The sequence below is a fragment of the Colwellia sp. BRX8-5 genome, from assembly GCF_014077325.1.
Classification (GTDB): domain Bacteria; phylum Pseudomonadota; class Gammaproteobacteria; order Enterobacterales; family Alteromonadaceae; genus Colwellia_A.
In genome coordinates, this window is the sequence record NZ_JACGVR010000028.1 from 1 (window position 1) to 51,417 (window position 51,417).

The window sequence follows — 51,417 nt, forward strand, 5'->3', positions numbered from 1 at the left end:
CTTTTTCACTATCAACATGAAGGACTAAATGTAAGTGATTATTCATGACAGCGTGAGCACAAATATCAATAGCAAACACCTGAGATAATGTAAAAATGCGTTGTTCAATCCAATGACGCCTGTGCTCATAACTGATACCGGTTTCTTTATCAATACCACATAAAAAGGCTTTGCGAACGGTTTGACTGCAAATATGATAATACGGCGTATCAGATAAACTGATTTGTTGTGAACGAGGCTTGGGCATAACAATCACCACACTTAATAGGGGGGAAATTAAGTGTAGTTTATTGTTGAAAAAACAAACAAGTTATTATGGGTGGCTTAATTAGCGGCATTATGAATAATGGAGATGGTTTTCAATTGCCAAAGCTTAGCTCCAGTGTGTTAGAGGCTTACTTTAAGTTAACTGCACTAATGAATAAAAATGAACCATACACCAATACAGGAGAAAATGACTGACCGCAGTTGGTACTGATTTGACGTTAATGCACTGAAAAGGTTAATGTCTATCTAGAGCGAATAGCGGAAGTAGAATAAAGTACCCATAAATGAAGCATATAAACCTTATTGAAGAATTAGATATTGAAAACTATGAAATTGTTGAAGGTGAAAAAGCCTTGAGAATAGCTCATGAGTGGCTTTCTATTTTTCATTCTGAGAAGACATCTTTTAAAGGTATTTTACGCGGTAAAACTTATATGTGGGATTTGCTAAAGTGTGAACATGACAGAGAAGAAGCTTTAGATCTTTATAACACTCATAATTCACCTAAATATGTTGTGATGGAAGATTGTTTCGGTCATGACGATCAAGTGGTTTACATTACTAGAAACAAGCCCGAAAATAACAGTAAGCTCTTAGATTTCCATATTTACCCAACAAATCTGGCGTGGAGCATGGCTTTTACGCATGAGGATGGTTGGATTGGTCCAAAGTTTATTAAGCACTCTCAATATGAAAAACTAAATCATAAAAACATAAAGGCTTTGAGGACTATTAGCCAATATAGTTAACTTCTGAATATGAGAGGTATCGTTTCTTATTTCAGATAACTAACTGTCTCTCTATGTCACTCTTGAGTAAATCAGTAATATATCGCAATGTAATCAAGGGCTCACCAACAGGTTAGAGCGATTAGCGGACTGTCGTACTCCATAATTATCATCATATATTTTCAGAGAATCAATAGAGTATAAAATGAAAAACATTTCACCAAAGCATGTTGGTATCTTATTAGGTGTTGCCTATGGAGTTATCATTAGAGTTATTTGGGAATTAGACCAGCTTAATGGTTTTGGCGGATTAGTTACCATTTCATTTATGTTTATAGTGCCATTTGTCATTGGCTTTATACGTATCTATTTCGAATATAAAGTTAAAGATGAACTAACAGCAGGAGAGATGGCTGTAATAGCTTGGCAGCCTATATTTGTTTTCTTATTAGCAAGTATAGTAACTTTATTAGAAGGTAGTATTTGTGTATTAATTGCATTACCTGCATTTATGTTCTTTTCCAGTCTAGGAGGCTTAACAGCAGGTTACGGATTAAAACACTTCAAGAATAAGTCGGGTACTTTATCTTGTGTCGCATTAATTCCGCTTATAATTGCTCCTGTTGAAATAAATTACCTTCAACTATCAAATGTTTATACTATTGAAAATACAATTATAATTGATGCATCACCTTCACATGTTTGGGGTGAACTTGGCAATGTTAACCATATAGATAAAGATGAATTACCATTTTCATTTACACAGTTAATGAGAGTCCCAGCCCCTGTTTCCGCAAAAATGTCAGGAGCTAATGTGGGTAGTGTTAGAACTAGTATTTGGGAGAAAAATGTGAAATTTAATAAAGTTATTACAGAATGGAGCATTAACGAGAAAATGTCATACCGTTTTGAAATAGACCCCGACACTATTCCTGATACTTCTTTAGATAAGCACGTCAAATTGGGTGGTGATTACTTCTCTCCTTTAACTGGGTTTTATAAAATAAACCATCTAGAAAATGGGAAGAGTGAATTAATTCTCTCTACAACCGTTCAGGATAATACTAACTTTGGTGTGTATTCTAGAATTTGGGGGGAATTTATTTTTAGGGATTTTCATACATCCTTATTAAAACTTATGAAAGCTAGAGCTGAAGTTTAATGTTTTTTACTTCCACTTCTTGCACTATTTTGACGTAAAAAACTGATATTGTTATGGTCTGTAAAGAATGAACAGCGGAAGTTAGGATATAAGGGAATTATGAAAGCTATATTATACGTCGCCATTTTATTATTAAGCATGGGTGCAGTATCAAAAGAAATAAAAGACCCAAGTCACTCTGATTTACTCATTACATATCAAAAATTAAAAGCTAAAGCTGTTGATGGTGATGTAGACAGCCAATATGAAATTTGGCATTTTGCCAAGAACAATCGGCCTAAATTAGATAATAGCCTTCGTGAAGCGTTTAGTTTTATAACTAAAGCAGGACAAGCAGGACATGCTGGAGCACGATTTACTATTGGTTCCATGTATCAAACAGGAACAATGCGGGAAAAGAATAGTGATGTTGCTCTTACTTGGCTTCTTGGAGCGGCTAATAGTGGTCATATAAAAGCGCAACTCCTTACGGCCAATAATTATGCAAATAGAGCTGTAGACGCGGATGATGATGCAGAAAAAAGTAAAAATGAAAAACTAGCTGTATATTGGTATGAACAATCAATTAAAGAGAATGATGTACTAGCTATTAGAGTTTATGGAATATTTCTCTTTGTGCTTGATACATTTTCAGAAAAATCAAAAAATCTTCTAGAACGAGCAGCTAAAGAGAATGATTCTTCTGCGATGTACTGGCTAGGTAAAATGTATGCTCATCGGTGGAGTGACAAAAGAGGGGATATTGAGTTTAATCTTGCTCATTCATGGCTTGAAAAAGCTAAAAAAAATGGGTATAAATCTCAAGAATTTATCGATGGATTGAATGAAATGAAAAAGAACTACCTAGAAAGAATAGCAAAAGAAAATAGCAAATAGCTCAGACATCCTACAGTCCCCTAATGGCTGCTTTTTTATTTCTGCATTAGGTCATGTTTGTGGCAAGAATGTCCATTAAGACTCAATCATCATTTAACGAGTGATAGTTTCGAACATTATCCGGATTTACGATTTTCCTCGAAAAAAAACCACTCAATGAGTGGTTTTTTTATGCGTTGAATTTATGGTGAAAAGTCAGACTTATTCAACAATTATACTAAGCTTGTGAGATTAAATGAACATCGCGTTGTGGGAACGGGATCTCGATATTGTTTTCTTTCAGGGCTAAGTAAATTGCTTTGTAGGCTTTAAATTTAGCATCATAATAATTAGCCGTAGGTGTCCATAAGCGTATCGAAATATTGATAGAGCTGTCAGCAAACTCGCTAATACCAATTTGTGGTTCGCGTGATTCTCCAACGATATTGAGTTCATCTATCGTTTTTTCTAAAATAGTAACCACTTGTAATGGGTCTTCTTTATAGGCGATACCCACCGTTAACTCTAATAATGAGTCATGTTTAGAATTGTGTAATATCTCGCCAACAATATGTTTGTTCGGTATGGTGATCGCAACACTGTCTTGGTCATGAATTATGGTATAAGCCAGAAGAACTTCTTTGACTATGCCGGTAACACCGCGCACCGTTATGGTATCACCAACCACGAAGGGGCGAATAATAATAATATTAAAACCAGCGGCATAGTTAGCTAATAAACCTTGTAAGGCTAAACCTGCGCCAAGAGAAATAGCACCAATGGCAGCTATAAATGGCGTAACACTAATGCCTAATTTACTTAGCGAGATAACGGTTATCATAATGACGATAAGCATTTTGGTGGTACTGGCCAAAAACTGACTTAAGGTGATATCAAGTTTATGTTTTGTACATAGTCTCAATACAACATTGGATATTTTGCCTGCGACGATATAACCGAGCGCGAAAATGATGAAGGCGCCAATTAATTGGAAGGTATAATTAGCAAAAAAATCAACAATGATATTATAAATATAACTGACCTGATCTATTTCTTGTCGTAATAAATCGGTTGGTGCTAGAGAGAGTGTTTTTTCTGCTACGGGGCTTTCACTTGCTACTTTTTCAAACATATATTTTCCATGAGTTTTCGGTGTTAGGTTATGTGGAGTTCAATTAACAGCATAGCGCTATTGGTTAATGTTAAGGGCGATAAAGCTAATAATATGCATGGTAATAGCCATAAATAAAGACTATCGCTTTATTTTATCTTTTTCACCCAATAGGTTATGCTTAAACTTCAGGTTGAATTCTACCCAGTAACGTATTAAAAAGCACTCAATTATTCATGAATGAACAAACCTCAATATGGCAAAGAGACTATCAATCAGCTGATTTTGCTGAGCTTTGTAATGCGCTATATGAAAGAGAGTTGGGGCAGTTGAGTATAGATCCTCTTTTATCAGCCTCATTGATGCAAGGGCGATTAAAAAGTTTACCTCATTATATCAAGCGTACGGCAAATTCCATGTTACAGGTGCAAACACCCCTAAAGCTTGATGTGCAAAATGCAACTTGGTCAGCTAAACAAGGTGTACAGATGCCATTAAATGGTCAAGACAGCGAGTCAGTAAAACAGTGGTATTTATCGGCAACGTTGCATCATGGCCTAGTGGTGCCTATTGCCAAAGATTCCACGATATTATTAGACTCTATTGACAGAATTGATCTTGAGCAACAGCGTTTTCGAACCAATCTTCATGGTTGGTTCTCTTTAACCGAGCTTGAACAAAACCAGGCAATAGGGCAGTTACTCAAACCGAATAAGAAAGTGATGACGGCAGCTTGTAGTGGCCATTGTTGGTTAAATGCCCATCGAGCAAACCCTTTAACACCGAGTTTGCGTGAGTTGTTATTATCTTGTGCCATTAACTGGCGTAACTTTAAGCAATCGTTAGCAATTTAATTTTTAAAAATTATAAATGCGTTAATAATGTTTACACCAGCAAACACCCATTTATAATGGCAACCGTACTGGTACTTCTCTGACTAAATTTTAGGCTTTACATTAGGTTTTTATGCGCGCTATAACCGTACTATTACTGGTTTTTTTGATGTTATTACAATACCGATTATGGTTCGGGAAAAATAGTGTGCCTGACTATCTAGCTTTGGAACAAGAAGTTCAACGTCAAGTAGCAGACAATGACAAGCTCAAACAACGTAATAAATTATTATATGCTGATACCGACGATTTGAAATCAGGCGTCGAAGCTATTGAAGAGCGCGCTCGAAATGAGTTAGGGATGATAAAAGAAAACGAAACATTCTTTCGTTTAATACCCTCTGAAAAAAACACCATGCAAATAGACCCGGAATAATAACGTTATGCTAATTAATCCAACAGAGCTCACTCAACAATTTATTGCTGTTGTCCCTGCCGCTGGTGCAGGTAAACGTATGCAAGCAAATTGCCCTAAGCAATATTTAACTATTGATAATAAAACGATTTTAGAACACACCATTGAACGCCTGTTAAGTCATCCGTCGATAAATAAAGTCATTATCGCGCTTAGTGCAAATGATGAATATTACCCACAAACTTCATTGATCAATAATGCTCAGGTTGAAACGGTTATTGGTGGCAAAGAACGAGTTGACTCAGTTCTGGCTGGATTAACAGCGATTGACCCTGAGCACCATTCTTGGGTCTTAGTGCATGATGCCGCGAGACCTTGTGTTACTCATGATGATATTTCAACGTTAATTGCTCGTTGCCTAGCAAAAGAAGTGGGCGGATTATTAGCTGCACCGGTGCGAGACACCATGAAACGATCGGTTTTGAGTACGTTAAATGGTCAGCAAGTTTTATCAACGGTAGCGCGAGAGCATTTATGGCACGCGCTAACACCACAAATGTTTCCCGTGCGAGAATTAAAAGCAGCGATTATTAATGGCCTTAATCAGGGAGCTGAACTCACTGATGAATCATCAGCAATTGAACGGGCTAATTTACCTAGTCTGTTAGTTTCGGCAAGCAGTGAAAATATAAAAATTACTCATCCAGATGATCTCGCTTTAGCCGCTTTTTTCTTAGCTAAGCAAAAACAACAGCAACAAAAACCAACATTACAGGAAACACCATGAGAATAGGTCACGGCTTTGATGTACACAAATTTGGTGGCAAAGGCCCTATTGTTTTAGCCGGTGTAGAAATAGATTATCCGCAAGGCTTTATTGCTCACTCGGATGGTGATGTTGCTATTCACGCTTTGTGTGACGCAATATTGGGTGCGCTTTGCTTAGCCGATATTGGTAATCACTTTCCCGATACAGATGGTCAGTATGAAAATATCGATAGTCGAATTTTATTAAAGCATGTGGTCGGTTTAATGATTGAAAAAGGCTATCAACTCGGTAATGCCGATATTACTATCGTTGCACAAGCCCCTAAAATAGCACCACATTTATTGGCGATGCGTACTTGCTTAAGTAAAGACTTACAAGCAGAGCTAGATCAAGTTAATGTAAAAGCAACCACGACTGAAAAGTTAGGTTATGCAGGTCGTAAAGAAGGTGTGGCTGTTCACGCTGTGGTTTTACTAACAAAATCTTCTGCAGCCGTTATAGAGAATAATCAATAAAATGAGCAAGTCATTACAATATTTATATACCCAACCTAATGCAACTGGCCAACTTCGTAGTGAAATGTCTGATTTTAAGGTCTTTGAAAAATTACCTTTTGAACCTTGCGGCGAAGGCGAACATTTATTTATTCACCTGAGAAAAACTGGCGCCAATACGCTGGTTGTTGCCCGAGAGTTGGCTAAATACTTTAAGGTAAAAGAAGGCTTAGTATCTTATGCCGGCTTAAAAGACAGATTTGCTGTTACCGAGCAGTGGTTCGGTATTCACCTACCAGGCAAAGCGATTTATGATTTAAGTGACTTGGCCATTGAAGGTGTTGAAGTTCTTTCCCAACAACGTCATAACAAAAAATTACGCATCGGTGCGTTGTCAGGTAATCGCTTCGAATTAGTGTTACGTAATGTCAGTAATACCGATGATGTCTTACGCCGCTGGGCTGCGGTTAGCCAATTTGGTGTGCCTAACTACTTTGGTGAACAACGCTTTGGTATTAATGGCGGCAACCTTGAAAGAGCGTTGGAGTTATTTCAAGGTAAGAAAGTAAAAGATAAAAAGAAACGAGGCCTGTATTTATCGGCGGCTCGCTCAGAAATATTTAATCAAATAATCAGTACTCGTATTGAAAAAAATCTGTTTGAATCTTTACAAACGGGTGATGTTTTTATGTTAAGCGGTACACAGTCGGTATTTTTGGCTGATGAAATTGACGCAACCATTCGTCAACGCTTTCAAGAAAAAGATATCGACCTAACGGCTGCGCTGTGGGGCGCTGGCGAATTAATGTCGCAAGGTGAATCTCAACAGCTAGAGCAGCAGGTTGCCGATGGTTACGCTGACTTTTGCCAAGGTTTAGCTAAGTTTGGTTTAAAGCAAGAACGACGTAGAATTAGGTTGTCGTTAACTGAAGGCAGTATAAAGTCGGTTGATGACACCATAACATTGAGCTTCTTTTTGCCTTCTGGTTGTTATGCAACCACCATTTTGCGTGAATTAATCAGTTATCAAGATATGACAGAGCGAGCGGTAAACTAATGAAAATATTACTCAGTAACGATGACGGTGTTCATGCTTTAGGCATTAAAATTTTATACGACGAATTAGTAAAAATGGCTGAGGTAACGGTAGTCGCACCCGATAGAAACTGTAGTGGTGCCAGTAACTCTTTAACGCTAATGAACCCGCTACGCATTCAAACGTTAGACAACGGTTTCATTTCAGTGAACGGCACGCCAACCGATTCAGTTCATCTTGGTATCAGTCAGCTGGTTACACCTGATTTGGTTGTTGCCGGTATTAACTGTGGCGCAAACCTAGGCGATGATACCTTATATTCAGGTACGGTAGCGGCGGCAACAGAAGGGCGCCATATGGGAATGCCAGCAATCGCTGTTTCCTTAGTGGGTCAAAGTGAACAAAATTACCAAACAGCTGCCGTGGTTACGGCAAAATTTATTCAACGTTTACAATCTCACCCATTAGCTGTCGATCAAATTATCAATATTAATGTCCCTGATATTCCGCTTAGTGAATTAAAAGGTGTCAAGGTGACACGCTTGGGTAATCGTCATAAAGCAGAAATGATGGAAAAAACGCAAGACCCATGGCAACGTGATATATATTGGTACGGTCGATTAGGCCAAGAGCAAGACTGTGGCGAAGGTACAGACTTTCATGCTATTGCCAATGGTTATGCATCGATAACCCCGTTAACTGTTGATATGACCGCCCATGATAGTTTGGCATCGATCACTCGTTGGGTCGGCGACTTAATCATTTAAGTTACCGTTGAGTTATTGCTAAATTTTAGATAAATCACATGTTAATTTTAAAATAAAAAAAATAAAAAGAGCAGGTTATGAATGTAAGGGTAGGGAGCAATGTGAGCGGTAAATCACGTCGTAGCGGCGAGCTATTAGCGCAAAAATTATACGCAGAAGGGATACGTGATCAGCGGGTGTTGCAAGCGATTGCTCAATCACCTCGTCATATTTTTGTTCCTGAAATCTTAGCGCATAAAGCATACGACAATACGGCTTTGCCTATTGGGCAGGGACAAACTATTTCTCAACCTTATATAGTGGCAAAAATGTCAGAATTATTATTAGCGGACGGTGTCCCTGACAGCATTCTAGAAATAGGGACAGGGTCTGGTTATCAAACATCCATCCTTACACAATTGGTCGCTAAAGTTTTTTCGGTCGAGCGTATTAAGGCATTACAATGGCAGGCGAAACGTCGCTTGCAATCAATAGATTTAAATAACGTCTCAATGAAGCACGGTGATGGCTGGCAAGGATGGAGTAGTAAGTCTCCCTTTCAAGCGATTATTGTTACTGCAGCGCCAACCGAAGTGCCTAAGGCATTACTGGAACAGTTAGCTGATGGTGGGCGCTTAGTGATACCTGTTGGCACAGATACGCAAATACTGAAAGTTATTACTCGTCATGGCGATGAGTACAAAGAACAACAAGTTGAAATGGTTAAATTTGTACCGCTTGTGCCCGGGGCGTTAATTTAATTTTTCATCGCTTAATATAAAAAATTGTGCCGGTACGTTAATGCCATAGCCCTAAATTAGCTGCAGAGTATTGCAGTCTTTGCATAAATAAACTAAACAATATTACTCACTCTTTATTATCTGAAAAAAAGGTATGATTTAATTGAAAATTTTTTCAAAAATGTATGAATGGACACTTCGTTTTGCTGAACATAAATTTGCGCCAAGAATGTTGGCACTATTAACTTTTGCTGAATCTATATTTTTCCCTATTCCCCCTGATGTGCTTCTAGCACCCATGGTGCTGGCTAAACCACACAAAGCATGGTCTTACGCCACATTAACAACGATAGCTTCAATTTTGGGAGGCTCTGTTGGTTATTTACTCGGTTATTATATGTTTGAACCTTGGATACAACCGGCAATTACCGCTATGGGTAAGCAAGACGCTTTTGACGCCGTTGTGCTGTGGTTTCAGCAGTGGGGTGTTTGGGTCGTCTTTATTGCTGGATTTTCACCGATCCCTTATAAATTATTCACAGTCAGTGCTGGCTTCTTACATATGGCTTTTCTGCCGTTTTTAATTGCTTCAGCAATTGGTCGTGGAATGCGATTTTTCTTGGTTGCCGGTATTATTCGCTGGGGAGGGGCCGCCATGGAACAAAAGATAAGACAATGGGTAGATATACTGGGTTGGCTAATTGTTGCGCTTATTATTGTGGCCTATTTTGTTTTTCGTTAAATCAATACAGACGACACTAGGATGGTTTTTTGATTTTAAATCGTGAAAATTATGCTCTATTAAGCACTAAAAAAATCACTTATGTGGTTTTTTTAGTGCTTAGTTTGTCTGTGGTAAGTTGTTCTTCTAACCATAAACCGGCCCCCGTTGTTGATGTTCAAGGCTCAGTTCCATTAAGTAAGCGTGTTAAAAATAGCTTAAAAGGTCGCGAGTACATCGTTAAAAAAGGTGAAACCTTATATTCTATTGCTTGGCGAGCTAATGTTGATATTAGTAGCTTAGCCACTTTTAATAATCTGGTATCTCCTTACAAAATATTCCCTGGACAAAAATTATTTTTAGTTAAAAATTCGAGCCAAGCCACTAGTAATATAGCGCGCAATGAAAAGCCGAAAAGTAACATACCAACAAGGGTAAAAAAACCTGTTGCATCAAATAAAAAGCAGGCGTATGGTAAAAATGTAAGAGGGCAAAAAGTAAACAATAAAACCTCTGCAAATGGCACAAGTTTTTCTCAAAAAATAAGAAATTGGTTGTGGCCTGCTCAAGGAAAAGTTATTGAAGGTTTTTCTACAGCAAAACAAGGTAACAAAGGAATAAACATCGCAGGTATACGTGGTGACTCGATTAAATCGACAGCTGATGGCGTGGTGGTTTATGCCGGAGATGCTTTACGAGGATACGGTCAGCTAATTATTGTTAAACATAATGATGATTACCTTAGTGCTTATGCTCATAACGATAGTATCTTAGTGAAAGAACAACAGTCGGTAAAAGCGGGTCAGGTTATAGCGAAAATGGGTGATACAGACGCTGAAAGAGTCATGCTTCATTTTGAAGTTCGCTTTCGTGGTAAATCAGTAAACCCTATGAAGTACCTGTCTAAATAACAACAAATAATAATAATAATAAATTGGAGTTAGTGTGCATATTTAATCATTGATAGTTGGCTTTGCTAAATCTTGGGAGATACAGCATGAGTATAGAAAAAGAATTGGTAAGTACTAGTGTAGATAAAAAAGAATCAACTAGATCATCATCTAAAGATAGAGAAGATGTACCATCGAATTTAGACGCCACTCAATTATATTTAAGCGAAATTGGATTTTCTCCATTACTTAGCGCTGAAGAAGAAGTGTACTTTTCTCGCCTTGCCCTTAAAGGTGATGAACCCTCAAGAAAACGGATGATCGAAAGTAATCTGCGTTTAGTTGTTAAAATTTCCCGTCGTTATAATAATCGTGGTTTACCCTTACTTGACCTTATTGAAGAAGGTAATTTAGGCTTGATCCGCGCAGTAGAAAAATTTGATCCCGAACGAGGATTTCGTTTTTCAACTTATGCAACATGGTGGATACGTCAAACGATCGAACGTGCCATTATGAATCAAACACGCACTATTCGTCTCCCTATCCATGTCGTTAAAGAACTCAATATTTATTTACGCACTTCGCGTGAATTAGTACAAAAGCTTGATCACGAACCTACCGCTGAAGATATTGCTGAAGCGCTTGATGTGCCAGTCGCTAATGTCACTAAAATGCTGCGTCTAAATGAACGTATGACCTCAGTCGATTCACCCTTCGGTGGTGAAAACGATAAAGTATTACTTGATGTTATCCCGGATGATAAAAGTGGTGGTCCAGAAGGTAGCTTGCAAACATCTGACATTAAAAATAATATTATTCACTGGTTAAACGAACTTAACTCTAAGCAACGTGAAGTACTTGCCCGTCGTTTTGGCTTATTAGGATATGAAGCGGCAACATTAGAAGATGTTGGCGTAGAAATTGGTTTAACACGTGAACGTGTTCGTCAAATTCAAGTTGAAGCGCTTAAGCGTTTACGTGATATTTTAAGTCAACAAGACTTATCGATTGAAGCCTTGTTTCAAGCGTAGATATTTTAGCTTCGATAAAACAAAAAACCAGCAATTGCTGGTTTTTTTTACTTATTATTAAGGGCTACATTTTACTTTTAAACTCAAATAATAAATCTAATGCTTGTTTGGGGGTTAAATCGTTTACATCAATTGATGACAATGACTCGAGTACGGGGTGAGTGTTATCAATAAATGAAAGTTGCTCAAAGGGTTGTTGTTCGACATTGATAACAGAAGGAGCTTGTTGTCTTTCCAGTTCAGCCAAGCGTTGTTTAGCCCGTTGAATAACGGTCTTAGGCACACCGGCAAGTTGTGCAACCTGTAAGCCAAAGCTCTTACTTGCAGCGCCTTCTTGAACGGTATGCATAAAGACGATGGTATCACCATGCTCAACCGCATCTAAATGAACATTAACCAAGCTTGGTATCTGATCGGCTAACAGGGTTAGCTCAAAATAATGACTAGCGAATAAAGTAAAGGCTTTAGTTTTAATCGCCAGCATTTCAGCGCAAGCCCAAGCAAGAGATAAACCGTCATAAGTACTGGTTCCTCTGCCTATTTCATCAAGTAACACTAAACTTTTTTCTGTTGCATTATGGAGAATGTTTGCGGTTTCTGTCATTTCAACCATAAAGGTTGAACGACCACTCGCTAGGTCGTCAGAAGCGCCAATACGGGTAAATATTCGATCAACCATACTAATGTTTGCCGCATCAGCAGGGACATAGCAACCAATATGAGCCAATAAAACAATGAGCGCTGTTTGACGCATATAGGTTGATTTACCGCCCATATTAGGACCCGTAATGATCAACATCTTACGTTCATTATTTAAGGTAACAGGATTAGCAATAAAGGGCTCACTAGTCATTAACTCAACGACAGGATGACGACCGGCTTTAATCTCAATACCGTCATTTTGGCTTAGACTTGGTTTAACATAATTTAGGCTTTCTGCGCGTTCTGCAAAGGTATTTAAAACGTCTAGTTCTGCGACAGCTTGAGCAAGTAATTGCAGTTTTTCTAAATCAGGTAACACTAAATCGAACAATTCATCATATAAACGTTTTTCTAAGGCGAGAAACTTACTCTGTGCGCTAAGCACTTTTTCTTCGTGTTGCTTTAGTTCATTGGTAATAAAACGTTCGTTATTTTTTAAGGTTTGTCGGCGAATATAATCATCAGGTACATCGTTCGCGGCAGTACGACTCATTTCAATAAAGAAGCCATGAACCCTGTTATAGCCTACTTTTAAGGAACTAATACCGGTACGTTCTTTTTCACGCGCTTCGAGTTGGGCAAGAAATTCAGTTGCTCCATCACTTAAGTCACGTAAGACATCAAGTTCTTCATGATAGCCTTTGGCAATAACGCCACCATCACGGATAAGAACGGGTGGGTTTTCAACTAAAGCATGCTGTAATAAGTCGTGTAAGTCGGGTATTGGAAAGCTTTTTGACGCTAATTCAGTGATATGTGCTTGCTGACAAGTTTGTAAATGTTGCTGAAGTTCAGGCAATTGATTTAAAGCATTACGTAAACGAGCAAAATCTCTTGGACGCGCAGAGCGTAAGGCAATGCGAGAAACAATACGCTCAATATCACCAAAAGATTTAAGTTGGCTAAATAATTCAGTCGTTAAATCTTGTGACAATAGTTCACTAATTGCATTTTGACGTGCAGTTAATATGTTTAAATCACGTAAAGGAAAATGTAACCAACGTTTTAGTAATCTAGAACCCATTGGTGTCGCTGACTTATCTAATACCGATGCTAGGGTATTTTCAAAGCCACCTTGTAAGTTTTGCGTGAGTTCTAAATTACGACGAGTTGCCGCATCTAAAATGACACCAGAAGCAGAAGACTCACAAATAATGGCTCGAATGTGAGGAAGCGCACTGCGTTGACATTCTTTTACATATTGAAATAAACAACCAGCGGCCATTAAGCCTAATGATTTATCACCAACACCAAAGCCAGAAAGTTCTTTAGTGCCAAATTGTGTATTTAGTAAATTAGTAGCTGTGTCTAAATCAAACTCCCATTCAGGTCTTCTTCTTAATCCTTGATAGCCTTTTAGTAACCCTGGCACTGAGAACGATTCACTGTAGAGTAATTCAGCAGGAGATAAACGCTGTAGTTCAGCTTGTAACTGTTCAATGGTATTTGGCTCAGTCAGTACAAAGCGACCACTGGTCATATCAAGATAAGACAGCCCAAAGCGTTGCGATGACTTATTATTACCTTCACTTACCGCAACAATTAGATTGTCATGCTTATCAAGTAATAATGCTTCATCACTCACCGTACCTGGGGTAATAACTCTAACAACTTTACGTTCAACAGGGCCTTTACTGGTTGCTGGGTCACCAATTTGTTCACAAATAGCAACAGATTCACCCAGTTGTACTAATTTTGCTAGATAATTTTCCACCGCATGATAGGGAACGCCTGCCATAGGTATTGCATTGCCACCTGTCTTGCCGCGAGCGGTTAATGAAATATCGAGCAAATCAGATGCTTTTTTCGCATCATCAAAAAATAACTCGTAAAAGTCACCCATGCGATAAAAAATTAAAATATGAGGGAACTCAGCTTTAATGGTTAAGTACTGGCGCATCATAGGGGTGTGTGAGGATAAGTCTAAGTTTGCTGTGGTCATTTCTATGCGGTAACTCATAAGTTCAATGAAAGAGTAAGGTGGCAATTATGTCATAACTGGCAAATTTAGACTCTATTTATTTAACTAAAATTTTTACTGAATACGATAAAGTTTAGGCAAGGATTTTACCGTGATAATATAAATAGTAACTTTTTGATGAGTAATAGTTAAAAGTTATCGGTGCTTGTTATTCTTTTTTTTATCAATAACTTATAAGTCACCTTGTTTTGTTTTTGATAATATAATTAAAATAGTTGTAAAAAAGCTTGATACTGTACGGTCATACAGTATACTTGCTTCATCAAAACGAAATCTTAGCAACATCGGCGGAACAAACATGAAAGACGATAAAGAAAAAGCATTAGCAGCAGCATTAAGTCAAATTGAAAGACAATTTGGTAAAGGCTCAATTATGAAGCTTGGTGATAATAACACCATGGATGTTGAAACCATTTCTACAGGTTCATTGGCGCTTGATGTTGCACTCGGTGCGGGTGGTTTGCCACTTGGGCGTGTTGTTGAAATTTATGGTCCTGAATCAAGTGGTAAAACAACGTTAACGCTTGAAGTTATTGCTGAAGCTCAGCGTAACGGTAAAGTTTGTGCCTTTGTTGATGCTGAGCATGCACTTGACCCTATTTATGCTGAAAAGTTAGGTGTTAACATTAACGAATTACTTGTTTCTCAGCCTGATACCGGTGAGCAAGCATTGGAAATTTGTGACATGCTAACGCGTTCAGGTGCTATAGACGTTATTGTTGTCGATTCTGTTGCTGCACTTACACCAAAAGCAGAAATTGAAGGCGATATGGGTGACTCTCATATGGGATTACAAGCCCGTATGCTTTCACAAGCAATGCGTAAGTTGACAGGTAACTTGAAAAAATCTAATACCATGATTATTTTCATTAACCAAATTCGTATGAAAATTGGTGTAATGTTTGGTTCTCCTGAAACCACAACGGGTGGTAATGCACTTAAGTTTTATGCTTCTGTTCGTTTAGATATTCGACGTATCGGTGCTGTAAAAGCAGGCGACGAAATTATTGGTAACGAAACCCGCGTAAAAGTGGTTAAAAACAAAATAGCGCCTCCTTTTAAACAAGCAGAATTTCAGATTTTATATGGCGAAGGTATTAACAGCTTAGGTGAATTAATTGATTTAGGCGTTTTGCATAACATGGTTGAAAAAGCCGGTTCTTGGTATAGCTACAATGGCGATCGTATTGGCCAAGGTAAAGCAAATGCGGCTAAATCTTTAGCAGAAAAACCTGAAATGGCAAAAGAACTTGATAAGCGTTTACGCGACTTACTGTTAATTAAAAGTGTAAGAGCAAGTGAAAAACCAGCTAAAGAAGAAGAAGCTGTAGAATAAACATTACACATTACACATTAAACATAAAAGTTTAAACAATTATTAAGCCACTGTATTTACAGTGGCTTTTTTATATCTAATTAGTGACTTTGCTCTCTTATGCTATCGTTATTTAATGTGCTATATAGTATTTTACCTAAGCATCTTTACTGCCCAATACCCCCCGTTTATCTACGTAGCACTCTATTAGGCTAGTTCCACCAATATTTACTCGCTAGGGTTATAGATGACAAATAATATTAACGTAAAAAACATTATAGACGTCTATACGTTTAGATGTTGACATAGCTAAAAATCCACGTACCATAAAATGATAATATTTATATATCCGTTATCATTCGTAGTGCTTGAGTTAGTCGAAACCTGTATGTTGATTGGTAGCCAGAATATAAGTTAATAAATGAAAGTAGAGAACGAAGTGTTCATGCTTGTTTGACATTATTTGATTAGGTAAACGCTATGCCCATTAAAATTCCAGATTTATTACCTGCTTTGTCTATTTTAGGTGAAGAAAATATTTTTGTAATGTCTGAGCGTAGAGCGGCAAGTCAAGAAATTCGCCCAATGAAAGTCGCTATTCTCAATCTAATGCCTAATAAAATTGAAACAGAAGTTCAAATATTACGGGTATTGTCTAATACACCTTTACAAATAAATGTCGATTTTGTGCGTATTCACGCCAATGAATCGAAACATACGCCGAAAGAGCACTTAGATAATTTTTACCGCCTCTTTGATGACATTAAAAATACTCAATACGATGGCTTAATTATAACCGGTGCACCATTGGCGTTAATGGAATACGAGAAAGTAACTTTTTGGGATAAAATTTGTGAAATATTTGATTGGGCTGAAGAAAATGTCACCTCAACAATGTTTTCTTGTTGGGCTGCTCATGCCGCTCTATATCATCACTATGGATTGCGACGACATTTAAGAAAAGAAAAATTATCTGGTGTTTTTCAGCATAGCCCCATCGACCAAAAAGAACAGCTTACCCGCGGCTTTGAAGAATTTTTTAATGTCCCACACTCACGATTTGGATATATTGATAAGTCTGATTACCTATCAATTCCTGAATTAAAAATTATAGCTGAATCTCCACAAGCAGGCGTTTATGTGGTCGCGAGCAAAAATAAACAACAAGTCTATTTAACCGGACATCCAGAATATGACTCAACCACGCTAGATGAAGAGTTTCAACGTGATCTTAAGGCTGATGTTAATGCAGTTATGCCCAATAATTATTATATTGATGATGACATAACAAAAGTGCCACACAGTTCATGGCGTAGTCATGCCAGTTTATTATTTACTAATTGGTTAAACTATTATGTTTATCAGATCACACCGTACAAGCTAGATGCAACAAATATTAAAGCAATACACCCAGACGCAGAAATATAAACAGTGTCGGATATATCTAGTCATTAAATTAAGTTTGAAAGTAAAAGTAGAGAAATCGTATGAAAAAATCAGCATCATTTAGTCGTCTTGAGCAACAAATACAAAAAAGAATTCTTATTTTAGATGGTGCTATGGGGACGATGATCCAAGCCTATAAATTTGAAGAACAAGATTACCGAGGTGAACAGTTTGCTGATTGGCATCTTGATGTCAAAGGCAATAATGATATGTTAGTGCTTACACAACCCGAGGTAATTAAAGCTATTCACTATGAATACCTTGAAGCGGGTGCTGATATTATTGAAACGAATACTTTTAATGCCACCACGATTGCGATGGCAGATTACGATATGCAGTCGTACAGTGCGGCAATCAATTTAGCGGCGGCACAAATAGCCCGTGCAGCAGCGGATGAATTCACCGCTAAAAACCCTGATAAACCAAGGTTTGTTGCCGGCGTTTTAGGGCCAACGAACAGAACATGTTCTATTTCACCCGATGTTAACGATCCTGCTTATCGAAATGTGACTTTTGATCAATTAAAAGATGCCTACATAGAATCAACGAAAGCACTGATTGAAGGTGGCTCAGATATTATTCTTATTGAGACTATCTTTGATACCTTAAATGCTAAAGCGGCTATTTTTGCGGTTGAAACTGTTTTTGATGAATTACAGTTACGTTTACCTGTAATGGTCTCGGGTACCATTACTGATGCATCAGGCAGAACATTGTCAGGACAAACCACCGAAGCTTTTTATAATTCATTGCGCCACGCAAAACCTATTTCATTTGGTTTGAACTGTGCATTAGGTCCGGTTGAACTAAGACAATATGTGGCAGAATTGAGTCGAATATCAGACTTTGCTGTTTCAGCTCATCCTAATGCAGGTTTGCCTAATGCCTTTGGTGAATACGATTTCAGCGTCGAAGATATGAATGTTCATGTCAATGAGTGGGCTGAATCGGGATTCCTTAACATTATTGGTGGCTGTTGTGGTACAACGCCAGCGCATATAAAAGGTATGGCGGATGCGGTTGCCAATGTAAAACCTAGGGAAATTAGCGCCAGGAAAATTGCTTGTCGTTTGTCCGGGCTTGAAGCGTTAACCATAGAGGAAAGTTCATTATTTGTTAACGTTGGCGAACGAACTAATGTTACTGGCTCTGCTGTATTTAAGCGCTTAATTACCGAAGAAAATTACGAACAAGCCGTCGCTGTTGCCCTGCAACAAGTTGCCAATGGCGCGCAAATTATAGATATAAATATGGATGAAGGCATGCTTGATTCAAAAGCGGCGATGATCCGTTATTTGAATTTAATTGCTGGTGAGCCAGATATCGCGAAAGTGCCTATTATGCTTGATTCTTCTAAATGGGATATTTTAGAAGAAGGCTTGAAATGTATTCAGGGCAAGGGGGTTGTTAACTCAATCAGCTTGAAAGAGGGCGAGGAAAACTTCCGTAAACAAGCTGAACTTCTACGCCGTTATGGTGCGGCTGTTATTGTTATGGCCTTCGACGAACAAGGTCAAGCAGACACACGGGTACGTAAGTATGAAATATGTAAACGTGCTTATGAAATTTTAGTCAATGAAATAGGCTTTCCTGCAGAAGACATTATCTTTGATCCCAATATTTTTGCGGTCGCAACCGGTATCGAAGAGCATAATAACTATGCGGTAGATTTTATTGAAGCGGTTGCCGATATAAAAGAAAACCTACCTCATGCGATGATTTCGGGCGGTGTTTCTAACGTGTCATTTTCATTTCGTGGTAATAACCCAGTACGTGAAGCGATTCATGCGGTGTTTTTATATCACGCAATAAAAAATGGTATGGACATGGGCATTGTAAATGCAGGTCAGTTAGCTATTTATTCAGATATTCCTGACGATCTCCGTCTTGCTGTTGAAGATGTCATACAAAATAGCGATGACGACGCAACAGAACGCTTACTTGATGTGGCTGAGTCTTATCGCGGGCAAGCGGGGAGCAAAAATAATAAGGCTGATTTAACCTGGCGTGAGCTACCGATTAAAGAGCGTTTAGAATACTCTTTGGTTAAAGGCATTAATGAATTTATTGTCGAAGATACTGAAGCAGCAAGGCTAGTGGCTGAACGACCTCTTGATGTTATTGAAGGACCATTAATGGATGGTATGAATACCGTTGGCGATTTATTTGGTGCTGGCGAAATGTTTCTGCCACAAGTGGTAAAATCAGCCCGAGTGATGAAACAAGCTGTTGCTCATTTAAATCCATTTATTGAAGCTGAAAAAACTGAAATAAAATCAAACGGTAAAATATTACTGGCAACGGTAAAAGGTGATGTCCACGATATTGGTAAAAATATAGTCGGTGTTGTTTTACAATGTAACAACTACGAAATTATTGATTTAGGTGTCATGGTTTCTTGTGATGATATCTTGCGTGTGGCGAAAGCCGAAAAGGTCGATGTGATTGGATTGTCAGGTTTGATAACACCGTCACTTGATGAAATGGTGCATGTTGCTAAAGAAATGAAACGTCTTAATTTTGACTTGCCGTTACTTATTGGTGGCGCGACAACATCAAAAGCTCATACCGCCGTTAAAATAGAACAACAATATCAACATCCGGTGATATACGTGCCAAATGCGTCGCGTTCAGTTTCAGTCGTTAGTACCTTACTTTCAGATGATAGTGAGAAACGTGCGGCATTTTTAGCGCGTCAAGATGATGAATATGTGCGGGTACGTGAGCGTCATTATAAAAAAGGACCACGTTCAAGCTTAATATCATTAGAAGATGCACGCGCCAATGCTGCGCCGATAAGTTTTGAAAACTATACCCCTAAAATACCCAATAAACTTGGTATTACGGTACTTGATAATCTTGATTTAAATGTCATTCGAAACTACATCGATTGGACGCCATTTTTCATGACTTGGCAATTATCAGGCAAATATCCGCTTATTTTACGACACGAAGTGGTCGGCGAAGAGGCAACTAATCTATTTAATGATGCTAATGCTTTATTAGACGATATTATTAACAGTAAAAAGTTAACGGCAAAAGCGGTTTTTGGTCTGTTTCCAGCTCATCGTCAACAAGATGATTTAATATTGTTTGCAGATGAAAACCGAGATAAGCAATTGATGAAATTGCATCAATTACGTCAACAAAGTAAAAAACCAGCAGGGCAGTTTAACCGTTGTTTGGCTGATTATATCGCGGATAAAACCTCAGGTATTAAAGATTATGTTGGTGCTTTCGCGGTATCTGCAGGTTATGGTTGTGATGACCTAGTGAAGGAGTTCACCGCTCAACATGATGACTACAATAGTATTTTAGTTAAAGCTGTTGCCGACCGATTAGCAGAAGCGAGTGCTGAATATCTCCATGAAAAAATTCGCAAAGAATACTGGGGGTATGCTCCTGAAGAGTCGCTTGCTAATGACGATTTAATTCGTGAAAAATATCAAGGTATCAGACCTGCGCCGGGTTATCCTGCCTGTCCAGAGCATACCGAAAAAGGTTTGTTGTGGGAACTACTCAATGTTGAAGAAAATATCGGCATGGAACTAACCTCAAGTTTTGCCATGTGGCCTGGAGCCGCGGTTAGTGGTTGGTACTTTGCTCACCCAGAATCAAAATACTTTGCGGTCGCTAAAGTCGCTAAAGACCAAGTGATTAATTATGCGACTCGAAAAGGGATGACATTGCCACAAGCAGAGCGTTGGCTGTCAGCTAACTTGGATTATGAACCTGAGTAATTAATAGAGTCATTATCATTTAGTTTATACGGCAACGGCCTTAAATCTCGGTAAAGTAGGTTTAAGGCCGTTGTTCATTTGACTACTCGATGTTAAACGACGAGATGACCTGTGTTGTGTATTAAAAGGTTCTTTCGATAAACCAATAAATAGCGATAACGGCGATAAGCGCACTTAACGGTATCACCACGTATTGTCTATATTGAGGTTTTTTAGCAAACCAGCGCGTCGCTAATAAAGCTAAGGCAACGACCGTTATTTGACCCAACTCAACGCCAATATTAAATGAAATTAAGCTACTGACATACTCACTCTTGGGTAAGCCCAGTTCAACAAGTACTGCTGCAAACCCTAAACCGTGCAGTAAACCAAAAGCAAAGATAATGGGTAAGCGCCACTTTGTTAGTTTGTGATAAAAAATATTCTCAATAGCCACGTAAGCAATTGATAAGGCAATAAGCGGCTCTACAATGCTGCTGGGTAGGTTGATAATACCAAATATACCCAAAGCTAGCGTAATGGTATGGGCAAGAGTAAAGGCACTTACCTGCCAGAGCAGTGTTGATGTCTTAGTGGCTAATAAAAATAGCGCGAGCACAAAGAGAATATGATCAAGCCCTTGCGGCAGAATATGTACAAAGCCCTGATAGATATACTCAACAATATTAAGCAGCTTAATTTCGGTTGTTGAAAGTTTACGTACACCACCCTTGATATCATCAATAGAAAAGTGATGGCTGTTCTGGCCGGATAGCACTAAAGATTTCTCTGAACGGCTGACTGTTAATAAGACATCCCCTAAGATGGGCGAAAATATCAAGGCTGCGTTGTTACTTTTTTGTGGCAATTGACCCTGCGACAATAGCTTAATGGTTTTAGTCGGTGAGTCAGCGCGAAGTCTTGCTTTTAATTCAAATACCGTTAGCCCTGAAAAAGGGGTAACAAGCACACTTTCTTTATCAATAATAAAAGCGCTTTGTTGATTTATTATTTGCAATATTTTTGAGAGTAATTGCTTTATTTCAATTAAAGAGAGGTTTTTTAGATGATTAATTAAATCTGCCTCATCTACTGATGATTTTTGATGACTTTTAATGACATGCAAAACATCAATATCGATACTAAGTTGGTAGTTATTATCTACAAGTAATTTTAGCTCTGCTTGATTAGCTTCATTGGTGTGAGCATTCACTAGTGCAGGTGATAAAAGTAGTAATAGGGCAAAAGTTGTTTGTAAAAGGCGCGTAATCATAAAAGTAATATCAGCTAGTCATTGATAAAAAATAAAGCGACAAATTAACGTATTTAGCATGAAATTAACAGTGGCCAAATTATTATTTCAGTATTGAACTATTAACTTAAAAGTTTATACTGTGTTTGTATACAGTTTAGGTTGAGTTGCCCATAGCGAAAATATGCTTTATTTTTTCACAACGAAATAAGGGACTTTTGATAAACATGATTACTATAATTAAGACATGACTAAAACATGACTCAAAGCCGAAAAATAATACATATAGATATGGACTGTTTCTATGCAGCTGTTGAAATGCGTGACAATGAGTCTTTACGTAATGTGCCACTTGCGGTCGGCGGTACAGGGCCTCGAAGCGTCTTGTGTACGTGTAATTACCAAGCAAGAAAATTTGGTGTTCGCTCGGCAATGCCAGCAATTAAGGCGATGCAACTTTGCCCTGAGCTAGTTATTGTTTCAGGCAGAATGGCTGTTTACCAAGAAGTTTCTGCACAAATAAGGGCGATATTTCAACGTTACACTCAGTTGATTGAACCATTGTCGCTTGATGAAGCCTTTCTTGATGTTACCCATAACAAAGAGTTTAACGGCAGTGCCACGCTTATTGCGGAGCAAATACGTCGTGATATTTTTAATGAACTCAATCTAACCGCCTCGGCAGGTGTTGCTCCTAATAAATTTATTGCTAAAATTGCCAGTGATGAAAATAAACCTAATGGTCAATGTGTTGTTACGCCCGCAGACGTGAGTGGTTTCGTTGAAAATTTACCATTGAAAAAAATTCCGGGTATTGGCCCAAAAACAGCTCAAAAATTATTGGGCTACGGCTTCTCGTCATGTGCAGATATACGAGCAAGTTCTGTCGCCGTATTAACACCTATTGTCGGCAAGTTTGCCCCTGCATTGTATCAACGAAGTTTTGGTATTGATCATCGCCAATTAGAAACCGACAGAGTTAGAAAATCATTAGCGATAGAAACCACTTTTTCTCAAGACTTGTCTTGTGAAAAAGAGTGTGAAAGTGCCGTTGAGCTTTTATATGAGAAGCTTTTAGTGAGATTAGAAAAACATCAACATATGGTTATTAGTAAGCAAGGGATTAAACTTAAGTTTAATGACTTTACCCAAACAACAGTTGAGCAGCAAAGCAGCCACTGTGATGAAAACACCTTTAAACAATTACTGTTAAAAGCACTGTTGCGTAGTCAATCTAGGGGAATACGTTTAATAGGATTAACGCTAGGTTTTGCTGAGCATAATAACAAAGAAACACAGCAGCTTTGTTTTAGTTTATAACCGGTACTGACTTGATATGATGTCGGTACCGGTATTTTAGTTTTTATTACTGTGCTTATGCGGGTTTAATGATTTCTTTAACCGCCAATTCTAATTTTGGATCGTTAATATTTGAGCTGGTAGATTTGAAAACAACTTGTCCACTTCTATTGATAAAAAATGTCGTTGGTGTACCTTTTACGCCATATAACTTAGCAACTTTTTCACCTTCAACACCGGTAATAAATTGATAACCTCGTTGAGTAATCGAGTCTTGTGGTTTTGCTCCTTCATCTTCACTAAAACTAATAGCAACAATCTCAATGCCGGTATTTTTATACTTTTCAGTTAGCTCGACTAATTTAGGCTGCAATTTTTTACAATAGGGACACCATGTTGCCCAAAAATGTAAAATCACCGGCTTGCCCTGATAGTCTGCTAATGAAATGCTTTTACCGGCTTGGGTTTTTAGTGTCCAGTCTGGGGCTTGGTTGGCTTTATTGTCATTGGCGTTAACGTTGAACGACAATATGCTAACGAATATTATAATAATTGATAAAAATGCTTTCATGAAACAACCTACTTTTATTTATATGACTAACTACTTTAGGAGACCTTGATTACGGCGAAATTATTTCGAGCTTTTTATTAACAAAAAAGCCTATCGTATTGATAGGCTTTTTGACACTTCATTTAAAAGTATTATAAACCTAACACTTTTTTACCTTGCTTAAAGGTAATATCAACAGGAATATTAGCCGCTTCAATACGCGCTAAGTCTTCTGCTAAATCGGCTTTAATGACACCGCTTTTTGCAACAAGTGCAGCCACACCTTCATAATCACCATTACCTTGTAAGGTTAAAATAAGCTCAGACAACGAATCAATAGCGGCAGTCATCTTATCAATGTTGACAGAGTATAACCCTTGCGAGTTACGGGTAAACGCCCCTTGCTCAGCAAAGTAATTAAACCGTACCATGTTGGCTTTACCGTGAGCAGATGTTGCGCCAAAGCGCACTGAACGGAAAATTCCCGCTAAGAAGGTTGTGTAATAATCTTGCAATGTACCTTCTTCAATGGCGCCTTTAATGAGTAACTGGCGGATCATATAAAGCCCAAGGATATCGGCTTTACCTTCTTCTAGTGCCGAAGCATGCTCTTTTAATGATTGGCGTACTGTGCCCTTATCATTAATGGTATTTTTGATACCCAAACCATGGGCAACCTCATGAAACATCGTATTAGCAAAGAAGGCATTGAATGTTACATTTTCACGTTGCTCAGCAACGATTAAGGTACTAGCAATGGGTAACATAATATTATCGAACTTAGCTTGCATCGCATTTTTAAGTTGTAAGCGGCGCGTACCTTTCTCTAACTGTACTTTTTCGTCATTGGGGAGATTAATCGCAATGGTTTTACTACCGGCATTAGAATGACCTGCATAATAAATGACGTCATATGCGTTTAAGTCTGCATCAGAGCCGGGTACTTCTTTTTTATAAGCTTTTTTAACGGGTAAGTCTTTTTGTAATTCGGGTAAATATTCAGCATATTTAGCGAGCTTTTCACTCCAGGCTAAATCTTTAATCAGCACATAAGATTCAAAAGCAGCGCGGTAACCATAAAGCTGATCTTCGTAGGTTTCTATTGGGCCAATAACGACATCAATAGGATTGTTTTTCATATCCATCCAAGCAAAATCAGACGCTTGAAAGTCATCATGACGGATTGCTGTTGCACGTAAATTTAAGTAATTTGCAAATTCTTTATCATCAGCAAAGCTTGATGCTTTTTCTAATATAGCCGCAATACGATTAATGCTATCGCTATAAAGCTCAGAAAAAGCCACTGACGTTAATTGTCCATCGCTGGTACGCTTAACGACCGAATACAAGCCACTCTTGTCAGCAAAATCTGCTTGCTCAAATTCAGCTTTGGTTAAGTCATTAGGGTAAAACTCTGCGCCAGCCGCTTTTGCTTGATATCCAGAAAGGAAAGGTTTATCGCCATCTAATCTATCCCAAGGACCATAATTGATACGGGCAAATTCACGGACCTTTTCATCATCAATACTAGCAAGGAAGCTTGCTTTGTCTTCACCAAAAGCCTGTTGCCAGAAAAGTTCATCAATAATATCTGAAGCTTCAATAAGCAATACGATCATTTTTTTCTGGTTTTCAGACAAGTGGCTCAAATCAGCACTAAGTGTTACTGGCTTATATATGTCTAAACGACTTTTGGCTTCTGCTAATAAAGTAGGCGCTGAACGTGGTTGTTTATTATTTTCACTACAAGCGCTTAATAGGCTAGTGGCAAGCAAAAGGCCAGTAGCGAGTTTTGTTAGTCTCATTTTTATTCTCACGTGTTTTTTGAATATGTATATATAACGCAAAGAGATTACCAAAAATGGCAGGATGCGCAAGGTCTTAATCTATGGGATGGGATCAGGTTTTAGTGAGTTTGTTTTATTGGCAGGGTAAAAAAATTAAATAATAGGCAAAAAAAAACCAGCATAAGCTGGTTTTTTAATTCAATAACAAAAATTAAAGCGCTTTAATAGCAGCGTTTAAACGACTCTTACTACGAGCAGCTTTATTTTTGTGAATAAGACCTTTGCTTGCAAAACGATCTAAGATCGGTTGTGCAGCAGCAAATTCTTTAGATGCTGTGTCTTTGTCACCAGCTTCAATTGCAGCGAGTACTTTTTTGAATAGAGTGCGCATCATTGAACGACGACTTGCATTATGTTGACGGCGTTTTTCTGATTGAACCGCGCGTTTCTTCGCCTGCTTTGAATTAGCCAAGGTGAACTCCTAAAATATGATTGTATATATAGCCTAAATTTAAGGCGAGGAAATATGCCTTTTTTTAGCTCGATTGTCAAACCTTTTACCGGTTTAATTTACTTAATAACGATGAATTTACCATTATATAATAATTATCATTATTGGTTACTAAATAATGGCGCTATTTTACCTGTTATTTACAGGATTTAAAATAGATTAAAAACTTCTTTGCATTTACTTGTTTATCACAGGTAAAAAGCTGCATAATATTAATGAAAAATTACATCTTGGAATATGATGATTTATATCGATTTATTGGAGCTATGCATTGAGTAAAAAGTTAATAAAATCAGGTCTTATAGTGAGTTTTATGACCTTGATTTCTCGTGTGCTCGGCTTGGTTCGAGATGTTGTTATTGCGAACATTATTGGTGCAGGTTTAGCGTCTGATGTTTTTTTCTTTGCCAATAAAATTCCCAATTTTCTACGTCGATTATTTGCCGAAGGTGCTTTTGCACAAGCTTTTGTCCCCGTGTTGAGTGAATATCATACCAAAGATGAGGCCGATGGGCTGAGTTTGAAAGAAGGTGAAACACGTAAATTAATCGCTCAAGTTTCAGGCACCTTAGGTGTAATTGTTACCATAGTAACGCTTATTGGCATGATAGCCTCGCCGTTATTTGTGATTTTATTTGGTTTTGGTTGGTTTGTAGATTGGCTTAACGATGGTCCCAAAGCCCAACAGTTTGAGTTAGCTGCATCACTACTAAAAATTACCTTCCCCTATTTATGGTTTGTCAGCTTTACCGCACTTGCCGGCGCGATTTTAAATACTTTTGGTCGATTTGCTGTTTCTTCTTTTACACCCGTTTTACTTAATGTTTGCATTATTGGCTGTGCAATCTACTTGTCACCCTTATTCGACAATCCTGCTTTTGCATTAGCTTGGGGCGTATTTTTAGGAGGCTTAGCTCAGTTCTTATTTCAAATACCTTTTTTAATTAAAGCCGGTGTCTTTGTTAAACCAAAATGGGCTTGGCACGCGAAAGGTGTAAAAAAAATCCGCAAACTTATTGTTCCTGCTTTGTTTGGCGTTTCTGTTACGCAAATTAATTTACTGCTTGATACCCTAATAGCCAGTATCTTAGTCACTGGCTCGATTAGTTGGCTTTATTACGCCGATCGTTTATTAGAATTCCCCTTAGGGTTATTTGGTATTGGTATAGCTACCGTTATTTTGCCCAGTTTAGCTAAATTGCATACTAAGCAAGACAAAGAAGAGTTTAGTGAGACGATTACTTGGGGCTTAAAAATTGTTTCTTTATTTGGCTGGCCCGCACTTGCAGGGTTAATGGTATTAGCTCAGCCGATTATTATGATTTTATTTATGCGTGGTGAGTTTTCTCAAGAAACTGTTTTACAAGTCTCTTATGCCTTATTTGCTTACCTTTCGGGTTTAATCAGCTTTATGTTTATTAAAATATTAGCGCCGGCTTATTACGCACGCCAAGATACCAAAACCCCCGTAAAAATAGGTATTAAAGCGATGGCGGCAAATATGATTTTCAATCTGATGTTGGCACCTTTTTTTGGTTATGTAGGTTTGGCCATTGCGACAGCTATGTCGGCAACACTCAATGCGTTAATGCTTTACCATGGTTTAAAAAGTAATAATATCTTTGCATTGTCTAAAACAACGTGGTGGTTTTTTGCGCGGCTTATCTTTTCTGCAGGGATAATGGCAGTGGTTGTTTTTACGTTATCACCCCCGTTTAAAGTTTGGTTAGCGATGGAAACCACCTTGCAAATTCAACAATTACTTATTTGCATTACTTTAGGTATGCTCAGTTATTTTATTTCTATTGCTGCACTGGGAATTCGAGTGAAAGATTTCAAAGTTAAAGTAACTGAAAAATAAATTGATGAAATTAGCTTCAGGTGCTGATTCTTAAGCCTGAGTGATATATAATTTATCGGTTTTTATTCATTAATGGCGACACTTGTTTACTAATGTCAGTCAAATTTAGGTTTTTTAATTAAATGCAGTTAATACGCGGTATCCACAATATTCAAGCTGAAGATCATGGCTGTGTGTTAACCATAGGCAATTTTGACGGTGTTCATTTAGGACATGCTCGCGTTATAAAGGCTTTAATTGCAAAAGCTAAAGCATTGAATTGTACACCAGCAGTGATGATTTTTGAGCCTCAGCCGCAAGAGTTATTTTCTCCTGAGACGGCTCCTGCAAGATTGACACGTTTAAGAGATAAATATTTTCTTTTGAAAAATTTGGGTGTAGAACGTTTGATTTGTGTTAATTTTCATCGAGAATTTGCCAATAAAAGCGCGTCAGAGTTTATCGAACTTTTATTAGTTCAACAGCTAGGTATTAAACATTTAATTATTGGTGACGATTTCCGCTTTGGAAAAAACCGTTTAGGCAATTTTAGTCTGCTAAAACAAGCCGGTGAAAAATTTGATTTTGCTGTTTCTGATACCGCAAGTTTCAAACTTGAAAATTGTCGGATTAGCAGTACCCAAATACGTAATGCTTTAGAGAATAATCAATTAGCTGACGCAGAAAGAATGCTAGGTCGGGCTTACTCTATTATCGGTCGGGTTTTTCATGGTGATAAGCGTGGTCGAAAACTAGGGTTTCCTACCGCAAATGTTTTATTAAAAAGACGAGTTTCACCTATTTCCGGTGTTTTCGTGGTAAAAGTAAATACGGTTAAAGAATGCTTTTATGGTGTGGCTAATATTGGTTCAAGGCCAACAGTGTCTGGTATTAGGCAACAGCTAGAAGTACATATTTTTAACTTCAATGAAGACATTTATGGTCAAACCATTGAAGTGGTTATGCTAAATAAATTAAGAAATGAAATAAAATTTTCATCACTAGATGAATTAACTAAGCAAATATCACAAGATAGTGAGCAGGCAAAAGCCTTTGTTCAAGGTTTATAAATAAAATAGATACGTGAGTTAATAGTAAAATTAATATCAAGCCAATGTCGATTTTACTATTAACTTATTAGAGGCTAACCACCAGTTAGCGAATATAACAACGGATAATGATTTAAATGAGTGATTATAAACAAACCCTAAACTTGCCAGCTACTTCTTTCGCGATGAAAGGTAACATGGCAAACCGTGAACCAAACATGCTAAAAGAGTGGGCTGAAAAAGATCTGTACGGCCAAATTCGAGCGGCTAAAAAAGGTAAGAAATCATTTATTTTGCATGACGGTCCTCCGTATGCAAATGGTGATATTCACTTAGGTCATTCTGTTAATAAAATTCTTAAAGATATTATTGTTAAATCAAAAACGTTATCTGACTTTAACGCACCGTTCGTGCCTGGTTGGGATTGCCATGGTTTACCGATTGAATTAATGGTTGAGAAAAAAATTGGTAAGCCAGGTCATAAAGTTTCTGCCAGTGTTTTTCGAGAAAAATGTCGTGAATATGCAGCCAAGCAAGTTATTGGGCAGCGTGAAGACTTTAAACGCTTAGGGATTTTTGCTGATTGGGAAAAACCTTACCTCACTATGGATTTTGGTACTGAAGCCAATATCATACGTGCTTTAGGTAAAATAGCTGAGAATGGTCATTTACATCAAGGGTTCAAACCTGTGCATTGGTGTACTGATTGTGGTTCTTCTTTGGCTGAAGCTGAAGTTGAATACAAAGATAAACAATCGCCAGCGATTGACGTAAAATTCACCGTAGTTGACCAAAGTGTTGCTGATAAGTTTGATCACCCTGAAAATCATCAAGGTGAAGGTGAAGTATCGGTTGTTATTTGGACCACTACACCTTGGACACTTCCGGCTAACCGAGCAGTTTCTGTTAATGCCGACGTTGAATACACTTTAGTACAATGTGAAACCGAGCAGGGCAAAGTACGTTATATTTTAGCGTCGGACCTAGTGACAGCATGTATGGACCGTTTTGGAATTGATAAATATCATGCATTAGGGTTTTGTAAAGGTAGCGATTTAGATTTAGTGCAACTTAAACACCCATTTTATGATTTTACTGTACCAATGATCTTAGGCGAGCATGTAACGACTGACTCTGGTACGGGTTGTGTACATACAGCACCTGGTCATGGTGTTGAAGATTTCGTGGTGGGCAAAATATATAACCTTGAAGTAGCTAACCCTGTTGGCGCTAATGGTGTTTATTTAGAAGATACACCATTGTTTGCTGGCCAACATGTTTTTAAAGCCAATGCCAATGTCGTTGAAACATTGAAAGAACATGGCACTTTAGTACATCACCATGCAATAGAGCATTCTTACCCGCATTGCTGGCGCCACAAAACACCCTTAATTTTTCGTGCTACACCACAATGGTTTATTAGCATGGATAAAAAAGGTTTACGCCAAGATTCATTAAACGAAATTGAAAAAACGCAATGGATCCCTGATTGGGGTCAACGCCGTATCGAATTGATGGTTGAAGGTCGCCCTGACTGGTGTATTTCACGTCAACGTACTTGGGGCGTGCCAATGGCATTATTTATTCATCAAGACTCGGGTGCTTTACATCCACGCAGCATTGAACTGATTGAAACGGTTGCTAAGCGTGTTGAAGAAAAAGGCATTCAAGCATGGTTTGATTTAGACGCTGCTGAGCTTATTGGTGATGACGCTAAAGAATATATTAAAGTACCAGACACCTTAGATGTATGGTTTGACTCTGGAACGACTCATTACTCCGTTGTTAATGCACGTGAAGAATTTGATGGCGTTGCAGATTTATACCTTGAAGGTTCAGATCAACATCGTGGTTGGTTTATGTCGTCAATGATTTCATCGGTAGCGATGAATGGTAAAGCGCCTTATAAGCAAGTACTAACACATGGCTTTACCGTTGATACTAACGGTCACAAAATGTCTAAGTCATTAGGCAATGTTATTACACCAAAAGAAATCACCAGTAAGTTAGGTGCAGACATTTTGCGTTTATGGGTAGCTTCAGTTAACTATACGCAAGAAATTACTGTCTCTGATGAAATCTTTAAGCGTCAAGCCGATGCGTACCGTCGTATTCGTAATACCTCGCGCTTTTTATTATCAAATCTTAATGGTTTTGATCCTAAAACTGATTCAGTCGCTTTTGACGATATGGTTGCACTTGACCGTTGGGCTGTTGATAAAGCTGCACAATTGCAAAAAGAAATTGTTAGCGCTTATGATGACTACGAATTTAATGTTGTTGTTCATAAGCTAATGAACTTCTGTACCACAGAATTAGGTGGCTTCTACTTAGATATTATTAAAGACCGTCAATATACAGCGAAAGAAGACAGTACGGCGCGTCGCTCTTGTCAAACAGCTATGTATTTAATCGCTGAAGCGATGACTCGCTGGATGGCTCCTATTTTATCTTTTACTGCACAAGAAATTTGGCAAGCGCTACCGACTCCGTCTGGTGAAACGCGTGACGAATTCGTTTTCACCGGTGTTTGGTTTAATGGTTTGCCTAAGGCAGAAACAAGTAATACTTTAAACAATGATTACTGGAATGAAATTTTACTTGTGCGCACCGAAGTAAACAAAGCACTAGAAAATGCCCGTAAAGAAAAACAAGTGGGTAAAGCGCTTGAAGCAGCGGTTATTTTATATACCAACGCAGAGCTTGCTGAAAAATTACAACAATTAGGCGAAGAACTTCGCTTTGTTTTGATCACCTCTAAAGCTACGGTTGAAGTAGTTGACAGTGCACCAACGGGCGCTTTAGCAACTGAGATTGAAGGCTTATGGTTAACGGTTGCACCAGCAACAGGCACCAAATGTGAGCGTTGTTGGCATGTAACTGAAGACATCGGGGAAGATGAAAAACATCCTGAACTTTGTGGACGTTGTATTACCAACGTAGAGGGTGAGGGCGAGAAACGCCAATTCGCCTAAATATTTGTGTATTCTTTGCTATTTCATCCAAGAATTGCAGAAAAGTACTCAGCTAGTTAACTAGGCTGTGTGCTTTAGCTTTATTCTTGAATGAACTAGCTTTGAATAAGCCAATATTTCATCGATTAGTTTTGTTGAAAAGCCTTAGTCAGACATTCACAAAACATGCTAACTATCTCATTAGTTATATAACAACAACTATTAGCACAGTAGAAATATGAAAATTAATAAACTTTTTACAGAAACGGGTTTTAAATGGTTATGGTTAACCGTTTTATTTTTGATTATTGATCAAGTAACCAAGCAACTGGTTGTTAACTCATTTGATTTATATGAGTCGATGAACATTTTACCTTTCTTTGATTTGAGATATGTACAAAACCCAGGTGCAGCCTTTAGCTTTCTTGCCGACCAAGACGGTTGGCAACGTTGGTTCTTTACCATTATTGCTGCTATTGCCAGTGTGGTTTTTTTAGTGTGGTTGGCTAAAACGCCAAAGAATAATGCACTATTAAGTATCGCTTTAGCGTTTATGCTCAGTGGCGCAGTGGGCAACTTAATTGACCGGGCATTATTTGGCTATGTTATCGACTTTTTAGACTTTTATATTGCCGATAATCATTGGCCAGCCTTTAATGTCGCAGACTCTGCTATTTTTATTGGCGCGGCATTGATGATTTTTGATTCCTTTAAAAATGGTGATTCAGCCAAGAAAACTGAAATTACTAAGACAAAAGTAGACGAGAAATAAAATGACAATGTTAATTACTGATAAATCTGAAGTTATCGCTCATATTACCATGAAATTATCTGATGGCTCAGCGGCAGACAGTACCAAAGTAAACAAAAAGCCTGCTAAAATTATTATGGGCGATGCCAGTATTTCTCCTGCCTTTGAAGCGCAATTGTTAGGCCTTGCCGCTGGAGATTCTAAAGAATTTACCCTCGAAGCAAAAGATGCTTTTGGCGAACCTAATCCAGATAATTTCCATTACGTTGATGCAGATAAATTTGGTAGTGACGTACCAGCAGAAGTGGGCAGTATCATTACTTTCACACAACCTGGCAATATAGAGTTACCTGGTATGGTCAAAGAAGTGATCGGTACATCAGTCACTATTGACTTTAATCATCCGCTAGCGGGACAAGCAGTAACATTTGTTATTGACGTTGTTGAAGTTTTATAATCGTTAACTCTTAGGACTTTTAAGTCTTTCAGGAACAAATTATGGAAATTATTTTAGCTAACCCTCGTGGTTTTTGTGCTGGCGTAGACCGAGCGATTAGTATCGTAGACCGCGCGTTAGACTTATTTGGTGCGCCCATTTATGTACGCCACGAAGTAGTACATAACAAGTTTGTTGTTGATGGCTTAAAAGACCGCGGCGCGATATTTGTTGATGAACTTTTTGAAGTTCCTGACGATAATACCGTTATTTTTAGTGCTCATGGCGTCTCTAAAGCGGTACGTCAACAAGCTAAAGACCGTGGTCTAAAAGTATTTGACGCTACTTGTCCATTAGTGACTAAAGTACATATGGAAGTGTCACGTACCAGTCGTAAAAATATTGAGTGCATTCTTATTGGTCACGCTGGACACCCTGAAGTTGAGGGTACGATGGGACAATATGAAAGTGAGCATGGCGGGATTTATTTAGTTGAGTCTGTTGCTGATGTAGCAACACTTGAAGTAAAAGACCCTACTCAATTGTATTATTGTAGCCAAACGACCTTATCCATTGACGATACGTCAGAAGTTATTGACGCGTTGAGAAATAAGTTCGCTTTAATTAAAGGCCCCCGCAAGGACGATATTTGTTATGCAACACAAAATCGTCAAGACGCGGTACGCACTATTTCTGCACAAGTTGATTTACTGTTAGTTGTTGGCGCCAAAAATAGCTCTAACTCTAATCGCTTACGTGAACTCTCTGAGAAGTTGGGCACACCTTCCTACCTGATTGATACTTTTGCCGATATTCAACCACAATGGCTTGAAAATGTTAATAAAATTGGTGTTACTGCAGGCGCTTCTGCACCCGCAATACTTATCCAGCAAGTTATTGACGCACTAAAAGACTTTGGTGGTCAAGAGGTTATCGAATATCCTGGTCGTGAAGAGAACACAGTATTTGCGGTACCTATAGAATTGCGCTAATCTTAAAATATCAGGTTAAGTGGTTGAATGTAATTTTATCCGTTATATGAGTGCTTAAATTTAAAGCATTTTAATAACAATATTCATGACTTAACCTTATTATTCTGAATAGTAACTATGTACATAGGCTATTCAATAATAGATTTTTAAGGTATGAGTTAATGCGGTTCACGTTAGTGATTTTTAACACATATAAGTTCTCCATCGAATTCTTAGCGCTACGCTTAGTTTCGTTTCTCCTCGCCTTTAAAATTCTATTTGGGTCTGTTTTGTGTTTGTCACTTAAAAGTATACTCGTCAATGCTGTTTCTTTTATTTATCTCCCATTCACTCTATATTTTAAAGCATTATTTTTCTGGGTAGTCAGCAATTTTTGTCAGTGTATTAAGGAGTCTCATGGGTAACAGCACACTTAGGACGAGTTATCCTAAAAGAAAACCAGCCCAAGTACAAAAGGGCATGACACTAATAGAGGTTTTAGTCGCTTTAGTTATTTTAGTGACGGGTATTTTTGGTGCGGTTGCCATGCAGGCGTCAGCTAAGAAAGGCAGTTTTGATGCGATGCAACGCTCTGTAGCCTCAGCGTTAGCTCAAGATATTATCGAACGAATGCGCAGTAATGATTCTGATATTCTTACTTTAGAGAGTTATCAAGGTGTTTATGGCGCAGCATTGAATACTCCGCCTGACGCTGACGTTAGGTGTAATTCAGTTGCTTCTTTGTGTACAAGTGCACAAATGACCACCAATGATTTGTATGAATGGGAAGTCAAACTTATGGGCGCTGATGTTACTGCTGGTGGTAAAAATACTGGTGGCTTAGTTGGTGCTGTCGGTTGTATTGATCATAATAAAAATGCAGTTACTGTTGTGATCAGCTGGCAGGGCAGAGTCGCAACGGCTGATGGTTATGACGCCGATAACAATAGTTCTGCAGCTGCAACACTGGCCAACGCCTGTGGTACAAGTACCAGTAAACGTCGACAAGTTACGGTTGAAGCTTTTATATATTAAGGCAAGCAAAGCAATCACTGTTAACGTTCATCGTGATGTTAATGCTTTGAATTATAGATAATATTGATTTTGTTTAGTAAGAGATGATAATGGTTAATGCTCAACGAGGTTTTAGTTTAATCGAAATATTTATATCGCTTGCGGTAGGTTTAATGTTGCTGCTAGGCATATTAAGTGTTTTTGTTGGTATGAAAACGACCACTGTTGAGACCACCAGTTATGGAGAGTTACAAGAAAATGGCAGGTATGCGATTAGCTTACTCAGTGATGACTTATTACGACAAAGCTTTTGGGGCGACTTATCAGGAAACCTCGATGTAAGTGGCTTGGTAAGTTCACCTTTACCATCAACAGTTTCTGGTGATTGTATTGGTGAAGGCGTTAATAATGCCAGTTTCCCTGCAGCTATTGGCCATTTTAGAACCTTGTGGGGGAAAACAGTCAACAATGTCAACTTAATGGGCTGTATTACCAATGCTAAAATTGATTCCGATGTATTGCAATTAAAAAGAGCTGTTTCATCAACGACAGCGCTAGCCGATATTTCTAGTGATAATTACTATATCATTTCAAACCCTAATACGGCTGCGATATTTGCGGGTGGCGCTGCCATACCAACACTAAATTTGGGCCAGATCTGGGAATATCAGCAGCACATTTACTATGTGCGTGAAGACAATCAGGGCACCAATAAAGTGCCGGTTCTAGTGCAAGGTCGATTACAAAATAAAGCTTCGGTGATGAATCTTGATATGGTCGTTGAAGGCATTGAATACATCCGCTTTATGTATGGCGTTGATACGACCAACAACGGTATCGTCAATGCTTTTATTTCTGCAGATAACATGACAACAGCTTACTGGGATAATGAAAGTAATGTACGGATACTTGCCGTTAAGATTTTTGTCTTAGCGCGAAATATCTTGCCTGACAGAGATTATGAAAATCTTAACACTTATCAGCTTGGTGATCTTCCTATCAACTTTATCGATGGTGAAGGTAAAGGGGATAATTATCGACGTTTATTATTTAGCTCTACCATCACACTTTACAATGCGAGGGTCGACTCATGGCCATAAAAGTTATAAGAAAAAATTGTTTAATTTATTCTGGTAATTTAAAACTAGGTCACAAACAAAGCGGTGTTGTGCTAATCGTTTCACTAGTTTTTTTGATTGCTTTAACCGCCGTTGCTGCTGCATTGATGCAAAATACCACCATTGATATGAAAATGTCTGGAGCAAGTGAAGAAAAAGTGGTTGCTACCCAAGAAGCGGTTAGTGCTATTGATGAAGTTATTTATAAAGAAGTCACGCAAATAAGTGGAACCAATGCTTTTGCTTCTGAAATCGCCAAATTTCCACTCTCACCCGTAGTGAGTAGTGCAAGTAATACCAGTGCAGAAATTTCGCTGGCTAATCCGTATAAGATTGCAGCCGATTGCCCCCACTCTCGAGCAGCTTCTTCCGTACAGGTATTTAAGTGTAATGTACTTAAAGTGCAGGTCACTCGACTGTATGGTCGCACCAACAAAAGCACCATAGAAGTTAATTCTGGTGTATCGCAACAACTACTTAATGTGGGGAACTGATCATGAAAAAATTATTATTATGTAGCGCATTGATATTTACATCTCTTGCTGCTTATAGTGAAGATATTGAACTGTATATTGGTGATGCAGCACAGCGTACCGGTAATAAACCACAAGTACTGATTATTTTTGATAATTCTGGCAGCATGAATAGTTTAGAGTCAGTCGATGAACCTTATGATCCTAATACAGTTTACCCCGCGGTTGGAAGCGATAACTCCTTATCAGAAAAATTTATTTATTTCACCAAAGGTGGCATCGATGGCTCTTCTTCCCTTGTTCCCGATAGTCCTGGTGAAAAGCGCCGTTTTCTTGATGCTATTAATAGCTGTGCAACTGCCCGTGAACGTTTAGCATCTGTTGGCTTTTATACCGGACACATTCGTGAATATGCTTTTCAAGGAAACTCAGGAAGTTGGCAAGAGATCCCCGATAACAATGGCGCTAATATCGATATAGTTGACTGTGAAGATGACGTTAACCTCATACCAGCTAATCCTGAAGTCAATGAGGGGATTAAAACTACTGGCAATACTGTTGAAGATTTACCCGATGGTTTTCCCCTCGATGGTGGTGGCTCTAACCAAAGCCCGGTCTATTACACGGCAAATGCGAGTAATTCAAATGTTATTTGGTCGGGTGAGGTTGTTACACTTTATACCGACAACTATTTGCGTTGGGCAAACAGTGAAACGCTTGAACAGGTTAATCGCACCCGTTTAGAAATAGCACAAGATACCGTTACTGATTTAATTGAATCGGCACCTTCTGTTGATTTTGGTTTACAAGTTTTTAATTATAACCATTCTGGCGAATTTGTTCGCGATGGCGGCAGAATTGTTTTTGGTATCCAAGAAATGACCGCAGCAGCTCGCGCTGAATTAGTAAATATTATTGATTTAGATATTGATGGTGAAACGAATACGCCATTATGTGAATCACTTTATGAGGCTTCGCGCTACTTTGCAGGTATGTCAGTAGATTTTGGTGATAATGATTCAAATTATGATGGTAATACTTATCGTGGTAATACACCGCCAAGAGATGACTCAATTGAAGATGATGAGGGTGTTTATCAATCACCCTTTAATTCATGTACTAATGAAGTTTATGTGATTATGATTACAGATGGTGAACCGACTAGGGATCTTGCCGCTGACACTTATATTCAAAGCTTACCTGATATCGGCCTACCGTTTGACGTTAACGGTACTAATAACTATTTAGCGGCACTTGCGGGTTGGATGCACACCCATGATTTACATAGCACCTTACCTGATGTGCAATCATCAACACTCTTTACGATAGGGTTTGGCCAAGATGCTATTGATGATGCGGGAGCGTTATTACGTGAAGCTGCAAAATTGGGGGGTGGTCAATATTACCCGGCTAAAGATCCCAGTGCCTTACTGGCTTCACTTCAATCGGCATTAACCAATATTTTGGAAGTGAATACCAGCTTTACAGCCCCTTCGGTTGCCTCAAATAATTTTGATAGAACCGAAACTTTAGATTCAGTTTATTATGCGATGTTCGTTCCTGATCATGGTGCAAGGTGGCAAGGAAATTTAAAAAAACTTAAAGTGACCGATGGCCAGCAAGTCGATAGAACGGGTGCTGGTGCTATTGATGATAATGGCAATATTTCAAAAAATGCCAAAACCTTTTGGAGCACAGATACCAATCCAGATGGTAACGATGTTAAAAAAGGTGGCGTAGCTGAAATGTTACGTACTAAATCTACACGCGTTATTGTCAGTGATATTGGGGTTAATGGTGCCTTAATGCTACTAACACGAACGAATGCCGAAACATCCTACGGTGACGAAGCGACGCTAGCAAGTGAATTGGATACTGAAATTGATGACATTGATGGCATGCTCAATTGGGCCAAGGGAATTGACGTTGATGATGAAGACAACGATAGTTCAATCACAGATATCCGTAGTGATGTTTTTGGTGATCCACTGCACTCTAAACCACTAGTTATTAATTATGGTGGTGCAAGTAATGATCAAGATATTCGCATAATCGTTGGCACCAATGCGGGTGTTTTACATATGTTTGACGATAACGGTGAGACGGTTGATGAAAACTGGGCTTTTATGCCTAAAGAATTTTTCTCAAAAATAAAAGCTTTACGTGAAAACTTTACTTCATCAGGTAAATCATACGGCATAGACGGCCCTGCCGTTTCATACTTGCTGGACGTCAATGGTGATGGGTCTATTGATAGTACAAGTGGTGATAAAGCATGGATATTTTTTGGTTTACGTCGTGGCGGTTCTTCATATTATGCTATGGATGTTAGTGACCCCGATACTCCTAAGTTATTGTGGCACCTAGATGCAAGCTCACCAGGATTTAGCCATTTAGGACAATCATGGTCGCAACCTAAAATAGGATTTTCAGCGCTTAATATAGAAAATGGTACACCAAAACCTGTACTCTTTTTCGCTGGCGGATATGACACAACTAAAGATAACTTAACCGTTGGTGCAGATGATACCTTAGGCCGAGCTGTTTATATGGTCGATGCAGAAACAGGTGTACTAAAATGGAGTTTAAGCCCTGATGCAACGAGTGCAACTAATACTCAATTTACTGGGATAACTGATAGCGTGCCTTCTAGCCTCGCTATCTTAGACAGTGATTCTGATGGCTTAACCGATCGTCTTTATTTTGGCGATACCGGTGGAAATTTTTGGCGTGTTGATATGCCAGGCAATGCTCCCTTTAGTGGAACATCGCCGTGGACTGCTTTTAAATTAGCTGAGTTGGGTGGAACAACTCATGCGACAGATCGCCGTTTTTTTAGCGAACCTTCAATTGCTAGAACGTATATTTCAGACACGATAGAAACTACATCAGTTGATGCTAATGGTACTAGTTCAACCGTGGTAACAAAACAGGAAAGACCCTACGAAGCGATACTTATTGGGAGTGGCGACCGATCAACACCTGCGGCCAATGATACTGACGATAAATTTTTCATGATTAAAGATGCCAATATTGTAACCACATCATTTGTTGCTTCACCTACCCACCCACAATTGGCAATACCCGCGGCTATTTTAGCGACAGATCTTTATGACTATACAAACAACCCATTTGGCCAGGCATTAACTGCCGACAATCTGCAGACACTTGAAATAAACGTCGGTAATAAAAAAGGTTGGTTTATGGATTTCGTTGGTGATGGTGAGAAAAATACGGCTTCAGCCATTGTTATTAATGGCGTTGCTTACTTCACTTCATTTACGCCTGCCGCGGTCTCTGCTGATCCTAACAGTTGTGAATTAAGTGATGGTTCGGGTATTTTATACGCGGTGGACTTAGCGCTTGGCACGACTGTCTATGACTGGAGAACATGGGAAATAGCGGCCGGTATTCCTGATACTCCTTCAATTATTATAACTAAAGACCCACAAGCGCCTCAAGAACCTTGCGAAGGCGATTGTCCGCCTGATGAAGAGGAAGCAGAAGTCATTGCCACGATAAAACTATTAGCAGGGAAAATTATTCCGTTAGGCGTTAGCCTAGAAACGTCAAGAATTTACCTTTATGTAACGGAGTCAAATTAATGAGAGTGAGTAAAAATAAGCGGCGAGTTAAAGGTTTTACTTTGCTTGAGCTAATGATATCGGTTGCTATAGTGGGTATTCTAGCTTCGATTGCTTATCCTTCATATATTGATAATATTTCAAGGGCAAATCGTAGCGAGGGCCAACGTGAATTGTTGCGCTTAGCAAGTTTGCAAGAGCAGTATTTTATTGACCATCGAGCATACACCACAGATATGAAAAAATTAGGTGCGTCTGCAGACCCTTATATTACAGACTCGGGCTTTTATAGCATTGATGCTGTGGTAGTTGGGGTAACATATACCCTTAAAGCTACGGCGAGAGGTACGCAAGCGACTAATGATTCTTCTTGTTTAACCTTATCGGTAACCGATAGTGGTCAGAAAACAGCAACATCAACCAATTGCTGGGAGTAATATGATGAAATTGTTATTTAAGCATTGCTTAGCGCTCAACTTACTTTTTGTAAGTCTACTTGTTATAAGTATTGATAGCGTGGCAAAGACGACAGACAAATCGACAAAAATTAAGATTAAATGTCATGTTGAACTAATGGGCGGTAACGACATTATTCATTTTGGCATTATTGGTTCTAATAAACTGGCAAAATATCCTGATTGGTTAGTTGGTAAAAAAATAGCGACTGGCTTTTCAAAGCAAAAGCAGCAAGTTCATCAAGTAAAAGAATGTGTAAAATCAAATGATGATTTTTCCAATGCGCTTTCAAAAAAATTAGATGAAAACACTGCTCGTTAAAGAGGAGACTTAGCTGCAAGTAATTTCATTGCCTGAGCGGTCTTCATCAATGCCGTCGCTATCTGTGTCTGAGGTAACGTATGAACGTCCAGAGGTAGTTACTGTAATACCTCTGGACTTGGCCGGGTAGTCTTTTGGACAATATTTAAATGGGCTAGCACTAACGCCACCTGTGATGTTGCCTGTAGGTCTGTATATAATGCTATCTTGGCCGTACTGAAGTTTGTCATTAGTTTTTATTTTAGCCTTTACTGCAACTATTCTTTCGTCAGAGGCGGGTTCATAAGTTTTATCGCCATCTATATCAATAAAAACACTGACTTCGTTTTGCCAATTAGTATCACAACTATTACTTGCATTAAGTGGGCACAAGGTAACCGATTGTTCTGCATTTATGGCGGTATTTCTTGCTGTTAATAGTAGTCTTTGTAAATGAGAAATTTCATTGTCGACGCGTGTTTCAACTAAAAAACTATTGAAGTTTGGTAGCGCTATCGCCATTAACGTTGCCCCAATAGCGATAGTTATCATCAATTCAACGAGTGTAAAGCCCTGTCGCTTGTTGTTTGATTGCAAATAATCATATTTCATAATATAAGCCTTAATTTCTTGTTATACCCATGAGAGCAATTAGTTAGTCTTATGGGGATTACATCATATTCAAAACTGTGTGAGAATATTTCAAGATAATTAAGTTATATCACTTAAGTCACTCTTTCGCTAGGTTGCTGTTATCGATATCAGAGCTTGTTATTATTGAAATGATAATAAGCTCTATACCTTTTAAAAGCGCTTGTTGTCATAGATTAGTGACAGCTAATGATTCGACCGCTACGATTTTCATCGGCTCCATCCATATTTTGGTCGCTCGATAAATAAAACCGCCCAGCGCCTGAAATGATAATTCCTCTTGATTTATTACTGTGTGATTTTGGACAATAGCGGAAAGTACCATTACCTCCCCACACTGCGAGCCGTCCACTGGGTGCGTAAATTAATGCTGTTCTGCCTTGAGCATACTGTAATTTATCGCCTGACTTTATGGCTGATTTTATTTTTATAATCACTTCAGCACTTGAGGCATCAAGCGCTTTGTTCTTATTATCATCATAGAATACAGTCAGCGTTTTATGCCATTCGTTTGAGCACTGATCAGAAGGGGTAAGTGGACAAACAGTAACAAAACGTTCCTGATTAACCGCATGATTTCTTGTTAATAATAATAGGCGATGTAAGGCTGTGATCTCTTTATCAACACGTATTCTTATCCTTAAATCTGCAAACGTAGGAACAGCTATAGCGGTAAGAAAAATTAATATAGCTAGCGTGATTAAGGTTTCAATGAGAGTGAAACCCATTATTTTAAACGATAAGTATGACATAACATTAAGCCGTCCGTTGGCTAGAGTAGATGTATTACTAGGTATAGCTGTTAACGTTAAATTTACAAGTTTAGCGCTTACAAGTTAAAGTTAATCGTAGATTGTTGGAATAGGTAATCGCTTATGTTGGGTTTTTTGATAAATATTAATGATAAGTGCTTGCACCTCTGCTGCTACTGGTTTGCCTTCCAAGAAATCATCTAACTGCTCATAACTGATACCTAATGCATCTTCGTCAGTTTTTCCCGGATCCAATTCTTCAAGATCCGCGGTTGGAGCTTTATTAATTAATAAGTCTGGCGCACCTAAATTTTCTGCTAATAACCGTACTTGGCGTTTAGATAAACCAAATAAAGGCGCTAAATCACAGGCACCATCGCCCCATTTAGTGAAAAATCCGGTAATGTTTTCTGCTGAATGATCTGTCCCTAAAACAAGTGCGCCAACAATACCGGCAATATGATATTGCGTTACCATTCGGCTTCTAGCTTTGGCATTACCTTTTGAAAAATCGATTTTTGCATCGTCTGCCGATAAGATATTTGCTTGGTTAAGCGCGTTAAGCGTTTCAATGTGAATGCCATTAACGGCATTCAAAATATTGGTTATTACACTATGTGTCGGTTGAATAAAATCCAAAGCGAGCTGCGCATCTTCTTCATCTGCTTGCACGCCATAAGGTAAACGAACCGCAATAAATTGATAGGGTGATGTCGAATTATTATTAGCGATTCTTTCTTCAGCATTGAGCTCATCAATAGCAAGTTGTGCAAGACGTCCACAGGTAGAAGAGTCGACACCGCCACTAATGCCTAGCACTAAATTTTTGAGTCCGGCAGCCTTAAGTGTTTTTTTGATAAATTCAATACGGCGTTTAATCTCAAACACAGCATCTATTTGAGGTAAAACTCTCATTTCATTTATGATCAATTGCGGATCCATTCAACTTCCTTTGATAGTTATTTGATAGTTATTTGATAAGTTAAATTATCCTAGTGTAACGTATACCTGTGATACTTCAATATATAGGTAACCGGTATTGGCTAGTTTGTTCAGTATCTGAAATTTAAATGACTTACAACAAATATAGCGCTTGGGTTTATTTGATATAATTGTGTACAATTCAAAGTATATTTCGCGGTTAATGGATAACAACAATGAAAAAAATAGAAGCAATTATCAAACCATTCAAAATGGATGATGTGCGTGAAGCATTAAGTGAAATTGGCATCACAGGTATGACTGTTTCAGAAGTAAAAGGTTTTGGCCGACAAAAAGGGCACACTGAGCTCTATCGTGGTGCAGAATATATGGTCGATTTCTTACCGAAAGTAAAATTAGAAATTGTTGTCACCACAGAACAAGTTGAGCGTTGTGTTAATGCTATTATAGAAACAGCGCAAACCGGTAAAATTGGTGATGGAAAAATATTTATCACTGATGTTGAGCGGGTGATCAGAATCCGTACGGGTGAAGAAGATGAAGCCGCTATTTAATTTTATCAGTTAATCCCATCATAAAAAAAGCCCATTGAGTATTATATCTCAATGGGCTTTTTATTAATTTAAACCTTATTATTGATAAGGAAAATTTTTATAGCTTCTATTTCAATGCTAATAAACAGTTAAAACTTAACGAGTTAAAAACTTATTATTTGGATAATTTGCTGCTAAGACTTGCTTCGCATTAATTTTTAAATCCATTAAATCTAACTTGTCGTAACACTCAATCATAATCTCTAAGGCTTGTTCCACTTCCTGGCTAGGCGAGAAGTATTCAACAATGTACTTACCACGATTTGCTGCTGAGGCCCAAGCATCACGTTTCATATAAAAACGAGCTACTGTTAATTCATACTTAGCTAAACGTGATTTTATACCAATCATACGTTTGCGTGCATCAGCGGCATATTTGCTTTGCGGTAGCTCAGTCAAAATCGTTTTGAAGTCTTTGAATGCTTCGCGAGCAGCTGTTGGATCTCTGTCTGAACGATCAATGCCTGCTAATTCTTGAAAAAGGTTCTCTTCAGTTGAAATATTGATTAACGCTCGCATGTAATAAACATAATCAAGATTGACATGATCAGGATTTAAACGCAGGAAACGATCCGCCAAAGCAATACCTTGAGCTGAATTACCACTCTTATAATAAGCGTAAATTAAGTCTAATTGCACTTGATGAGAGATAGGACCAAATGGAAAGCGTGAGTCGATTGCTGATAAAATCTGGATAGCTCGTTGATATAAGCCACTATCAAGCGCAGTTCTAGCATCGGTGAACAATGCTTGTGCTGACTTGTCTGGTACTTTTTCAATGTCGGTTTTGTTTGATGATGAACACGCCGCTAGCCCTAATGAAAGCACTAGTATTATCATTTTTATTGTCAAATTTTGCATAGACTTTGTTATCACTACTTTGTTTTAGTTAAAGGTATTAGTTAAATAAATATACGCCCTTTGCAAATTACTTAATGTAATTAATAGAGCAAAGAGGTAAAATAAACACTGGCATTCTAACCTAGCATACTTGCCTTGCACAGCGCTAATTCATAGTAAATTTATAGAGAGTTAAATAGAAATTTTAATGGCTGAAATAATTCAACATACAGATACGGTTCCTGAAACTTGTTTAGGTAAACGATTCGACCAAACATTAGCTGAGATGTTCCCTGAATATTCTCGTTCTCGCATAAAAGAATGGATCTTAGCAGGTCACGTTACTTTAAACGGCGCTATTTTGATAATACCACGCGAGAAAATGTTTGGCGGGGAAGTGATCAAAATATCAACTGAAGTTGAAGGCGACGTGCGATTTGAACCACAAAATATTCCTTTAAATATTGTTTATGAAGATGACGATATTATAGTTATTAATAAACCTGCTGGTTTTGTAGTTCACCCAGGTGCAGGTAATCCTGATGGCACGGTACTTAATGCTTTATTGTATCATTGCCCACAGCTTGATGTTGTCCCTCGTGCCGGTATCGTCCATAGACTAGATAAAGACACAACGGGTTTGATGGTTATTGCTAAAACAATTGCAGCGCAAACAAACTTAGTCGATGCTATACAAGAGCGTGAAATAACGCGTGAGTATGAAGCGATTGCTAATGGTCTAATGACAGCTGGTGGTATGGTTGATGAACCTATAGGTCGCCATTCAACCAAAAGAACACACATGGCTGTTAGTCCTTTTGGACGTCCATCGGTAACGCATTATCGTGTAATGGAAAAATTCCGTTTACACACACGTTTAAGATTACGTCTTGAAACGGGTCGTACACATCAAATTCGTGTTCATATGGCGCATATAACCCATCCATTGATTGGAGATCCTAATTACGGTGGTCGTCCTCGTCCTCCTAAAAATGCGACAGAAGATTTGCGGGATTTATTGCGTAGTTTTAAGCGCCAAGCATTACATGCGGCAATGTTGTCATTATTTCACCCTATAACGGGTGAAGAAATGACTTGGCATGCACCTATTCCAGAGGATATGGTTAATTTAACAAATGTTTTGCGTGAAGATTCGAAAATCAACGCAACAGACGACTATTTATAACAGTCTCTACAATATAGAATGGCCAGTACTAAATGTACTGGCTTTTACTTCGACAAGACTCCATCCTCAAAAAAAATCGTTATCCTCTAATCATAGCTATTCTTCAGCATACGGCCAATTTAACTTGGGCGAACATGTTGGTGATGACTTGGTTAATGTCAACAAAAATAGAGCTTCCTTACTCGCATACTTACCGCTTAATACAAAAATTCAATGGCTTGAACAAGTTCATGGTAATAAAGTTGTGACCATAGAATCTTATTCAAAAACGCCTTTAGCGGCTGATGCGATAATCACTCGGCAAAAGAATATTGCTTTAGCCGTGATGACCGCTGATTGTTTACCGATATTATTAACTGCGATAGACGGCAGTGAAATTGCTGCGATCCATGGTGGTTGGAAACCCTTAGCTAAAAATATTATTACCAATACCGTCAATAATATGAAAACAGACAATGAAAATATCATTGCTTGGTTGGGGCCTTGTATTGGCGAATATGCTTTTGAAGTAGGGCAAGAAGTAAAGTGTGCCTTTGAAAGTCAGTCAGAAAAATTTGTATCGGCTTTCACTGCTATAAATGAACCATTAGCGCTGGAAAAACATAAAGGTAAATACCTAGCCAATTTAGCAATGATAGCAAGAATCCAACTAAATACGCTCGGTATTAATAAGGTTCATCATTTAAACCATTGTACCTATTCTAATGAACAGCAGTATTACTCTTATCGACGAGATACCATTACCGGACGAATGGTTTCCATCATTTGTCGAAAATAAGTTTAAAAAACAAACTAAATCTTATTTCAAATCAAAAGCTTTTCATTTTGTTCCTTGAAAAATTTCAATTATATCCTTATCTATAAGGTATAAAAGAATATTTTTCTTTGTTAGGCAGGAGAGCCTCATGCGTTTAGACAGATTAACCCAAGCATTTCAAGTCGCTATTTCAGACGCACAGTCAATAGCATTAGGTCGGGATCATCAATTTATAGAACCCGTGCATATCATGTTAGCGCTATTAAATCAGAACGCGAGTAGCATTATACCCTTATTGAAAAGTGCAGGAATTAATGTTCTTTCACTGCGATCACAAGTCGAGACGGTTATAGAGCAACTTGCGCAAGTTTCTGGATCGGGTGGCGACGTACAACTTTCTTCTGCTATGGGGAACTTACTTAACCTCTGCGATAAGTTCGCACAAAAAATGGGTGATAAGTATATATCTTCTGATGTTTTTATCCTTGCCGCTATTGAAGACAAAGGAAAACTAGGCCAAATATTAAAGTCGCTTGGGGCAAGTGAACAACGTGTTCAAGATGCAATATTACATGTGCGTGGCGGTCAAAAAGTTGATGAGCCTAATGCTGAAGATGTTCGACAAGCACTTGATAAATATACGGTGAACCTAACAGAGCTTGCCGAGCAGGGCAAACTAGATCCCGTTATTGGCCGAGATGATGAAATACGTCGCACGATACAAGTTTTACAACGTCGTACGAAAAATAATCCGGTATTAATTGGTCAGCCAGGTGTTGGTAAAACAGCCATCGCCGAAGGGTTAGCACAACGTATCATTAATCATGAAGTTCCTGAAGGGTTAAAAGGTAAGCGGGTATTGTCATTGGATATGGGTGCTTTGGTTGCTGGCGCTAAATATCGTGGTGAATTTGAAGAACGTTTAAAGGCGGTATTGAGTGAGCTAGCCAAAGAAGAAGGGCAAGTCATTTTATTTATTGATGAACTTCATACTATGGTCGGTGCAGGTAAATCTGATGGCGCGATGGATGCTGGAAATATGTTAAAACCAGCACTTGCCCGTGGTGATTTACATTGTGTCGGCGCGACAACATTGGACGAATATCGTCAATATATTGAAAAGGATGCAGCCTTAGAGCGTCGTTTTCAAAAAATATTAATCGAAGAGCCTAGTGTTGAAGATACGATTGCCATATTGCGCGGTTTAAAAGAGCGTTACGAACTTCATCACAGTGTTGATATTACCGATCCAGCCATAGTCGCCGCTGCTACTTTGTCACATCGTTATATCAGTGATAGACAATTACCTGATAAAGCGATTGATCTTATAGATGAAGCGGCTTCTAGTATTCGTATGCAAATAGATTCTAAGCCTGAAGACTTAGACCGATTAGAGCGGCGTATCATTCAACTGAAATTAGAACAACGGGCATTAGAGAAAGATTCAGATGAGGCTTCTAAAAAACGTTTAGGACTGATCTCATTGGATCTTAGCGTTTGTCAGACTAATTTTGATGAGTTAGACGAGATTTGGAAAACTGAAAAGGCTGCTTTACATGGTACACAGGCTATTAAAACAGATTTAGAACAAGCTCGGCTTGACTTAGAGGCTGCCCGACGATTGGGCGATCTTAACCAAATGTCAGAATTACAATATGGCAAAATACCGGAATTAGAAAAACAACTCGACTTAGCAAGCCAAGCAGAAATGCAAGAAATGACGTTATTAAAAAATAAAGTCACTGAAGTTGAAATTGCTGATGTATTAAGTCGAGCAACGGGTATTCCTGTTTCTAAGATGCTTGAAGAAGAATGCGATAAGTTACTGCAAATGGAGGATAACTTGCATCAGCGAGTTATAGGACAAAACGAAGCGGTTATCAGTGTTTCGAATGCTATCCGACGTTCAAGAGCTGGGCTTGCCGATCCAAGCCAGCCGATAGGATCGTTTTTATTTTTAGGTCCTACTGGTGTGGGTAAAACCGAACTTACGAAAGCATTAGCCCATTATCTTTTTGACAGTGAAGATGCACTTATTCGTGTCGATATGTCTGAATTTATGGAGAAACATTCAGTTTCTCGGTTAGTGGGGGCTCCTCCCGGATATGTAGGGTATGAAGAAGGGGGCTATTTAACTGAAGCTGTTCGACGCAAACCTTATTCTGTTATTCTTCTTGATGAAATTGAAAAAGCGCACAGTGATGTTTTTAATATATTATTACAAGTGCTCGATGATGGACGTTTAACGGATGGTCAAGGGCGAACTGTTGATTTTAAAAACACTGTTATCATTATGACTTCTAATATTGGCTCTGATCACATTCAAAAATTTGCTGATGACGGTCAGTATGAAGAAATGAAATCTAAGGTAATGTCAGAAGTGAGTTTACATTTTAAGCCTGAGTTTATTAATCGCATTGATGAAACAGTTGTTTTTCATCCATTAATATCACAACAGATAGAAAAAATAGCAGCAATACAAATTGACGGTCTAAGAGATCGTTTAGCAGACCAAGATATTAAGCTATCAATTAGCCAAGAAGCACTTGCGCTGATTTCTTTGGCTGGATTTGATCCCCTATTTGGAGCAAGACCGTTGAAAAGGGTAATTAGACAAAAAATTGAAAACCCATTAGCTCAGAAAATATTGTCAGGAGCCTTTAAAAACAAGGCAGAGATAAGTATTGAAGTCAGTGACGGTGAATTAGTTTTTACGCACTAACTAATTTGTATCATGGCATTTCACTTAAAGACGCACAGTAAACTTCTGTGCGTTTTTGGTTTATCGCTAATTGCTGTTGTTTCTCTGTTTTTGTTAATATCTGTTTACTACCTTTTTCATCCGTATATTGGACCTTATCAAAAGCCATTAACATGGCAATATTTTCTTGTGCCTCTAGACATTTTTCAGGTCTGTTTATAGTCGCCGTGAGGTTATCTTGATTTTGTTGAGAGATCACATCGTCATCAGAAACTAGCGGGTTGGTAATAATGTCTGCGCGACTAGTTACACTTGACTGATTAGACACTAAAAATTGGGTGTACTCATCACCAACAGGTTGATGCTGACTAAAATGAACAACATTGTTTTCATCTACCCAACGATAGACCATTAGTTCACTCGCCGAACAAAAGCCAAAATAAAATATCAGCCCAAATAACAGAATACGAAAACTCATTGGTCACCTATTAACTATAGAAAAAAAAATCCTAATACTTTATATAACAATACAATTGGGACTTTACAAATTATAACGAGGAATTATTATGCTATTACTCTCTAATATACCCATGATAGTTTTTTATGTTAGATTTGATTAACTATACCTATATATTTTTAAACAAGCGTTGTAACAATAATGAATGATAAAAAAACAAATACCAGTACTCCTTCGAAAGGTATTTACCTATTACCTAACCTATTAACAACCGCAGGACTTTTTTCTGGTTTTTTTGCCATAGTTTCCTCAATGAATGGTCATTTTATTAGTGCAGCTGTAGCAATATTCATTGCCATGATATTTGATGGTTTAGATGGGCGCGTTGCTCGGATGACAAATACACAAAGTGAATTTGGTGCCGAATATGACAGTATGGCTGATATGGTCTCTTTTGGTATAGCCCCCGGACTTGTCGCTTATAATTGGGCGTTATCGAGTTACGGAAAATTTGGTTGGTTAGCCGCTTTTGTCTTTGTTGCCTGTGCAGCACTTCGTTTAGCACGTTTTAATACGCAGGTTGGTATTGCTGATGCACGCTTTTTCCAAGGTTTAGCAAGCCCCGCGGCCGCGGCAGTTATTGCCAGTTTGGTCTGGGTTGGTGCAGAATATCAAATAAATGGCCAAGACTATGGCATTGTTGTTGGCATTATTACTATGCTTGCAGGATTATTGATGGTCAGTAACTTTCGTTACAACAGTTTTAAAGAAGTCGATTGGAAGGGGAAAGTTAATTTTTTTGTGGTTTTGCTCATTGTACTCGCCTTTGTCATTATCGCTTCTAGCCCAGAGAATGTTTTACTTATCGTATTTGGCTTCTATGCTTGCTCGGGGCCGTTTACGACTATCCGCTCTGTTAATAAGTTAAAATTAGAAGATGTCGTCGGTGATGACAAAGATGAAGACTTTAATACGGTTGATAACTAGAAAGATAAATAACAGCAGTAATTAACTATCTGTAGCACCAGCTTTGTGAGCAAAAGGCATTAGTTGTTTGATTAAACCACAATAAAAATACAGTTTGTACGTTAATCGAGCGAATAAGCATTTATTTCAAAGTTATTACAAAAAAGGGTTGACGCCCAGCGAGAAATGTCTAGAATGCGCTCCAGTTCCAAGGGGTTCAGTCAAAACGAACCACGAAAGAGCTGTTTTGATAAGTTATCTACATC

General features: G+C 38.3%; 45 protein-coding genes and 1 pseudogene. 34 read left to right on the top strand and 12 right to left on the bottom strand.

The window, feature by feature from the left end; genetic code table 11:
- Positions 1–247 (bottom strand): annotated as a pseudogene (locus tag H4J62_RS15455) (transposase); the annotation flags it as partial.
- A 304-nt stretch (positions 248–551) separates the two neighbouring features.
- Here H4J62_RS15455 and H4J62_RS15460 point away from each other — a divergent pair.
- The 3 genes from H4J62_RS15460 to H4J62_RS15470 all read left to right on the top strand — a co-directional run bounded on the left by H4J62_RS15460 (position 552) and on the right by H4J62_RS15470 (position 3,033).
- Positions 552–1,016: a hypothetical protein gene (locus H4J62_RS15460; protein WP_182216931.1), complete on the top strand. Its 465-nt coding sequence runs from the start codon at positions 552–554 to the stop codon at positions 1,014–1,016.
- 184 nt (positions 1,017–1,200) lie between these two features.
- Positions 1,201–2,157, top strand: a complete 957-nt coding sequence (locus H4J62_RS15465; protein ID WP_182216933.1) for a hypothetical protein — start codon at positions 1,201–1,203, stop codon at positions 2,155–2,157.
- Between the two features lie 99 nt (positions 2,158–2,256).
- A complete protein-coding gene (locus H4J62_RS15470) occupies positions 2,257–3,033 on the top strand; it encodes a tetratricopeptide repeat protein (RefSeq protein WP_182216934.1) in 777 nt (258 codons plus the stop codon).
- 217 nt (positions 3,034–3,250) lie between these two features.
- On the opposite strand, the gene H4J62_RS15475 is transcribed toward H4J62_RS15470, so the two are convergent.
- Complete coding sequence (locus H4J62_RS15475) at positions 3,251–4,144, bottom strand: mechanosensitive ion channel family protein (protein WP_182216936.1); 894 nt, start codon at positions 4,142–4,144, stop codon at positions 3,251–3,253.
- A 215-nt stretch (positions 4,145–4,359) separates the two neighbouring features.
- On the opposite strand from H4J62_RS15475, the gene H4J62_RS15480 reads away from it, so the two are divergent.
- The 10 genes from H4J62_RS15480 (at position 4,360) to rpoS (ending at position 11,798) form a co-directional block, all read left to right on the top strand.
- Positions 4,360–4,977, top strand: coding sequence for a hypothetical protein (locus H4J62_RS15480; protein WP_182216938.1), 618 nt, complete (start codon positions 4,360–4,362; stop codon positions 4,975–4,977).
- 112 nt (positions 4,978–5,089) lie between these two features.
- Positions 5,090–5,392, top strand: a complete 303-nt coding sequence (gene ftsB, locus H4J62_RS15485; protein ID WP_070374505.1) for a cell division protein FtsB — start codon at positions 5,090–5,092, stop codon at positions 5,390–5,392.
- A gap of 7 nt (positions 5,393–5,399) precedes the next feature.
- Entirely contained in the window at positions 5,400–6,158 is a 759-nt protein-coding gene (ispD, locus tag H4J62_RS15490) for a 2-C-methyl-D-erythritol 4-phosphate cytidylyltransferase (RefSeq protein WP_182216940.1), read from the top strand.
- Positions 6,155–6,655: a 2-C-methyl-D-erythritol 2,4-cyclodiphosphate synthase gene (ispF, locus tag H4J62_RS15495; RefSeq protein ID WP_182216942.1), complete on the top strand. Its 501-nt coding sequence runs from the start codon at positions 6,155–6,157 to the stop codon at positions 6,653–6,655. The genes ispD and ispF overlap by 4 nt, the downstream gene beginning before the upstream one ends.
- 1 nt (position 6,656) lies before the next feature.
- A complete protein-coding gene (gene truD, locus H4J62_RS15500; protein WP_182216943.1) occupies positions 6,657–7,691 on the top strand; it encodes a tRNA pseudouridine(13) synthase TruD in 1,035 nt (344 codons plus the stop codon).
- On the top strand, positions 7,691–8,437 hold the full coding sequence (gene surE, locus H4J62_RS15505) for a 5'/3'-nucleotidase SurE (protein WP_182216945.1): 747 nt from the start codon (positions 7,691–7,693) through the stop codon (positions 8,435–8,437). The genes truD and surE overlap by 1 nt, the downstream gene beginning before the upstream one ends.
- Before the next feature lie 77 nt (positions 8,438–8,514).
- The gene (locus tag H4J62_RS15510; protein WP_070374500.1) at positions 8,515–9,177 is read left to right on the top strand and encodes a protein-L-isoaspartate(D-aspartate) O-methyltransferase; all 663 of its coding nucleotides are present in this window, start codon (positions 8,515–8,517) and stop codon (positions 9,175–9,177) included.
- A gap of 142 nt (positions 9,178–9,319) precedes the next feature.
- The gene (locus H4J62_RS15515; protein ID WP_182216947.1) at positions 9,320–9,898 is read left to right on the top strand and encodes a YqaA family protein; all 579 of its coding nucleotides are present in this window, start codon (positions 9,320–9,322) and stop codon (positions 9,896–9,898) included.
- A 29-nt stretch (positions 9,899–9,927) separates the two neighbouring features.
- A complete protein-coding gene (locus H4J62_RS15520; RefSeq protein WP_220465347.1) occupies positions 9,928–10,788 on the top strand; it encodes a peptidoglycan DD-metalloendopeptidase family protein in 861 nt (286 codons plus the stop codon).
- Positions 10,789–10,874: 86 nt separating this feature from the next.
- The gene (gene rpoS / locus H4J62_RS15525; RefSeq protein ID WP_182216949.1) at positions 10,875–11,798 is read left to right on the top strand and encodes an RNA polymerase sigma factor RpoS; all 924 of its coding nucleotides are present in this window, start codon (positions 10,875–10,877) and stop codon (positions 11,796–11,798) included.
- Positions 11,799–11,862: 64 nt separating this feature from the next.
- Here the strand turns inward: rpoS and mutS are convergent, their stop codons facing one another.
- Entirely contained in the window at positions 11,863–14,442 is a 2,580-nt protein-coding gene (mutS, locus tag H4J62_RS15530; RefSeq protein WP_182216988.1) for a DNA mismatch repair protein MutS, read from the bottom strand.
- A 337-nt stretch (positions 14,443–14,779) separates the two neighbouring features.
- Between mutS and recA the strand changes: the two genes are divergently transcribed.
- The 3 genes from recA (at position 14,780) to metH (ending at position 20,982) form a co-directional block, all read left to right on the top strand.
- The gene (gene recA / locus H4J62_RS15535) at positions 14,780–15,817 is read left to right on the top strand and encodes a recombinase RecA (RefSeq protein ID WP_182216951.1); all 1,038 of its coding nucleotides are present in this window, start codon (positions 14,780–14,782) and stop codon (positions 15,815–15,817) included.
- 459 nt (positions 15,818–16,276) lie between these two features.
- On the top strand, positions 16,277–17,224 hold the full coding sequence (gene metA / locus H4J62_RS15540) for a homoserine O-succinyltransferase (RefSeq protein ID WP_182216953.1): 948 nt from the start codon (positions 16,277–16,279) through the stop codon (positions 17,222–17,224).
- 59 nt (positions 17,225–17,283) lie between these two features.
- The gene (gene metH / locus H4J62_RS15545; RefSeq protein WP_182216955.1) at positions 17,284–20,982 is read left to right on the top strand and encodes a methionine synthase; all 3,699 of its coding nucleotides are present in this window, start codon (positions 17,284–17,286) and stop codon (positions 20,980–20,982) included.
- A gap of 121 nt (positions 20,983–21,103) precedes the next feature.
- On the opposite strand, the gene H4J62_RS15550 is transcribed toward metH, so the two are convergent.
- A complete protein-coding gene (locus tag H4J62_RS15550; protein WP_182216957.1) occupies positions 21,104–22,234 on the bottom strand; it encodes a HupE/UreJ family protein in 1,131 nt (376 codons plus the stop codon).
- A 237-nt stretch (positions 22,235–22,471) separates the two neighbouring features.
- Here H4J62_RS15550 and dinB point away from each other — a divergent pair, with 237 nt between their 5' ends.
- The gene (gene dinB, locus H4J62_RS15555; RefSeq protein ID WP_182216958.1) at positions 22,472–23,533 is read left to right on the top strand and encodes a DNA polymerase IV; all 1,062 of its coding nucleotides are present in this window, start codon (positions 22,472–22,474) and stop codon (positions 23,531–23,533) included.
- A 55-nt stretch (positions 23,534–23,588) separates the two neighbouring features.
- On the opposite strand, the gene H4J62_RS15560 is transcribed toward dinB, so the two are convergent.
- From H4J62_RS15560 to rpsT, 3 genes are all read right to left on the bottom strand, one after another.
- Positions 23,589–24,083: a peroxiredoxin gene (locus H4J62_RS15560; RefSeq protein WP_182216960.1), complete on the bottom strand. Its 495-nt coding sequence runs from the start codon at positions 24,081–24,083 to the stop codon at positions 23,589–23,591.
- A 131-nt stretch (positions 24,084–24,214) separates the two neighbouring features.
- Positions 24,215–25,867, bottom strand: a complete 1,653-nt coding sequence (locus H4J62_RS15565; protein ID WP_182216962.1) for a dipeptidyl-peptidase 3 family protein — start codon at positions 25,865–25,867, stop codon at positions 24,215–24,217.
- 193 nt (positions 25,868–26,060) lie between these two features.
- Complete coding sequence (rpsT, locus tag H4J62_RS15570) at positions 26,061–26,321, bottom strand: 30S ribosomal protein S20 (protein ID WP_070374488.1); 261 nt, start codon at positions 26,319–26,321, stop codon at positions 26,061–26,063.
- A 310-nt stretch (positions 26,322–26,631) separates the two neighbouring features.
- Here rpsT and murJ point away from each other — a divergent pair, with 310 nt between their 5' ends.
- The 12 genes from murJ (at position 26,632) to H4J62_RS15630 (ending at position 41,327) form a co-directional block, all read left to right on the top strand.
- Entirely contained in the window at positions 26,632–28,221 is a 1,590-nt protein-coding gene (gene murJ, locus H4J62_RS15575; protein ID WP_182216963.1) for a murein biosynthesis integral membrane protein MurJ, read from the top strand.
- Positions 28,222–28,343: 122 nt separating this feature from the next.
- Complete coding sequence (ribF, locus tag H4J62_RS15580; protein WP_182216964.1) at positions 28,344–29,270, top strand: bifunctional riboflavin kinase/FAD synthetase; 927 nt, start codon at positions 28,344–28,346, stop codon at positions 29,268–29,270.
- A 116-nt stretch (positions 29,271–29,386) separates the two neighbouring features.
- A complete protein-coding gene (ileS, locus tag H4J62_RS15585) occupies positions 29,387–32,224 on the top strand; it encodes an isoleucine--tRNA ligase (protein ID WP_070374485.1) in 2,838 nt (945 codons plus the stop codon).
- A gap of 217 nt (positions 32,225–32,441) precedes the next feature.
- Entirely contained in the window at positions 32,442–32,975 is a 534-nt protein-coding gene (gene lspA, locus H4J62_RS15590) for a signal peptidase II (RefSeq protein ID WP_182216965.1), read from the top strand.
- A gap of 1 nt (position 32,976) precedes the next feature.
- A complete protein-coding gene (gene fkpB, locus H4J62_RS15595; RefSeq protein ID WP_070374483.1) occupies positions 32,977–33,411 on the top strand; it encodes an FKBP-type peptidyl-prolyl cis-trans isomerase in 435 nt (144 codons plus the stop codon).
- Between the two features lie 41 nt (positions 33,412–33,452).
- On the top strand, positions 33,453–34,382 hold the full coding sequence (ispH, locus tag H4J62_RS15600; RefSeq protein ID WP_182216966.1) for a 4-hydroxy-3-methylbut-2-enyl diphosphate reductase: 930 nt from the start codon (positions 33,453–33,455) through the stop codon (positions 34,380–34,382).
- 396 nt (positions 34,383–34,778) lie between these two features.
- On the top strand, positions 34,779–35,396 hold the full coding sequence (gene pilV, locus H4J62_RS15605) for a type IV pilus modification protein PilV (RefSeq protein ID WP_182216967.1): 618 nt from the start codon (positions 34,779–34,781) through the stop codon (positions 35,394–35,396).
- A gap of 89 nt (positions 35,397–35,485) precedes the next feature.
- Entirely contained in the window at positions 35,486–36,475 is a 990-nt protein-coding gene (locus H4J62_RS15610; protein ID WP_182216968.1) for a PilW family protein, read from the top strand.
- Positions 36,466–36,987, top strand: a complete 522-nt coding sequence (locus H4J62_RS15615) for a PilX N-terminal domain-containing pilus assembly protein (RefSeq protein WP_182216969.1) — start codon at positions 36,466–36,468, stop codon at positions 36,985–36,987. The genes H4J62_RS15610 and H4J62_RS15615 overlap by 10 nt, the downstream gene beginning before the upstream one ends.
- Positions 36,988–36,989: 2 nt before the next feature.
- Positions 36,990–40,571, top strand: coding sequence for a pilus assembly protein (locus H4J62_RS15620; RefSeq protein ID WP_182216970.1), 3,582 nt, complete (start codon positions 36,990–36,992; stop codon positions 40,569–40,571).
- Positions 40,571–40,987, top strand: a complete 417-nt coding sequence (locus H4J62_RS15625; protein ID WP_182216971.1) for a type IV pilin protein — start codon at positions 40,571–40,573, stop codon at positions 40,985–40,987. The genes H4J62_RS15620 and H4J62_RS15625 overlap by 1 nt, the downstream gene beginning before the upstream one ends.
- Position 40,988: 1 nt before the next feature.
- Positions 40,989–41,327, top strand: a complete 339-nt coding sequence (locus H4J62_RS15630) for a TapY2 family type IVa secretion system protein (RefSeq protein WP_182216972.1) — start codon at positions 40,989–40,991, stop codon at positions 41,325–41,327.
- A 9-nt stretch (positions 41,328–41,336) separates the two neighbouring features.
- On the opposite strand, the gene H4J62_RS15635 is transcribed toward H4J62_RS15630, so the two are convergent.
- From H4J62_RS15635 to nadE, 3 genes are all read right to left on the bottom strand, one after another.
- Positions 41,337–41,918, bottom strand: a complete 582-nt coding sequence (locus tag H4J62_RS15635) for a GspH/FimT family pseudopilin (RefSeq protein WP_182216990.1) — start codon at positions 41,916–41,918, stop codon at positions 41,337–41,339.
- 215 nt (positions 41,919–42,133) lie between these two features.
- On the bottom strand, positions 42,134–42,709 hold the full coding sequence (locus tag H4J62_RS15640) for a GspH/FimT family pseudopilin (protein ID WP_182216973.1): 576 nt from the start codon (positions 42,707–42,709) through the stop codon (positions 42,134–42,136).
- Between the two features lie 90 nt (positions 42,710–42,799).
- Positions 42,800–43,651, bottom strand: coding sequence for an ammonia-dependent NAD(+) synthetase (nadE, locus tag H4J62_RS15645; RefSeq protein WP_182216974.1), 852 nt, complete (start codon positions 43,649–43,651; stop codon positions 42,800–42,802).
- Between the two features lie 215 nt (positions 43,652–43,866).
- Here nadE and glnB point away from each other — a divergent pair, with 215 nt between their 5' ends.
- On the top strand, positions 43,867–44,205 hold the full coding sequence (gene glnB / locus H4J62_RS15650) for a nitrogen regulatory protein P-II (protein ID WP_070374471.1): 339 nt from the start codon (positions 43,867–43,869) through the stop codon (positions 44,203–44,205).
- A gap of 135 nt (positions 44,206–44,340) precedes the next feature.
- Here the strand turns inward: glnB and H4J62_RS15655 are convergent, their stop codons facing one another.
- Entirely contained in the window at positions 44,341–45,105 is a 765-nt protein-coding gene (locus tag H4J62_RS15655; RefSeq protein ID WP_070374470.1) for an outer membrane protein assembly factor BamD, read from the bottom strand.
- A gap of 187 nt (positions 45,106–45,292) precedes the next feature.
- Between H4J62_RS15655 and rluD the strand changes: the two genes are divergently transcribed.
- The 3 genes from rluD to clpB all read left to right on the top strand — a co-directional run bounded on the left by rluD (position 45,293) and on the right by clpB (position 49,749).
- Complete coding sequence (gene rluD, locus H4J62_RS15660) at positions 45,293–46,270, top strand: 23S rRNA pseudouridine(1911/1915/1917) synthase RluD (protein WP_182216975.1); 978 nt, start codon at positions 45,293–45,295, stop codon at positions 46,268–46,270.
- Positions 46,230–47,048 (top strand): peptidoglycan editing factor PgeF, encoded by an 819-nt coding sequence (pgeF, locus tag H4J62_RS15665; protein ID WP_182216977.1) that lies wholly within the window; start codon positions 46,230–46,232, stop codon positions 47,046–47,048. Before rluD ends, pgeF begins: the two co-directional genes overlap by 41 nt.
- 127 nt (positions 47,049–47,175) lie before the next feature.
- A complete protein-coding gene (clpB, locus tag H4J62_RS15670) occupies positions 47,176–49,749 on the top strand; it encodes an ATP-dependent chaperone ClpB (RefSeq protein WP_182216978.1) in 2,574 nt (857 codons plus the stop codon).
- Between the two features lie 10 nt (positions 49,750–49,759).
- Here clpB and H4J62_RS15675 read toward each other — a convergent pair whose 3' ends face one another.
- Positions 49,760–50,206 (bottom strand): DUF4124 domain-containing protein, encoded by a 447-nt coding sequence (locus H4J62_RS15675; RefSeq protein ID WP_182216980.1) that lies wholly within the window; start codon positions 50,204–50,206, stop codon positions 49,760–49,762.
- A gap of 180 nt (positions 50,207–50,386) precedes the next feature.
- On the opposite strand from H4J62_RS15675, the gene pssA reads away from it, so the two are divergent.
- Entirely contained in the window at positions 50,387–51,172 is a 786-nt protein-coding gene (gene pssA / locus H4J62_RS15680; protein WP_182231346.1) for a CDP-diacylglycerol--serine O-phosphatidyltransferase, read from the top strand.
- The last annotated feature ends 245 nt before the right edge of the window (positions 51,173–51,417 follow it).

Coding starts and splice junctions, on each gene's coding strand:
- metA (WP_182216953.1), top strand. CDS start 16,277: ATGCCCATTAAAATTCCAGATTTATTACCTGCTTTGTCTATTTTAGGT.
- pssA (WP_182231346.1), top strand. CDS start 50,387: ATGAATGATAAAAAAACAAATACCAGTACTCCTTCGAAAGGTATTTAC.
- clpB (WP_182216978.1), top strand. CDS start 47,176: ATGCGTTTAGACAGATTAACCCAAGCATTTCAAGTCGCTATTTCAGAC.
- H4J62_RS15610 (WP_182216968.1), top strand. CDS start 35,486: ATGGTTAATGCTCAACGAGGTTTTAGTTTAATCGAAATATTTATATCG.
- mutS (WP_182216988.1), bottom strand. CDS start 14,442: ATGACCACAGCAAACTTAGACTTATCCTCACACACCCCTATGATGCGC.
- H4J62_RS15635 (WP_182216990.1), bottom strand. CDS start 41,918: ATGAAATATGATTATTTGCAATCAAACAACAAGCGACAGGGCTTTACA.
- H4J62_RS15655 (WP_070374470.1), bottom strand. CDS start 45,105: ATGCAAAATTTGACAATAAAAATGATAATACTAGTGCTTTCATTAGGG.
- ribF (WP_182216964.1), top strand. CDS start 28,344: ATGCAGTTAATACGCGGTATCCACAATATTCAAGCTGAAGATCATGGC.
- H4J62_RS15565 (WP_182216962.1), bottom strand. CDS start 25,867: ATGAGACTAACAAAACTCGCTACTGGCCTTTTGCTTGCCACTAGCCTA.
- ispH (WP_182216966.1), top strand. CDS start 33,453: ATGGAAATTATTTTAGCTAACCCTCGTGGTTTTTGTGCTGGCGTAGAC.
- ileS (WP_070374485.1), top strand. CDS start 29,387: ATGAGTGATTATAAACAAACCCTAAACTTGCCAGCTACTTCTTTCGCG.
- ispF (WP_182216942.1), top strand. CDS start 6,155: ATGAGAATAGGTCACGGCTTTGATGTACACAAATTTGGTGGCAAAGGC.
- metH (WP_182216955.1), top strand. CDS start 17,284: ATGAAAAAATCAGCATCATTTAGTCGTCTTGAGCAACAAATACAAAAA.
- dinB (WP_182216958.1), top strand. CDS start 22,472: ATGACTCAAAGCCGAAAAATAATACATATAGATATGGACTGTTTCTAT.
- fkpB (WP_070374483.1), top strand. CDS start 32,977: ATGACAATGTTAATTACTGATAAATCTGAAGTTATCGCTCATATTACC.
- H4J62_RS15675 (WP_182216980.1), bottom strand. CDS start 50,206: ATGAGTTTTCGTATTCTGTTATTTGGGCTGATATTTTATTTTGGCTTT.
- lspA (WP_182216965.1), top strand. CDS start 32,442: ATGAAAATTAATAAACTTTTTACAGAAACGGGTTTTAAATGGTTATGG.
- H4J62_RS15510 (WP_070374500.1), top strand. CDS start 8,515: ATGAATGTAAGGGTAGGGAGCAATGTGAGCGGTAAATCACGTCGTAGC.
- H4J62_RS15625 (WP_182216971.1), top strand. CDS start 40,571: ATGAGAGTGAGTAAAAATAAGCGGCGAGTTAAAGGTTTTACTTTGCTT.
- H4J62_RS15465 (WP_182216933.1), top strand. CDS start 1,201: ATGAAAAACATTTCACCAAAGCATGTTGGTATCTTATTAGGTGTTGCC.
- ftsB (WP_070374505.1), top strand. CDS start 5,090: ATGCGCGCTATAACCGTACTATTACTGGTTTTTTTGATGTTATTACAA.
- nadE (WP_182216974.1), bottom strand. CDS start 43,651: ATGGATCCGCAATTGATCATAAATGAAATGAGAGTTTTACCTCAAATA.
- surE (WP_182216945.1), top strand. CDS start 7,691: ATGAAAATATTACTCAGTAACGATGACGGTGTTCATGCTTTAGGCATT.
- H4J62_RS15630 (WP_182216972.1), top strand. CDS start 40,989: ATGATGAAATTGTTATTTAAGCATTGCTTAGCGCTCAACTTACTTTTT.
- H4J62_RS15640 (WP_182216973.1), bottom strand. CDS start 42,709: ATGTCATACTTATCGTTTAAAATAATGGGTTTCACTCTCATTGAAACC.
- H4J62_RS15470 (WP_182216934.1), top strand. CDS start 2,257: ATGAAAGCTATATTATACGTCGCCATTTTATTATTAAGCATGGGTGCA.
- H4J62_RS15620 (WP_182216970.1), top strand. CDS start 36,990: ATGAAAAAATTATTATTATGTAGCGCATTGATATTTACATCTCTTGCT.
- pilV (WP_182216967.1), top strand. CDS start 34,779: ATGGGTAACAGCACACTTAGGACGAGTTATCCTAAAAGAAAACCAGCC.
- recA (WP_182216951.1), top strand. CDS start 14,780: ATGAAAGACGATAAAGAAAAAGCATTAGCAGCAGCATTAAGTCAAATT.
- H4J62_RS15560 (WP_182216960.1), bottom strand. CDS start 24,083: ATGAAAGCATTTTTATCAATTATTATAATATTCGTTAGCATATTGTCG.
- ispD (WP_182216940.1), top strand. CDS start 5,400: ATGCTAATTAATCCAACAGAGCTCACTCAACAATTTATTGCTGTTGTC.
- truD (WP_182216943.1), top strand. CDS start 6,657: ATGAGCAAGTCATTACAATATTTATATACCCAACCTAATGCAACTGGC.
- H4J62_RS15460 (WP_182216931.1), top strand. CDS start 552: ATGAAGCATATAAACCTTATTGAAGAATTAGATATTGAAAACTATGAA.
- rpoS (WP_182216949.1), top strand. CDS start 10,875: ATGAGTATAGAAAAAGAATTGGTAAGTACTAGTGTAGATAAAAAAGAA.
- H4J62_RS15550 (WP_182216957.1), bottom strand. CDS start 22,234: ATGATTACGCGCCTTTTACAAACAACTTTTGCCCTATTACTACTTTTA.
- H4J62_RS15480 (WP_182216938.1), top strand. CDS start 4,360: ATGAATGAACAAACCTCAATATGGCAAAGAGACTATCAATCAGCTGAT.
- H4J62_RS15615 (WP_182216969.1), top strand. CDS start 36,466: ATGGCCATAAAAGTTATAAGAAAAAATTGTTTAATTTATTCTGGTAAT.
- H4J62_RS15475 (WP_182216936.1), bottom strand. CDS start 4,144: ATGTTTGAAAAAGTAGCAAGTGAAAGCCCCGTAGCAGAAAAAACACTC.
- rluD (WP_182216975.1), top strand. CDS start 45,293: ATGGCTGAAATAATTCAACATACAGATACGGTTCCTGAAACTTGTTTA.
- glnB (WP_070374471.1), top strand. CDS start 43,867: ATGAAAAAAATAGAAGCAATTATCAAACCATTCAAAATGGATGATGTG.